The sequence below is a fragment of the Thioalkalivibrio sp. HK1 genome, from assembly GCA_000583135.1.
In the GTDB taxonomy this organism is placed as follows: domain Bacteria; phylum Pseudomonadota; class Gammaproteobacteria; order HK1; family HK1; genus HK1.
On record JFBG01000027.1, the window covers coordinates 57672 to 107029 of the forward strand.

Annotated in this window: 37 protein-coding genes (1 of these 37 only partly in view); 10 read left to right on the forward strand and 27 right to left on the reverse strand. The window is 59.0% G+C overall.

What is annotated here, in order from left to right; genetic code table 11:
- A protein-coding gene (locus BF99_RS0108855) for a hypothetical protein (protein WP_156013236.1) crosses the window boundary here: on the forward strand, positions 1-3703 show its 3' portion. The gene continues 662 nt to the left of window position 1, outside the view; only the last 3703 of its 4365 coding nucleotides appear in the window; its start codon lies off the left edge, out of view; it ends in the stop codon at positions 3701-3703.
- 227 nt (positions 3704-3930) lie between these two features.
- On the opposite strand, the gene BF99_RS0108865 is transcribed toward BF99_RS0108855, so the two are convergent.
- On the reverse strand, positions 3931-4164 hold the full coding sequence (locus BF99_RS0108865) for a hypothetical protein (protein ID WP_156013237.1): 234 nt from the start codon (positions 4162-4164) through the stop codon (positions 3931-3933).
- A gap of 238 nt (positions 4165-4402) precedes the next feature.
- Complete coding sequence (locus BF99_RS0108875; RefSeq protein ID WP_025770581.1) at positions 4403-6298, reverse strand: isocitrate dehydrogenase kinase/phosphatase AceK regulatory subunit; 1896 nt, start codon at positions 6296-6298, stop codon at positions 4403-4405.
- A 194-nt stretch (positions 6299-6492) separates the two neighbouring features.
- Here BF99_RS0108875 and BF99_RS0108885 point away from each other — a divergent pair, with 194 nt between their 5' ends.
- Positions 6493-7650 carry a YeeE/YedE family protein gene (locus BF99_RS0108885; RefSeq protein ID WP_025770582.1) on the forward strand — a complete coding sequence of 386 codons (1158 nt, stop codon included), beginning with the start codon at positions 6493-6495 and terminating at the stop codon, positions 7648-7650.
- 32 nt (positions 7651-7682) lie between these two features.
- On the forward strand, positions 7683-9437 hold the full coding sequence (gene soxB, locus BF99_RS0108890; protein ID WP_025770583.1) for a thiosulfohydrolase SoxB: 1755 nt from the start codon (positions 7683-7685) through the stop codon (positions 9435-9437).
- 40 nt (positions 9438-9477) lie between these two features.
- Here the strand turns inward: soxB and BF99_RS0108895 are convergent, their stop codons facing one another.
- Both BF99_RS0108895 and BF99_RS0108900 read right to left on the reverse strand, forming a co-directional pair.
- On the reverse strand, positions 9478-10209 hold the full coding sequence (locus tag BF99_RS0108895; protein ID WP_038097871.1) for an aspartate/glutamate racemase family protein: 732 nt from the start codon (positions 10207-10209) through the stop codon (positions 9478-9480).
- A gap of 226 nt (positions 10210-10435) precedes the next feature.
- Positions 10436-11185, reverse strand: a complete 750-nt coding sequence (locus tag BF99_RS0108900; RefSeq protein ID WP_025770585.1) for an enoyl-CoA hydratase/isomerase family protein — start codon at positions 11183-11185, stop codon at positions 10436-10438.
- Between the two features lie 272 nt (positions 11186-11457).
- On the opposite strand from BF99_RS0108900, the gene BF99_RS0108910 reads away from it, so the two are divergent.
- Complete coding sequence (locus BF99_RS0108910) at positions 11458-13503, forward strand: NADH:flavin oxidoreductase (RefSeq protein WP_156013238.1); 2046 nt, start codon at positions 11458-11460, stop codon at positions 13501-13503.
- 126 nt (positions 13504-13629) lie between these two features.
- On the opposite strand, the gene dacB is transcribed toward BF99_RS0108910, so the two are convergent.
- The 4 genes from dacB to BF99_RS0108935 all read right to left on the reverse strand — a co-directional run bounded on the left by dacB (position 13630) and on the right by BF99_RS0108935 (position 18537).
- Positions 13630-15093, reverse strand: coding sequence for a D-alanyl-D-alanine carboxypeptidase/D-alanyl-D-alanine endopeptidase (gene dacB, locus BF99_RS0108920; protein WP_197019089.1), 1464 nt, complete (start codon positions 15091-15093; stop codon positions 13630-13632).
- Between the two features lie 5 nt (positions 15094-15098).
- Positions 15099-15749 carry a peptide-methionine (S)-S-oxide reductase MsrA gene (gene msrA / locus BF99_RS20575; protein ID WP_197019092.1) on the reverse strand — a complete coding sequence of 217 codons (651 nt, stop codon included), beginning with the start codon at positions 15747-15749 and terminating at the stop codon, positions 15099-15101.
- 143 nt (positions 15750-15892) lie between these two features.
- Positions 15893-17383, reverse strand: a complete 1491-nt coding sequence (locus tag BF99_RS0108930; protein WP_025770589.1) for a CCA tRNA nucleotidyltransferase — start codon at positions 17381-17383, stop codon at positions 15893-15895.
- On the reverse strand, positions 17380-18537 hold the full coding sequence (locus BF99_RS0108935) for an aminotransferase class V-fold PLP-dependent enzyme (RefSeq protein ID WP_025770590.1): 1158 nt from the start codon (positions 18535-18537) through the stop codon (positions 17380-17382). Before BF99_RS0108935 ends, BF99_RS0108930 begins: the two co-directional genes overlap by 4 nt.
- Before the next feature lie 220 nt (positions 18538-18757).
- Between BF99_RS0108935 and BF99_RS0108940 the strand changes: the two genes are divergently transcribed.
- A complete protein-coding gene (locus BF99_RS0108940) occupies positions 18758-19345 on the forward strand; it encodes a DNA-3-methyladenine glycosylase I (RefSeq protein WP_038097874.1) in 588 nt (195 codons plus the stop codon).
- 163 nt (positions 19346-19508) lie between these two features.
- On the opposite strand, the gene BF99_RS0108945 is transcribed toward BF99_RS0108940, so the two are convergent.
- From BF99_RS0108945 to BF99_RS0108975, 4 genes are all read right to left on the reverse strand, one after another.
- Positions 19509-20714, reverse strand: coding sequence for a pyridoxal phosphate-dependent aminotransferase (locus tag BF99_RS0108945; RefSeq protein ID WP_025770592.1), 1206 nt, complete (start codon positions 20712-20714; stop codon positions 19509-19511).
- A gap of 241 nt (positions 20715-20955) precedes the next feature.
- Positions 20956-21312 (reverse strand): hypothetical protein, encoded by a 357-nt coding sequence (locus BF99_RS0108955; RefSeq protein ID WP_025770593.1) that lies wholly within the window; start codon positions 21310-21312, stop codon positions 20956-20958.
- Positions 21313-21548: 236 nt separating this feature from the next.
- Entirely contained in the window at positions 21549-23369 is a 1821-nt protein-coding gene (locus BF99_RS0108970; RefSeq protein WP_025770594.1) for a sodium:solute symporter family protein, read from the reverse strand.
- A gap of 18 nt (positions 23370-23387) precedes the next feature.
- Positions 23388-23651: a DUF4212 domain-containing protein gene (locus BF99_RS0108975; RefSeq protein ID WP_025770595.1), complete on the reverse strand. Its 264-nt coding sequence runs from the start codon at positions 23649-23651 to the stop codon at positions 23388-23390.
- Between the two features lie 470 nt (positions 23652-24121).
- Between BF99_RS0108975 and BF99_RS0108985 the strand changes: the two genes are divergently transcribed.
- Complete coding sequence (locus BF99_RS0108985; RefSeq protein ID WP_025770597.1) at positions 24122-24790, forward strand: hypothetical protein; 669 nt, start codon at positions 24122-24124, stop codon at positions 24788-24790.
- A gap of 102 nt (positions 24791-24892) precedes the next feature.
- On the opposite strand, the gene crcB is transcribed toward BF99_RS0108985, so the two are convergent.
- The 12 genes from crcB to BF99_RS0109075 form a co-directional block, all read right to left on the reverse strand.
- Complete coding sequence (crcB, locus tag BF99_RS0108990) at positions 24893-25279, reverse strand: fluoride efflux transporter CrcB (protein WP_231471349.1); 387 nt, start codon at positions 25277-25279, stop codon at positions 24893-24895.
- 212 nt (positions 25280-25491) lie between these two features.
- Positions 25492-26928 (reverse strand): hypothetical protein, encoded by a 1437-nt coding sequence (locus BF99_RS0109000; protein ID WP_156013239.1) that lies wholly within the window; start codon positions 26926-26928, stop codon positions 25492-25494.
- Between the two features lie 180 nt (positions 26929-27108).
- Complete coding sequence (locus tag BF99_RS0109010; protein WP_025770600.1) at positions 27109-28503, reverse strand: DUF1015 domain-containing protein; 1395 nt, start codon at positions 28501-28503, stop codon at positions 27109-27111.
- A gap of 84 nt (positions 28504-28587) precedes the next feature.
- On the reverse strand, positions 28588-29667 hold the full coding sequence (gene serC / locus BF99_RS0109015; RefSeq protein WP_025770601.1) for a 3-phosphoserine/phosphohydroxythreonine transaminase: 1080 nt from the start codon (positions 29665-29667) through the stop codon (positions 28588-28590).
- A gap of 187 nt (positions 29668-29854) precedes the next feature.
- A complete protein-coding gene (locus BF99_RS0109025; RefSeq protein ID WP_025770602.1) occupies positions 29855-30736 on the reverse strand; it encodes an alpha/beta fold hydrolase in 882 nt (293 codons plus the stop codon).
- Positions 30737-30888: 152 nt separating this feature from the next.
- Positions 30889-32679, reverse strand: coding sequence for an acyl-CoA dehydrogenase C-terminal domain-containing protein (locus BF99_RS0109030; protein WP_038097875.1), 1791 nt, complete (start codon positions 32677-32679; stop codon positions 30889-30891).
- A gap of 634 nt (positions 32680-33313) precedes the next feature.
- Entirely contained in the window at positions 33314-34960 is a 1647-nt protein-coding gene (locus tag BF99_RS0109045) for an electron transfer flavoprotein-ubiquinone oxidoreductase (RefSeq protein ID WP_025770606.1), read from the reverse strand.
- 314 nt (positions 34961-35274) lie between these two features.
- Positions 35275-36534, reverse strand: coding sequence for an acyl-CoA dehydrogenase (locus BF99_RS0109050; protein WP_025770607.1), 1260 nt, complete (start codon positions 36532-36534; stop codon positions 35275-35277).
- A 52-nt stretch (positions 36535-36586) separates the two neighbouring features.
- Positions 36587-37129 (reverse strand): hypothetical protein, encoded by a 543-nt coding sequence (locus BF99_RS0109055; RefSeq protein WP_025770608.1) that lies wholly within the window; start codon positions 37127-37129, stop codon positions 36587-36589.
- 106 nt (positions 37130-37235) lie between these two features.
- Entirely contained in the window at positions 37236-37994 is a 759-nt protein-coding gene (locus BF99_RS0109060; protein ID WP_025770609.1) for a class II aldolase/adducin family protein, read from the reverse strand.
- 154 nt (positions 37995-38148) lie between these two features.
- Positions 38149-38355 carry a DUF6494 family protein gene (locus BF99_RS0109070; RefSeq protein ID WP_025770610.1) on the reverse strand — a complete coding sequence of 69 codons (207 nt, stop codon included), beginning with the start codon at positions 38353-38355 and terminating at the stop codon, positions 38149-38151.
- 41 nt (positions 38356-38396) lie between these two features.
- Positions 38397-38858, reverse strand: a complete 462-nt coding sequence (locus tag BF99_RS0109075; protein WP_025770611.1) for an ACT domain-containing protein — start codon at positions 38856-38858, stop codon at positions 38397-38399.
- Positions 38859-39194: 336 nt separating this feature from the next.
- Between BF99_RS0109075 and mobA the strand changes: the two genes are divergently transcribed.
- Positions 39195-39863 (forward strand): molybdenum cofactor guanylyltransferase MobA, encoded by a 669-nt coding sequence (gene mobA / locus BF99_RS0109085; RefSeq protein ID WP_025770612.1) that lies wholly within the window; start codon positions 39195-39197, stop codon positions 39861-39863.
- Between the two features lie 34 nt (positions 39864-39897).
- Here the strand turns inward: mobA and BF99_RS0109090 are convergent, their stop codons facing one another.
- A complete protein-coding gene (locus tag BF99_RS0109090) occupies positions 39898-42048 on the reverse strand; it encodes a hydantoinase/oxoprolinase family protein (RefSeq protein ID WP_038097881.1) in 2151 nt (716 codons plus the stop codon).
- A gap of 160 nt (positions 42049-42208) precedes the next feature.
- A complete protein-coding gene (locus BF99_RS0109095; protein WP_025770614.1) occupies positions 42209-43555 on the reverse strand; it encodes an aminotransferase family protein in 1347 nt (448 codons plus the stop codon).
- A 319-nt stretch (positions 43556-43874) separates the two neighbouring features.
- On the opposite strand from BF99_RS0109095, the gene BF99_RS0109105 reads away from it, so the two are divergent.
- Positions 43875-44648: an exodeoxyribonuclease III gene (locus tag BF99_RS0109105; protein ID WP_025770615.1), complete on the forward strand. Its 774-nt coding sequence runs from the start codon at positions 43875-43877 to the stop codon at positions 44646-44648.
- A gap of 120 nt (positions 44649-44768) precedes the next feature.
- Here the strand turns inward: BF99_RS0109105 and BF99_RS0109110 are convergent, their stop codons facing one another.
- Positions 44769-44978: a hypothetical protein gene (locus BF99_RS0109110; protein ID WP_025770616.1), complete on the reverse strand. Its 210-nt coding sequence runs from the start codon at positions 44976-44978 to the stop codon at positions 44769-44771.
- Positions 44979-45108: 130 nt separating this feature from the next.
- Between BF99_RS0109110 and BF99_RS0109120 the strand changes: the two genes are divergently transcribed.
- On the forward strand, positions 45109-48192 hold the full coding sequence (locus BF99_RS0109120; protein ID WP_081759184.1) for a restriction endonuclease: 3084 nt from the start codon (positions 45109-45111) through the stop codon (positions 48190-48192).
- The coding region (locus BF99_RS0109125) for a site-specific DNA-methyltransferase (RefSeq protein ID WP_025770618.1) at positions 48189-49358 on the forward strand (1170 nt) is incomplete at its 3' end. The genes BF99_RS0109120 and BF99_RS0109125, both read left to right, overlap by 4 nt.

Genomic DNA, 49358 nt, shown 5'->3' on the forward strand with positions numbered 1-49358 from the left:
GAGCGCAGCGCAGCGGATCACCATCTCCGCAGCGAACGATAGCGATGGGAACGACGAGAGCGCCACCATCACCGCCAAACCTGCCATTACCAGCGGTGCCTACCTCGCGACCGGGACGTTCACGGTGAACGTGACCGATGATGAATACAACACGAGGCCGGCGGCGCCTCATGAATGCATCAGTGGGCGTATTGGGACACTTAATGGACAACCACCTAGTCAAACCAACCGCGCGCATTTCTTTGCCACGCGCGTCGATCCCGCTCCTACCGGGTGCAGAGTATCGGACGCCTTCGTCGTCAAGGGCAAGTCCCGTATAGGTCTATTCGGTACTCCTCGTTGCGACTTCGGAGGTGATTTCAATCTGGAAATTAGAGGCGGGGTGAATGAAAATAGCGTGGAGGGCACAGGTAGTACTGGTTTTACTACTCCTGCGACAATGTGCGTCGAATACAAAGATCCTGCAAAACAACGGGCTTCGGGTTATGACTTTTGCTTAGAACCATCTTCTTATGACTGCGGATCGGGTCAAATCAACATAGCCGAGCGCCCCCCCCGCGGTGATTTCGATTTCAATCAAGATAGCGTCACTTTCACCGAAGGCGGCACTTTCGATCTCACCATCAAAATCGATTCCATCTTGCAGGTGACCGGAAACGTCACCGTATCGGTCACGAAGACATCCGCCGATATCACGATGAGCGACGAGGATGGAAATGCCATCAGTGGCAATACGCATACGCTTTCATTCACCCCGGCCACCCTCGGCACTGCGCAAACCATCAGCTTCACATCGCCCGACGACGCCGATGAGGTGAATTTAACCGACGATCTCACCATCCAGGTCACCACCTCCAATATCGTCGTCTCCACCCGAGTCCTTCCTATCACCGTCGAAGATGGCGATCGTCCCACCGGCCAGATCGTCGCCTCCGGCGGCCTTGGTATCACCCTCACCGAGGGGGATGTAACGGGTCAAAAAATAGACGTCTACCTCTCCAGCGAAAGAACACCATTAGCCAACAGCATCGTCGATATCAGTGTCGATAACTCCGATATCACCATCACCCCCAGCATGTTGACCTTCACTCCGGCGAACTTCGGTATCGCACAAACCATCACCCTGACGGCGGGCAGAGACAACGATAAAACCGATGACACCGGCGGCACTCTCACCTTTGCCTCCACCCAAGCGGCCATCGCTCTGGCGACCGTGAAGAAGACGGTGAGAATCGACGAGCCCCCGACGGGAACGATAGAAACCTCTCCTTTGGAATCCTTCACCATTCCCGAGGGCTTGTCGGCGATCCTCAAGGTCAGGCTCAGCACCAGACCGACCACGCCGGAAAGCACCGTCAGGATTTCGAATACCAACCCCAAGATCAGGTTCGACACCGATCCCCACCGAGGCGGCCGCCAAGATACCTTGACCTTCAAGAACAGCGGCACGGAGAAACTCTATAACGAATACCAGGATGTCGTTTTCACCGCCGCCCGCGACTCCGATATCAGGAACGATTCCGATACCATCACCTTGGTCTTCACCGACGGCGGCCTCAATGATGTACCGGCATTGACGGTACCGACCATCCACGCCGAGCCCCCCACGGGCACGATTGTCGTGAGCCCCGCTGCGAATCTCAAAATCACCGAAGGGGTTCCGGAAACCATCGGCGTCAGGCTCAGCACCACCCCGAACACGGACGTCAGGGTGAGGGTTTCGAATACCAACAACGAGGTCTCGGTGGACGCCGATCTCAACCAAGCCTACCTTCAATATGACTTGACCTTCACCCCCCAGAACTACGCCGTCATCCAGACGTATACGATCCTTGCGGCAAATGACGGCGACCGACACGGCGGCACCGATGTGCTCACCTTCTCCTCCTCCGGCGGTATCAACTCGAACGATGCGACCCTGGATGTCGAAATACTCGACAAGGACGTCCCTAGAGGTACGATCGAGGTGAACCCCGTGAATTTCTCCGTCCGCGAGGGTTTTTCGGGCGCGCTCAGCGTCAAACTCAGCGCCGAGCCGAATCGGGATGTCGTCGTCGATGTATCGCTGAGCAAGATTTACTCCGGGGTCACGGTCTCCCCCGAGACATTGACCTTCACCATCGCCAACTGGAATACGATACAGACCGTCATCGTCAGCGCCGCCCGGGACAGGAATACGATTGACGATACCAATACCATCACCTTCTCCCCCTCCGCGACCGGCGGACTCGTTGCGCCGGATGTGATCCGGACATTCAATGTCTACGATGCCGAGATTTCCCCGACCGCGGCTCATCACTGCGTCGGGTATTACGAACTGACCGGCGGCGGGATCGGTTTCGGCGGATATGACAACAGCGGCAACTCGAGATTTACATGCACCTCGGGGAATGTTCGGGTCTATGTCAACTACTTGGTCTCCAGCTCCGGCACCGGTTCATGCTCTCCGCAGTCCCATGAGATCAGCTCCGGGCCCAATGGCGGACGGGAATTCAACATCCAATCCTCGGCCATCAACTGGTGCGCCGAATATTCGAACTCCGAGACCCAGCGTCAATCGGGCTTCGAAAGCTGCCGCACCCTCTCCTGCCCGGGTGCGAACGACACCGGACACACCTTGGAAATCGGCTCGGTGATCGAACCCGGCGGTATCGGCCTATCGGCCCGGAGCATCGATCTGGAAGAGCATGAGCGAAGAAGTTTCGATGTCACCCTCGAAAGTGACCCCACCTTGCCGGTGATCGTCTACCTCAAGAGTTCGGATCCCCATGTCTCCTTGGATCCGCAGTCGCTCCTTTTCAACCGGGGCGATTGGTTCGCCGGCCAGACCGTCACCGTGACTTCCGAGGGCGACAAAGACAGCGACGACCACCGAGGCCGGATCTCGCTCGAAGCCGTGGGCGGCAACTACCACGGCGTTCGCGCATCCTTGCCGTTGACGGTGGTCGATAACGAAAGCACCATCGCTCCCGAACCGAACGATGCCCGCTACTGGCCGGTGCAAAGCCACGCCTTCGCCATCCCTCCCGTCACCGCACAGGACCAAGCCACCGTTCGCATCCGGTGTCGGCAGAACACGCCTTGCATCGTCTACCTCGATTGCTCGGATCAGGAGAACGGCTCGCTCTACCGGGGGATACTCAGTTCTCGAGGACAGCCGGTTGCCACCATCCCCGCATGGGGGACGAGAACTCTGGACGCCGAGGATATCGTTTCGATCACCGGCAGATCGTGGGATGGCAACGGTCGCCTCGCCTGCGCTTTCCGCAGCCATGCAAAGATCGCCTCGCAAGTCTGGACCCGCTCCGGCGAAGGGGTGCTCGTCAACAACAGCGAAGCGATAAGAAGCGATCAGATCGACAATACCCATCGGGCCGATATCGAGTCGATCCCGGCTCCCGGGGGGGCGGACGATACCAACCTTCGCATTCGCTGCACCGCCGCCCTCGGCGAGCACTGCACCGGCACGAGGTTCACATGCTACGGGGACGACGGCACGATGCACGATGGCACCGTCGGCACCATCCGCCGCTTGTCCGTCAGGCACATGCAGACTTCGGAGCTATCCGATATCATCAATCATCGCTGGATGGGGATGGGCCTGTCATGCGAAGTCACCTCGGATCATCCCTTCAGCGTGCAGGTTCTAACGCGCACCGGCGGCGGTGGGGCCTTGGTCAATAACAGCGCAACCGGGGGCTGATAATCGTCGGCTTCGTCGATCGCCGGCCGGCGATCGACGAAGCGACATTGAGGAATAAGGAGGAATAGGGATGCCTTTTTTCGAAAAGGCATCTTTTTTTGGCCGTTATATCGGAAGTTATATTGGCAGCCATATTGGAAGTCATATCGGATAGCGCCGAAAATAAAGCCCGGATCCCTTGCGGGACCGGGCTTTTCGCTTCGAGCAACGAGGGCAATGCGAGCGGCTTAGCCTTGCTTCGTATCGTCTCGCTCGATAATCCGTCCATACCGAGCCAGTGCATTGCCATGATCGTGCAAGCGAGATTCGCGAGCATTCAATCGCTCTTTGAGCACGCGCTGCACCGCATGAACCGCCCCGAATCCGGCGGCGGTTTTCATGCCGACCACAAGCAACGTAACCAGCACGCCGACAATGCCAACGACGAGCGTGGCTATCGCTATGATCGTTTCCCAACCCATGATCATCACCCTTGTTCGATGCTTGGCTCTTAGATGAGCAAGCCTTGTTCCCAAGCATGACCGAGAGAGCCACATCGGGCAAGACCGCTCATGCCCTTGGCCAATCGCAGGACGGACGGAAGCGTCTGTCCAAGGCAAAAAATCGGCTTTTGCGACGATCTCGACGAGGCGATGGGCGAGCCCGAAGAACTCGGGTCGTCGTTCATCCTCCTTCGATGCTTTCTTTTACGCCTTCGATTCACTCCCCCATCGGCGAGGATGGCCAGTTCGGATGTTCGATCCGGCAATCCTCGGGGTAAAGCCTGATCCCCGGGACATCGCCTCGTTCGAGATCGCGCTGCATCCCCTCCCAGTAGGAGCGGGTCATGAGATCCCCATGAGTTGCGCGAAACAGGCGCCGCAGCCCTCGATCCAAAAGCCGAAAGCCGGACTCGATTTCCTCGGGGAGAAAAACGGTCCCCTCCTCGTAGAACCAATCGGGGACGACATCCTCTCCTTCCTCTCGATCGCTGTTGGAGCGAATCTTGACCGAGGTCAACGGCTCCAAGGCGTCGTAATCGAAAAGATAGACCTTTTGAAAGCGACTGACCCCGTAGTTGCGCGCATCCAGATCTTTATTGAAAACATTGGCCGCGGCATTGTTCTTGATGCAATGACCCAAGTTGACGATGGCTTGGGCAGCCTCCTCGTAGGAAGCCTCGTCGAGAAAGACCGGCAACGGGCGAACCCGTCTTTGGACGATCAAATGCCGCAAGATGACCGCATCCCCGTTTCGGGAAACGCTCTTCGAGGCATCGCGCAACAACTCTTCCAAAAGCGCGGGATCGAACCATGAGGAATCGAGCTCGAGATTGTGGTAGATGATGTTGTCGAGCATCGAGCCGGTGCGATCGATCTCGTGCACCCGACGGTATTTATCGAGCACCGCATCGACACCGGGGAATTCGCCCCACTTATACTGATCCGTCGGGGTATCGCGAATCACCTTGAGGCTGTAATCCGACGAGGCCGCGGCAAAGCCGATGGCCACCGATCCGCGAAAGCCTATCGCGGTGGCGAATCGCTCGCCCCGCGCGATCACCTCCTCTCTAAGCTCGCTCATCACCGCGACCTTGCCGACATGATTGAAGCCGATGGTCGAATAATGCAATCCCAAACGGCGGGTGGGCATCACCGCATAGAGGAAGGCCGCCATTTCGTGGTAGAGATGGGTGGTGATATGGAAATTCGCGAGCGTCGAGCTGAAAAGATTATGGGCATGCGCTCGCCCGTGGATCACCGCCTCCACATAGATGCCCGCCTCGTGGTTGAGCAAGGCGAGGATCAGCGGCGTCGATGTGGCTTCGTCGAAGACGATGCGGCCGACGAGATAGGCGCCGCGGTTGCGGAAAAAACCGGCGGCTGCCATCTGGATCTTCACCGCCCGACGACGATGACGGCAGGCATCGGGATCATCAGGCACGAGCCCCTCGCCCTCGCTCGAAATGATCTGATCGAGCCTTTCGCTCACCGCTTGCACGTCGCCTGCGAAATCCCTCCAATGCCCCGTAAACCCCGGGATGCCGAGGATGCGCTCCACGACCGGGGCGATATCCGCTTTGCGATCCAAAGGAAAGTCGATTCGCACCGCCGCTCCGCGATCGCTCTCGGGATCCAAGTCATGCAAGAAGGCATAATCGACCGGGGTCCACATCCCCTCGCAGATCATTCGGCGAACGGAATTGATCCAGGCGAACGCCATATCCGATTCGTATCGTCCTTGGATACGCGCCAAGTAGATCGCTTCGGCTCGGGACCAAAATCGCTCGTCCTCGATCTCCCGCGGCAAGGCCTTGCGCAGGTCTCGGGAGACGGCGCGGGCCCCGATGTTGTAGATCGCCAGCCGGCGACGACTCAAGGCGAGGGAGTGTGCGGGATCGCGATCTTCGAAGGCCGCTTTGGCCCGCGCGGGGATGCTGCGCGATTCGATGTAATAGGCATCGAATTCCGCCAAAATCCACGCCGCGACACGATCGAGCCGATCATCGAGCGTCGATGATTCCATCGGCATCTCGAGAGGGGTGCGCTTGTCGGTCGCAGGCGGTGCTTCGCTCGGGCGATCTTTGTTTTCGGCGATATTGTCGAACAAGGGCATGGGATATCGCTTCGAAGGGATTGATGGGGTGATCCGATCTCGAGACCCGGCTTTTGCGGATCGATCTTTTCGCAAGCAGCAGCATCCGCTTTCGAGAAGCGAGCCATCCGATTATCCTTGACCGAACGCAAGGGTATCGGAAAAAGATACAACCAAAAAGGAATCCCGCAAACTGTTGGAGGAAAAAAGCGATCATGGAAGGATTCGAATTCGAAGTCGTACATGTCGTGTCCCTGTGGGCTTTCGTTCTCGCCGCCCTATTCGGCTTCGTCGCCAATAAAACGAATTTTTGCGTGATGGGCGCGATCAGCGACTTGCTGCATATCGGCTCGACCGGGCGTTTGGGGGCTTGGCTATTCGCCGCCGGGATCGCGGTGATCGGAACCCAGATCCTGTCGCTGACGGAGGTGATCGATCTCGATCGGTCGATCTACCTCGGCCCCAGGCTCGGCTGGCTCGGGCATATCGTCGGCGGGCTCGCCTTCGGCGTCGGCATGACCCTCGCCGCCGGCTGCGGGCAGCGCAATCTCGTACGCGTCGGCAGCGGCAGCCTCAAAGCGCTGGTGGTCTTGCTGGTGCTCGGGATTACCGCCTACACCACCTTGCGCGGGCTGTTGGGGCTGTTGCGGATCGGCGTTTTTCAAGCCCCCGATACCGATCTCGCCCGATACGGAATCGAGGATCAAAGCGTGGCGTCGTTGCTGGCGGCGATATCGGGGGCGGAGGCGGGCGCCGTCGATACCCTGCGCCTCGTGCTGGCGCTGATCTTAGGCATCGGGCTGGTGGCTTTTTCTCTTTCCCGCCCCGCCTTTCGCCGCAATGCCGATCATCTGCTGGCGGGATTCGTCGTCGGGGGGGTGATCGTCGGCGGATGGTATTTGACCGGCCGGATCGGCAACGATGATTTCGACCCCGTACCCTTGGAGTCGATGACCTTCGTCGCTCCGACGGGCAATACGATCAACTACCTGATGACCTTCACCGGATCGACCATCAACTTCGGAATCGCCGCGGTGCTGGGGATGATCGGCGGATCCCTCGCTTATTCCCTGCTATCGGGCGGCTTTCGCATCGAGACCTTCAGCAATCGATCGGAGATGGTGCGCCACTTGATCGGGGCGGTGCTGATGGGTTTCGGCGGCGTCCTCGCCTTGGGTTGTACCATCGGTCAAGGCGTGACCGGACTTTCCACCCTCGCCATCGGATCGCTGATCACCGTCCCGGCGATTTTCATCGGCAGCGCGATGACCATGCGCACGGAATATCACATGTTGGACGAGCATTCCTTGTTCGTATCCCTGCGGATGGGGCTCGAAGATGCCTTGATGCCTTGGCGCGCAGCGGATCGATAAGCGGGACTTGCCATAAAAGGAAACGATATCCGATGAACCTGCATCGTCGCGAATTTCTCGAAATCCTCGCCTGCGCCGCCGCCCTAGGGATGCCCCTGACCGGTCGCGCCCGGGATGCGCAAGAAATCTACCGAGACAAGGCTTTCGGCAATCTGCGCCTGCTGCATATCACCGACTGCCACGCCCAACTTCTGCCGGTGCATTTTCGCGAGCCCCACTTCAATATCGGCCTCGGGGGGGCGAGGGGAAAACCGCCCCATCTGGTCGGCGAGGCGCTGCTCGAGTATTTTCGAATCCCCGCCGGGGGTATCGAGGCCCATGCCTTCACCCACCTCGATTTCGTCGAGGCCGCGCATCGCTACGGCAAGGTGGGCGGCTTTGCCCATCTGATGACCCTCGTCTCGAGATTGCGCGGGGAGGTCGGGGCGCATCGCAGCCTGCTTCTGGACGGGGGCGACACGTGGCAGGGGTCGGGTACCGCGCTATGGACGCAAGGAGAGGATATGGTCGAGGCCGCCAACCTCTTGGGGGTGGATGTGATGACCGGTCATTGGGAATTCACCTACCCCGAACAAAGGGTGCGAGCCAACCTCGAGCGCCTGCAGGCGGATTTCATCGCACAGAATGTGCGGGTGCGAGAAGAGGCCCTTTTCGATGGCGCGCCCGCCTTCGACGAAGACAGCGGACACGCCTTCGAGCCTTATACGATCAAGGAGGTCGGCGCCCACCGCATCGCCATCGTGGGGCAGGCTTTCCCCTATACCCCGATCGCCAACCCTGCGCGTTTCATCCCCGATTGGAGTTTCGGCATCCGAAACGACGAGATGCAAGCCTTGGTGGATGCCATCCGCGAGGATGAAAAACCCGACGCGCTGGTCTTGCTATCCCATAACGGCATGGACGTGGATCTCAAGATGGCATCCAAGGTCCGGGGTATCGATGCCATCTTGGGGGGGCATACCCACGATGCGGTGCCCGCTCCGGTCTTGGTCGAAAACCCCGGGGGGAAGACCCTCGTCACCAATGCGGGCTCGAACGGCAAATTCCTTGCGGTGCTCGATCTCGATATCGATGCCAAGAGGGTGCGGGATTATCGCTACCGGTTGCTGCCGGTCTTCTCCGATCTCTTGGATCCCGATCCGCAAATGAACGCCTTGATCGAGCGGGTACGCGCACCCTTCGTCGATACTCTGAACGAGGCGCTGGCGGTTGCGGATCGGCCGCTCTATCGACGGGGAAATTTCAGCGGCACCTTCGATCAGCTGATCTGCGATGCCCTGCGCGCGGTGGAGGATGCGCAAATCGCCCTCTCGCCCGGGTTTCGCTGGGGAACGACGATCCTCCCCGGCCAGACGGTGACGATGGAAGACGTGCTCGCCCAGACCGCGACCACCTACCCGGAAACCTATGTGCGGGAGATGAAGGGCTCGGATCTGAAGCTGATCTTGGAGGATGTCGCCGACAATCTCTTCAATCCCGATCCTTATTATCAGCAAGGTGGGGATATGGTGCGCGTCGGCGGCCTTGATTATGCTTGCGATCCATCGCAGTCGATCGGCCGGCGTATCTTCGATATGGCCTTGGATAACGGGGAGGCGATCCAAGCGGAGAAATCCTACAAGGTGGCGGGCTGGGCCACCGTCAACCCCTCCCCCGGGCCTCCGATCTGGGAGACCGTCGCCGCCTATTTACGGGATCGCAAGAGCACGGGCATCGAGCGGATGAACAACCCTAAACTCGTCAATGTCTCCGGCAATCCCGGGATTGCCGAGGGTTCGGATTCGTAGGATCGGGGTTTCAGGATTCGGCGCGACGATCGAAAACGATTCATCGATACTCAGGCTGGAAACGCCGGGGTTGCAATCCGGCGGCGAACCAGATGACGAGGCTGTGGAAGTCGTAGACCGGCAAGCCGGTCGCGGCCGCGATATCCGCCGCATACGGGGGCATATTGGTACATTCAAGCACGATCGCGCCGAGATCGGGGCAGCGTCCGTGCAAGCATCTAGCGGCATCCACCACCTCCTTGCGGGCGCGCTCGACATCCAAGCGCATCTCGTCTTCGAGCAATACCCGCGCGAGTTCTCCATCGGCGGCGATGCCCTCGATCGGGGTATCGGGGTGCGCCCCGGCGCATTCCAAATGCTTTGGCCCCAAACTCGCAGCATCGACCGTCACCACCCCCGCCCGACGACCGGGCGGCAATATCCGCTCCAACCACGGCAACTGCAACAATGCGGAGCTCGCCACCGGCACCGAGCAAGCCTTCGCGATCCGCCTTTGATGCAAGATCAGAAACCCGCAGTTGGTCACGATCCCGTCGGCGCCGTCGGCGACCAAATCGCAAGCGGCGGCGGCGAATCGGTCCACCAATCCTCGGGCGCTGCCTCGCACCACGCCGCTCGGAGTCGCTCCTTCGATCACCCGAGGGATCACCGGAAAAGGCCAAGTCCCGAGATTGCCGCCATCGCCCAAGATGCGAGGGAAACGGGTTTTCAGCATCAAAATGCCGATGCTCGCCCCTTGCACCGCTTTGCCCTGGCCTAAGACCATCGCCATTTTCCGCCCTCCTTGCAGCGGGCTTTTTTCGATCCTTTTCGCCTCTATCCACCCTCGCCGACCGAGGTCGATGGTCATCGGGGGCAGTATTTTTTCTCCCGCCCCATGCATCCTTCGCATTCGGCCGTCTTCACATTGCGTCTTCGGGATTCGCCCTTATCGGTATCGAAGCGAAGCGATGATTCGAGGCCGAAGCCGAAGGCGATCCCTTTTCGATGCTCCTTGCCTAGGATTTGGCGAGCGTCCTGTCGAGATAGGCTCGGATCGAGGCCCGAGTCCCCTCGCTTTTCCACATCGCATGGATCGTTGCCCCGACCTCTTTTTCCCGATGACGAATGGCATCGATCGCCGGTCGGCGAACTTCATGCTTGACCGTGGCAAAGGCGCTCCCGTCCCCGAATATCATGGACTCGGCGAGGGCGAGGGAGCGCTCCGAGAGCGTATCGGGCGGCACCACCTCGTCCACCAACCCCAAAGCCAGGGCTTGGGCCGGAAGGTGGGTATCGGCGCCCAAGACGATGGTCCGAAAATGCTGCGATGCGGTGATCGATCGCATGATCTCCAACGCCCCCGGGGGGAAGGGAACCCCCAGCCGAAGTTCGGGAGTGCCGATTCGTCCCGGTCCGTCGGCCATCAATCGCCGATCCGCCCCCGCCGCCAACAAACAACCGCCGGCGATCGCATGACCGTTGATCGCCGCCACCACCGGAGCCGGGTGGGTGAAGATGCGCTCGAAGATCCCGTTCATCGCCGGCAGGAAATCGTCGATGAAATCCGGCGCCTCGTTCATGATGCGAAAGAGATCGACCCCGGCGCTGAAAAAAGCGCCGCTACCGGTCAATACCACCGCCCGAGCCTTGTATGCCCGATCCAAAGCCTCGGCGATTTGCCCGCATAATTCGGGATCGATCGTATTCGCCTTGCCGTGATCGAGCCGAAGAAGAGCGATACCATCTTGAAGGTCATAGCGAACCATGAGGCACTCCTTCTTATGCGCTCGGTGCGAAAGAATCATCTTTGCTCGTCGAATCCGCACGCATAATGGTATGCGATACGAAAGGGCCGCCGGGCGGGGGCGACGGCGGGGGACGAGCGTCGATGCAAAAGCCGCCGGCGGCGGACTCGTAGTTGCGCTGCGGGTATCGTTGTCCTCGGCTTTTTATGCGATGAACGATGCAACCTCGATCGAAGATCCGGGGCAAAATCCCGTCAATATCCCGCCCCCTCACCCGATATCAGGATCCGATCATGAGCCAGTACCCTCACCTGCTCACTCCCTTCGAACTGCGCGGGCTCGTTTTCAAGAACCGACTGATGAGCACGAGCCACGCTCCGGGCTATGTCGAGGATCGGCATCCCAAACGCCGCTATCAACTCTATCACGAGGAAAAAGCCAAAGGGGGGCTCGCCCTGACGATGTTCGGGGGCTCGTCCAATATCGCTCCGGATTCCCCTTCGGCATTCGGACAAATCTATATCGGGGAGGATTCGATCATCCCCGTCTTGCAGGAATTCTCGCAACGGATCCATCGACATGGCTGCGCCATCATGTGCCAGATAACGCACATGGGGCACCGCACTTCATGGAGTGTCGAGAACTGGCTGCCGACATTGGCGCCCTCGGTGGTGCGCGAGCATGCGCATCGATCCTTTCCCAAGGAGATGGATCGCCACGATATCAAGCGGGTGATCCGAGCCTTCGGCGATGCCGCGATCCGCTGCAAGGAGGGCGGCCTCGACGGGGTCGAACTGCTGGCGCACGGCCATCTGATCCATCAGTTCTGGACCCCTTTGGTCAACCGTCGCACCGACGGCTACGGCGGCAGCCTCGCCAATCGAGCCCGCTTCGGCTTGGAGGTGCTCGAGGAGGTGCGTCGGCGTATCGGGGATGATTTGCCGGTGGGTTTTCGAATGATCGGGGACGAGCTCAAAGAAGGCGGTTTGACGCAGGACGATTGTCTGGCCATCGCGAAGATCTACGCCGAGAGCGGAATGTGCGACTTCCTGAACGTCATCGCCGGACAGGTCGGCAACGAGCGCGGACTGTCGATCTCCATTCCCGGCATGGCGGGGCCGAGAGCCCCCTTCGTCGATATCGCCGCCCGCATGAAACGCGAGACGGGGCTCGCCGTTTTTCACGCCACCCGCATCGCGGATCTCGCCACCGCCGAGCATTGCATCCGCGAGGGGTTGATCGACATGGTGGCGATGACCCGCGCCCATATCGCGGATCCGCATATCGTGGCCAAGATGAAACGGGGCGAGGAGGATCGCATCCGCCCCTGCGTCGGGGCCGGCTACTGTCTGGATCGCATCTACGTCGGCGGAGACGCCCTTTGTCTGCACAACCCGGCGACGGGGCGCGAAGCCCATCTGCCTCATGTCGTCCCCGAAAGCGCCGGGCCGAAATACAAGGCGGTGGTGGTGGGAGCGGGACCTGCAGGTCTGGAAGCGGCGCGGGTTCTCGCTCTGCGCGGGCACGAAGTGACCCTCTTCGAGGCCGCGAACGAGGCCGGCGGGCAGGTGCTTCTTGCAGCCCGCGCCACTTGGCGAAAAGATCTGATCGGCATCGTCCAGTGGCTGATTTCGGAAATCGAGCATCTCGGGGTGCGGCTACGGCTGAACCACTACGCGGAAAAAGAGGATATCCTCGCCTTGGAGCCGGATATCGTCATCGTCGCCACCGGCGGGCTGCCCAATACCGAGGTGTGCGAGGGCGCCGAGCATGTGGTCAGCGTCTGGGATATCCTCGGCGGGCAAAGCGAGCCCGGAGCCCAAGTGCTGGTCTTCGACGATCACGGCGATCATCAAGCACCGGGCACGGTCGATTTTCTGATCGAGCGGGGATCGAGGGTGGAGCTGGTCACCCCGGATCGAACGAGCGCTCAGGAAATCGGGGCGACGAACTATCCGGTCTATTTGCAGCGCTTCTACAAGGCCGGGGTGCGGCTCACCCCCGACAATCGCCTGCTCTCGGTGCGCAAAGAAGATAACGGCAATCGCCTGCGAGCGACTTTGCGCAACGAATACAGCGACTTGGAGGAAATCCGCTTGGTGGATCAGGTGGTGGTGGAACACGGCACCTTGCCCGCAGACGAGATCTTTCACGATCTCGCACCGATGGCCCGCAACGAGGGATCGCTGGATATCGAGTCCCTGCTGGCCGGTCGAGCGCAGGAGATCGCCGGCAATCCGGACGGGGCGTTCATGCTCTTTCGAGTCGGAGATGCCGTCGCCGGGCGCAATATCCACGCCGCCATCCTCGACTCGCTGAGGCTTTGCAAGGCTATCTGAGCCGAGGATCTTCGCTTTTATCCGACTTTTTATCGAACCACGGTGCGGTGAGAGCACCGAATCCACGCCCATCGACCCTCGAGGGCCTGATTTCGTAAGGATCGGGCGCGCCGGGGATCGTTCTTTTCAAGATCGAGGCCGAGACCGACTCCATAGCCAGCGCAGCAAGGCATCTTGCAAGCGCGTGCCCTGACCGTAGTGCGCCCCGGGCTGATTGTGCAACACCACCACGACGAAATCTCGCCCGTCACTGCCATGCAAATAGCCCGCCAGCGAGCGCACATCGTCGATCAGCCCCGTCTTGGCGTGCACCCGTCCGGCCAAACGGGTGTTTTTCAGCCGCCGCCGCAAGGTGCCATCGACCCCGAGCAGCGGCAAGGAAGAAACGAACTCCGCCATCAGCGGGCTCTCATGGGCGGCGCGAAGGATCTCGCCCAAGGTGCGGGCGGTGATCCGGGTCCGGCGAGAAAGGCCCGATCCGTTATCGAGGAAGAGCCCTGCGGATTCGATCCCCCTTGCCTCCAGCCACTCCCGAATGACCTCTCGCCCCTTATCCACCGTCCCCGGGGTTTCGCCCCCATGAGCCCCGATGGTCAGCAGAAGCTGTCGGCTCATGACATTGTTGCTGAACTTGTTGATCGGGCGCAGGAGATCGACCAAGGGCGGGGATGCCTCGACGATCACCTCCGTCGCCGAATCGGGCACCGATCCGGTGCGAAATCCCCCGGCCAAGGAGGCATCGAGACCGCTCCAAAGGCTACGAAAAGCGCCTTGGAGCAGGGTTTGCGAATCGAAGGTCGAGCGCCAAAAAGAATGGGAGCCGCAAGAAGCCGGGTAATCACCGGAAAATCGCACGCGACGATCGAGTCCCTCGCCCTCGATGCGCATCCGGATACGATAATGACGCCCGCCGCAGGCGCCGGCGGTCAATCGCAAACGATTGTGAACGGCATCGCTCGCCAGCGGAGGGTCGGTGGTGATCACCACCTTTCCTGCGCTCGAATCCGGATGAAAAGAGAAGTGCGTGGAGCTGAAATTGAAGAGCAGCGAGCGAGGCAGGGCGTTATAGCTGCGATAAGGCCGTTCATCGAAACTGCCCGGATCCTCTTGGGCGAGAGAGAAAAAATCCTCGTCGAAAACCACATCGCCTTCGATATGGCGGATCCCCCGCCCCCGAAGGCTCTGCAAAATCCGCCATAGCGACTCCCCGAGCAGGTGCGGATCCCCGCCCCCCTCGATATAAAGATCGCCGTCGAGTCTCCCGCCGCCGACTTCGCCTTGGCGCAGCACCCTCGTCTTCCAGCGAAAATCGGGACCCAAAATATCAAGGGCCGCGAATGTCGTCAGCACCTTGATCACCGATGCCGGCACCCGCGCCGCATCCGGACGATAGGCGACCAAGGGCTTTTCCTTGCCCATCTCCTGTATCCAAAGGCTGATGCCGTCGGGATCGACATTCTCTTGCGCGAAAGCGTCCCGGATCGGCTCGGGCAGGGGAGGCTCGGGATCGGCGGCCAAGGCTTGGGATAAAAGCGATCCGAGAGTGAGCGCAAATGCCGAGATGATCTTGCAAAGGCGAAGAACTCGCACGGGGATCAACCGAGGCGATCGGGAAAGGCGATGCCGGTGCCCCCGTGGCCGCAACTGCGAGAGGGATTTTTCGCCAAGAACTGCTGGTGGTATTCCTCGGCATAGTAAAAAGGTCCGGCGCTTCGAATCTCGGTGGTGATGCGTCCATGGCCCGCCTCGTGCAAGGCCCTTTGGTAGATGGCGCACGAGTCCATGGCCTGTTTCATCTGTCGATCGGATGTGACATAGATGCCGGATCGATATTGCGTGCCGATATCCACTCCCTGACGCATCCCTTGGGTGGGATCGTGGGATTCCCAGAAGAGTTCGAGCAGATCCTCGTAATCGATGCGATCCGGATCGAAAACCGCCAGCACGACCTCGTTATGACCGGTGCGGCCGCTGCACACCTCCTCGTAAGTGGGGTTCGGGGTGTGGCCGCCGCCATAGCCGACGGCGGTGATGTGCATCCCCGGCAGGGTCCAAAGGAGTCGCTCCGGCCCCCAAAAACACCCCATGCCGAATATCGCGCGCTCCAAACCCGGCCAACCGTCGAGCGCCGGGGGATGCAAATCCCGGCCGCTGACGAAATGGGTTTTCGCGGTGGGGATCGGATCCGCCCTCCCGGCCAAGGCCTCGTCCGCCGCCGGGATCTCCTTGCGATTCCAATGAAACATCATCGTTTTCCTCCAAACCGAGCCTTCCCGAGCGTCGGGGGCGGCGAAAATACGAACGAGAACGGAGCCGATCTTGCGCAATTATCCCCCTTGCGGGCATGCGCGGGCGCTTTTTCCTTGGAGGGCTTCGAAGATCGCAAGACTCACGATTTTCCATCGGGGGGATCGAGACCTGCAAGATCCGTCTCCATTTCCGCCCCCATTCGAGCGAGGATCCGATCGGGGTCGGTCCATCCGGTATCGTCCTGGATCTCGCGGCAGCGAGCGAGGATCCGGCCGAAATCGGGGCCGGGGGCCAATCCGCGATCGATCAAGTGCCGACCCGATACCACATCCTCGGGGGGCTTGCGTTCGACGCCGTATTTGCGGGCTTGTTCCAAAAAGATCTCCCCGGCTTCGAATCGCCCGGACAAGGCCTCGGCGGTGGTGCGCCCCAAGTGATCCGCCCTCGCCAAGCGTTCCAACAGTTCGAGGCTCGCTCCTTTGGCATCCAATCGACGGGAAAGGCGTCGATAGCCCCCGGCCTTGGCCCCGTTTCGAACATAAAGAGCCGGCGCCAAATGATGCTCCACCAAGGACTCGATGCACTCGATCAGCCATTTCGGGGCTCGCATGCGCATCAAGAATGCACGCGCCGGAGCCATCCCTTGCTTCGAATGATCCAGCGAACGAATGCGGCCGTCGATGCAAGCGGTGGTGGCGGGCTTGCCGAAATCGTGGCATAGCGTACCGAACATCAGGCTCAGCGCATCATCGTCGGCGATATCGGATTTCGGCGCCTCTTCGTGCAGCGATCCGGCGGCGGCGTCCACCGCCATCAGGGTATGCACCCATACATCCCCTTCCGGATGCCACTTCGGATCTTGGGGAACGCCGCGCAGAGCGTCGAGCTCGGGGAAAAAATCCAGCATCCCGGTCGCCTCCAACAACCGCAATCCCGAAGAGGGGCGGTGCGAGCGCAACAACAACTTCTTGAACTCGTCGAAAACCCGCTCCCCGGAAAGGGATTCCAAATCCAACCCCCGGCAAAGGGCGATCAAGTCCTCATCCGGGCGCATCGCAAGGCGGGCGGCAAAACCGACCATGCGCAGACCGCGCAAGGGATCTTCGGCGAAACGCTTAGGGCAGGTCGCGCGCAAGATTCCCGATCGAAGATCCTCGATACCCCGGTGGGGATCCAACAACTCGCCGGTCAAGGGATCCAAGCCGATGCTATTGACGGTGAAGTCGCGGCGGCGGGAAGCGCGCGCGAAATCGAGCGACGGATCGGCCTCGATCTCGAATCCGCGGTGGCCGCGGCCGCGCTTGCGCTCGCTGCGGGGCAAGGAAAAGTCGGCATCGATCCCCGCCACTCGATAAACGGCGAAGGCGCGACCCACCATATCCACCCGCCCGAATTCGCCCAGCAGGGATTCGAGCCTATCGGGGGCCAAGCCGAAGATTTCGATATCGATATCCTTGGATCGAAGACCCAAGAGACGATCCCGCACCCATCCCCCGACGATCACCGCCCGCCCCCCGGCTTTTCGCACCGCTTGGGCGACCTTTAAGATGCGGGGCTCGATCGCAAGCCCCGCCGAATCAAAGGCACCGATTCGATCCGGCTTCGGGGATTCGATCGGATCCGATTTCATCGACCTCGGGATCCGAAAAGGGCTTTTTCCAAAGCCGCTAGCAGCCGATCCTCGTCCGCTTGGTTGTTATAAAGATGCCCCGTGATGCGCAGGCAATCACCGCGCACCCCGACATGGACATTCTCTCGGGCCAATGCCTTGGAAAGAAAAAGAGGATCCGTACCCGGCGGGCAGCGAAGGCCGAGAAAATGACCCGCCCTTCGATCTTGCGCAAGGGATTGAAATCCCAAGGTATCCGCGCGCTCGACGATCCTTGCGGATCGCTTGGCCAAGGTCTCGGCGATCTCCTCCACCCCCCATTCCAAGATGCGCTCCAAGGCGGCGATGGCCATGGGGACGAGGTGGAAATTCGCGCTCTCGCCCATGTCGAAACGCTTAGCTCCGGGGGCGAATTCGTCTTGATAGTCGACCAAGCGAGCGAAATCTCGAGCCCCCTTTCGAGCCCCCCAGCCATATTCCAAGGGTTCGCCGGATTGACGATCGGCTCGCACATAAAGAAAGGCGAAGCTATAAGGACCCAATAGCCATTTATAACAAGCGCTGACCGCGAAATCCGGGGCGATCCTCGCCATATCCACCGGCAAGGCTCCGGCCGACTGACTGAGATCCAAAGCCAGCGCCGCTTTCGTTTTTCGGATCTTGGCCGCGACCGCTTCCAGATCGATCAGCGCCCCGTCCGTCCAGCGGCAATGAGGCAAGGCGGCGATGGCGGTGCGCTCGTCGATGGCATCGACAACCGCCGCCGAGAGATCGTCGCCGGGCGCAACCTCGACCGCCACCACTTCGGCTCCCGCCCGCCGGGCCGCTTCGTGCCAAGGATAGACATTGGATGGAAATTGATCGGCGAGGAGAACGATATTCCGCCCCGCCTCCAAGGGCAAGTTGCGGGCGGCGATCGACATCCCGTAGCTCGCCGCGGGGACGATCGCGATGTCTTGAGGCTCGGCATTGACCAACCGGGCGAAGCCGGCGCGCGCGCGATCCGGATCGGCGAAAAAATCCGGGGGCTTGATCCGCCAAGGATGGCCCTTGATGCGAACGCCCCGCATCCCCGCTTCCATCACCTCGTGCATCAATGGCCCCATATAGGCGCAGTTGAACCAGGCCAGATCTTCGGGGATATCGAATCGATGGCGCTGACAGGCAATGGTCATGACCTAAAAGGCTCCTTCATCCTTTGCCTTGGCTCGGTCTTGGTCGACCGATGCGCGAGCTTAGGCTTCGGCGGTAGGGATTGGGGCTGCTGCGGCAATGCGACAATGCGACAACGTGCGAAGAGAATCGACGGATGCAAAGGGAAATAGAGCCATACTCCGCTCGGATCGCTTCTTCGAACCCCTGTGCTTTCGAAACGACATGACGGTGGCAACGACCATGGCGACGATACGAAAACCCCGATGTCCTTGGGCGATGAACGATCCCCTCAATATCGCCTACCACGACGAGGAATGGGGGGTGCCGCAGCGAGACGATACTCGTCTTTTCGAGATGCTGACCTTGGAGGGGGCACAAGCCGGGCTTTCCTGGCTCACGATCTTGAAAAAGCGAGAGGGTTATCGCAAGGCTTTTGCGCAGTTCGATATCGAACGCATCGCGCATTTCAAAGCGCGCGAATGCCGAAGTCTGATGGCGAATCCCTCCATCGTGCGCCATCGCCTCAAGATCGCCTCGACGATCACCAATGCCAAGGCGGTCCTCGACCTCGAAAAAAAGGGGATCTCCTTCGGGCAATATCTTTGGTCCTTCGCCCCCGAATCCCCGAGCCCCGCTTACCGGCGCATGGAGGATGTGCCGTCGACGAGCGAGGCTTCTTCGGCCATGAGCCGAGCCATGAAGCGAGATGGCTTTCGCTTTTGCGGACCGACGATCTGCCATTCCCTGATGCAAGCGGCGGGGATGGTCAACGATCATCTGAAAGGCTGCTTTCGTCATCGGGAACTGTCGGCTTCGAAGGGACCTTGAAGCGCTATCGAGACCTGAGCGTCTTTCCCAAAGACCATCGAAGGCGAGAGGCGAGAACGTCGAGGCGACCTCGCCCCTGCGGTTGGGGGCGCAATTTCAGCCCTCGAATCATCGGATCTTAGAAGACCGAATCCCTCGGGTTGGCATCGGATAGCCTGCCCGATCAACCCTCGAGCCGGGTACAGGCGCGCTGGATCCGGATGCAGGCCTCCTCGAGCCGATCCGTGGCCAGGGCGTAGGAAATCCTGAAATAGGGAGACAGGCCGAAAGCCTCGCCGTGGACGGCGGCGACCTCCTCGCTCTTTAGCAGGTATTGCGCGAAATCGCCGTCGCTGCCGATGGTCTCGCCTTCCGGGGTGCGCTTGCCGATCGCCCCCCGGCAATCGACATAGAGATAAAACGCACCCTTCGATGGGCTGCACGAAAGACCTCGAGTCTGGTTGAGGATGGAAACCCCGAGATCGCGGCGCTCGCGAAAGACCACGACATTGCGCGCGATGAAGGACTGATCCCCGTCCAAGGCCTCGACCCCGGCCCACTGACTGATACCGCAGGCCCCGCTGGTGGTCTGGGATTGCACCTTGGCCATCGTGCGAATCAAATCCTTGGGCCCGGCGGCATAGCCAAGACGCCAACCGGTCATGCAATAGGACTTGGAAAGACCGTTCATGGTCAAGGTGCGATCCGCAAGATCGGGGGCGGCGGCGGCCATGGTCGAAAAGGTGACCCCGTCATAGACGATATGCTCGTAGATATCATCGGTGAGGATGAGAATGCGCGGATGGCGCCGCAAGACCTCGGCCAACCCTTGCAGATCTTCCGCCGAATAGACCCCGCCCGAGGGATTGCCCGGACTATTGAGGATCAGCCATCTCGTGCGTTCGTTGATCGCCGCCTCGAGCCTTTCGGGGGTCAACCGGAATTCATCCTCGGCGAGGGTCTCGACCACCACCGGCTCGCCCCCGCCGAGCAGGGCCATATCGGGATAGCTCACCCAATAGGGGGCGGGGATGATCACCTCGTCTTTCGGATCCAACGTGGCGATCAAGGCGTTGCTGATCACCTGCTTGCCGCCGGTGGAGACGATCACCTGATCCGGGTGATAGTCAAGGCCGTTCTCGCGGGAGAACTTCCGGCAGATCGCCTCGCGCAATTCCATCAGCCCCGTCAACGGCGGATATTTCGTATGCCCGTCGACGATGGCCCGCATCGCGGCCATCTTGATATTGTCGGGGGTATCGAAATCGGGCTCTCCGGCGGAAAGGGCGATGACATCGCGGCCGGCGCGCTTCATCTCCATCGCCTTGTTGGAGATCAATATCGAGGGTGAGGATTTGATGCGTTCGAGGAGTTTCGAGGAAAAAGCCATCATGGCCCTCCGAGATCGATACCTGATTCGATGTCCGCAAAGTGAAAGGAAAAAGGGTCTTTACATGGGTCTTTACATGGACGAAAAGGAACCCGTGCCCGCCCAAGCCCCGCCAAGGTGTCATCTTAGAACAAAAACCCGATGCGGCGAGGCTTTGGAAGGCGACATTCGATAGCGAAGTTCGGTGAAAGCATAGTCGATCGCCGGCGATCTTGGCATCGTCCGGTCGATGCGGGATTTTTCAGTTCAAGAAAAAGCCGATCATCTGCGCCACCCCTTGACCGATCTCGCTCTCCAAGGGAAAAGAGAGCATGCCCATCACCGAATAGCCGAGCAGCCAAGGCATCAGGTAGAAACGAAAGAGATAGAAAAACCAAGCGACATAGAGGGGGATCACCGGCGGGATCAAAAAAGACGGGGTCACCGGCGAGAAGAGTCGAAGCAGAGGATCGGTGGCGCGCACGAAAAAACGCATGAAAAAGAAGCGGCTGTCCTGGGGCAGGAAAAGCCCCATCCCGAAACGCCCGATCAGCGTCCACATGATCGCCCCCATCACATAGTCGAGGGCCAGCACCCAAAGAGGAAAAGCACCGTGCATCGTTTGTATATCGACCTGATCGCCCCGATGATCGAAAAAGCGGGCGCTGAAAAAAGGGTTGAAAGACGAAAGGATGCTTATCGGGGATAAGAGAATCCGAAAAAGGATTCGACCTCACCTTGGCATCTGCGCGTTTCGAAATCTTTCGGTGAATCCTTGCCGTCTTGCACCCATCGCAAAAAAGTCGGGGGCGGGAAGGTTCCCGCCCCCGACGACCATCGAGCCGTCATCTTGGCCTAGTGCGACGAAGAAAGAATCGTATCCCCCTTCGGCACCCGGGTGTCGTCGACCATCTTCTGGATCTCGTCACTCGGCGCCGGGGTCATCAAACTGACCACGACCATCGCCACCAAACTGACCGGCATACCGATGATGCCGAAACGCAGGTGGTCGATACCGAGCCAAGGCTCCATGCCGCCGAAACGCACCGCATAGAGGTACAAGGTACCGGAGATCAGTCCCGCCAACATCCCGGCGATGGCTCCTTGACGATTGGCGCGTTTCCACCAAACGCCTAGCACCAGCGGGAAGAACAGACCGGAGCAGGCGAAGTCGAAGGCCCAAGCCACCGCTCCCAGGATGCTCGTGAGCTTGAGACTGGCGACCGCCGCCGCTCCCGCCCCGATCACGATCAACAAGACCCGCGCCACGATCAGGCGGGTTTTGGTCTCCGCCTTGGGGTCGATGATCTTGTAGTAGAGATCGTGCGAAAGAGCGTTGGCGATGGCCAGAAGCAGCCCGTCGGCGGTGGACATCGCCGCCGCCATACCGCCGGCTGCGACCAGACCGGAGATGACATAGGGCAGGCCTGCGATTTCCGGAGTCGCCAGCACGACGATATCGCCGCGCATGAAGAACTCGTTGATCTGCAAGAGTCCGTCGCCGTTGGAATCCACCACCTTGAGGAAGCCGACCTCGCTCCAGTTCTTGATCCACTCCAGAGCGTTGACCTCCGCGATGGACTTGCCGATGATGCCGGTGGCGAGATTCGGATCGAGCACCTGCAGCTTGGTGAAGGTGGCAAGGGCCGGGGCGGTGAAGTAGAGCAAGAAGATGAAGAGCAAGGACCACGCCACCGATTGCCGCGCGGCCTTGACCGAAGGGGTCGTGAAGTAGCGCATCAGGATATGCGGCAAGGAGGCGGTTCCGGCCATCATGCACAGGGTCAAGGTGGCGAACTTCCAAGCGGCGAAGGGATCGCCGGCGGCCTCGGCATGCTTGACGGTCAGAGCTCTAAGCCCGGCGAAGGTCTCGGCCGGTTTGAGTTCGCCGACCTGGTGCAGCGCTTCCAGCTCGCCCAAGCGCATGACCGCATCCCCGTAGGCCAGCTGCGGGAAGAGACCGAAGCCCTGCTTGTTCGACATCCAGATCACCGGCACGAGGTAGGCGATGATCAGCACGATGTACTGGGCGACCTGAGTCCAAGTCACCGCTCGCATCCCGCCGAGCATCGAGCACAACAAGATGCCGAGCAAGCCGAACCACACACCGACTTCGAAGGGAATATGCAAAGCCCTCGAGGCGATGGTACCGGTGGCGTTGATCTGGGCCGTCACGTAGGTAAAGGAGGCCAATACCAAGACCAATACCGCGCAAAAACGCGCCAGATTCCCGCCGTAGCGAGTGCCGATGAAGTCGGGCACGGTATAGCAACCGAACTTGCGCAAGTACGGCGCCATCAGCGAGGCCACCAATACGTAGCCCCCGGTCCATCCGACGACGAAGGCGAGATAGGCATGACCGCCCATATAGATGCCGCCGGCCATCGCCACGAAGGAGGCGCCGGACATCCAATCCGCCGCCGTCGCCATGCCGTTGAATACCGGTGGTACCTGACGCCCGGCAACGTAGTAGGCATCCACCTGCATCGTGCGCGAGAGCCAACCGATGGCGGCGTAGATGAAGACGGTGAAGCCGACGAAGAGGATGCCGATGGTGTCGGCACTGACCCCCATCTGCTCCAATACCGCCATCAACAAGATGAAGACGAGGAACCCGCCGGTGTATATCCCGTAGATTTTCGGCAGGTTATCAATGAAATTTCCTGATTTTTTCATAGTTGGACGCTCCCTCTTTTACTCGTCTTCTTCGGCGAAGCCGCATTCGCGATCGATCCGATCCTGGGCCCTTGCGAACCAGAAGATCAGCACGACGAATATGAACAAGGAGCCCTGAGCGGCCATGTAAAAGCCGAGCGGGAATCCCAAAAACGACGATTCGTTGAGGGCGCTGGCGAACCAATGCACCAAGAACGAGAAGACGAACCAGATGGTCAAGGTAACCCACATCAAAGCGCGGGTCCGCCGCCAATGGGTGGCATGATCACTTCCATTGCTCATGAGAATCTCCCCCCTTGAGGTTTTTATCGTTAACGCCGACGATTCGGCGATGGATAAGGCGACCGTATCGACGGATCGCCTTCGTCCCCCGCCACCTCGTCGCTTTGCGCTCCTTATGGCTTCTTTCGAGACGGCCTTGAGACCAAGCCAAGGTCCGAATCCAGCAGCCTTCGATATCGGACCGACGATGCGAAAGCGGGTGCCGTCGTCGATCCAAGGGCTGTCCTGTTCGGGTATCTTCGTAAGTTCGACCGACAATTCTACCCTATTCGGCATCCTTAATCCCATACCTGCAAGCGATCCCGCCTTCGGGTCGGACCCCTTGAAGTATCATCGCTTTTTTCGATCGTCGACGACTCGGGTTTTGATATCCTTGGCCGATGAGCGAGGAATGCGGCATCGAGATCGAGCCCTTTTCATCGCACGCATCGCAAGCAGCGAATCGGCGAAACCATCGGGAGTGATCGACGATGCGGGCGCAAGAAAGAATTCGTGAACTGCGGCATTGGCTCAAGACCATCACCGACTACATGGGGGCGGGGCGCAATAAAAGCCGAGGAACGATCGACTGCCATTCGGCGCTGGTGGATTTCCTCGATACCCGCTCGAGTCTGGTGGCCCAGACCACCCTCTACGGCTATCTGCGCACCCGCGCCGGGATGCGCTACCCCACCCTTTTCGAGAACGATGCTTGGGTGGGGGCCATCAACCATGCCAAGTGGCAGATGTGGCTCGCCTGCCTTTCGGATCTCTCGGTCTTCGCCGGAGGGACGATCGCGCGGCATACCCGGGGCCGTGCGGATTCGAATGTCGCCGGGGGCATCGCCTGCAAGGCCGCTTTCCACGCTTTGGAACGCAAGAATATCCCGGCGGATTCAGGTCCCCTTTTCACCGATACCGCGCAGGAGTTGCGCCGGCGGCTGCTCGCCTGTCGCTGGGAGTCGGTGGATGACGGCGAGGGGGCCTTCGTCGAAAGCCCGCAAGCGTTGGTGCTCCACGCCCCGATCATCGAAGAACTGATGCAGCTCGACGAGGAGATCGTGCGCAACTCGGTGCGATTTCGCTGGGAAGAGATTCGCTGCGAGCTGCGAAAAAAGATGGATGCCGAGGCCTTGATCGAATCCGCCGAAGGCGATTGATGCGATCGATCGACACCTTTGGCTCAAGCGCAACGCAAATCGTCGATCGCAGCGGCGATCCTCGCCTCGAAGGCCGATCCGAGGACGAGGGCGGGCATCCCCTCAAAGGCTGCGGGCGATCCCCAGTCCGAGCCATGCCGCGGCGAGGCACAAGAAGGCGTTCGACAATAGATTGATCGATGCCTTGGCGTATCCGCCTTGCTGGATCAACAAAACGCTCTCGATGGAAAAGGCGGAGAAGGTGGTGAAGGCCCCGAGCAATCCCACCATGATCCCCGCTCGCAAGGAGGCGGGGATGGCATAGCGCTCGAAGAAAAGACCCCACAGGATCCCCGCCGCCAAGCAGCCGCCGACATTGACGATCAAGGTGCCGAAGGGAAAATCCCGGCCCAGCATGATCGCCGCCCCCTGCCCGACCCAAAAACGCAACAGCGCCCCCAACGCCCCGCCGACGGCGATGGCAAGCGAGGTCGTCATCGATGCGCTCACCTGATTTTGCTCCCTATCGATCGAGATGGTGGGGATATTCGAAGGGGTCGCTTTTCAACCGGCGCGCTTTTCAACCGGCAAGAGATCAAGACGACGAGGCAAGGGCGGGGCCAAGCGAAAACGAAGCGCAAAGAAAGGGAACTATATCGAATAGTGCCGAAAGATAACCGAGAAAAAGGGGCTCGCATGGAGCCCCTTTTTTATTTGCCTACTTAGGGTTCATCGACCGCGAGTTGATTGATTACCCAGATAAGAATCGGGATAGCAACCTGCATATTCTCCCGCACCACGGTAGCGTCGTTGTCCGCTAGATGGAAGCAGGAGTACGGGTCGGTACCGCAAAGCGGGTCGGTGTCGAGCCTGATGTCGTATTCCGGCTCGGGCGACGAAGCGATCATCGTCGTGGGCTGCCCCGCATCGATGGACGCCTGCGGGTAAAACTTGTCGCAACGATCGTAGCAAGACTGCGACCCGTCCTCATACTCGTCACAATCGAACTTGCAGTCACTTAGCCCCGCAAGCATCGTGTCCGCTTTGGTAGCCGCAGACCCGAGCGCAGATCCATCTTCGCCGATGCCCTCATCCATTTCCTCAACTTCGAGATGAGCCTTGTTCGGCCAGCACCCGGTGTCTGAACAGCAGTAAACTGCATCGCAAGTATAGCCAGCGATCATTGCCGGCATCGTGGACTGCTCGGCGCTCGACTGCTGACCGACGTCCTCCATGCAATCGATGTAGCACTCCTGTTTTTCGTCCGCAGGCTTGCCAGAGCACTCGCTGCAAAAGTTAAGGTGAATGCCCGCAGTCATCGGCTCATCGGTCGGCTTAGACTCGATCAGCGCATCCGGCGCGGTGTCGTCGCCCGGCTTCAAGTCATCGCAGTTATTCGGATTCTTCCTACACACAAAGCCATCGTAGGCGAGCATATCGGCGGAACGCATCGGCTGATATTCGATGCCGTCGATGCCATCGATGCCCCCATCTTCGGGGCGAGCCTTGTTCGACCAGCACCAGTCCTTCCCGAAGGGATTGGTCACGCAGCATTTGCTGCCCGCAGGGGTGCATTGCACCAATGCGGTCTGGGTGGGCGCGTCGATGCTCGCCTTCCCGCCTGACAAGCAATAGGTGGGTGTGAATATGAGATTGACGCAAATCTGCCAAGCGTGCTGCGTACCAAACAACTCATGGGCTTGCTCGGGCGTAGGAGCGACGTGATTCAGCCAATCGACGAACTCTTGATCGACCGAAGCCTTATTTTTGTTCTGGCAATCGCTCATGCACTTGCCGTAATCGTCTTCGCGCACGTCACGGCATTCAATCTCGCACGATCCCAAGGCTTGGGGCGGAGGAATGAACCCGCCATTGCCGGTCGGCTGGGCGGTGATGATCGGATCGTCGGTCGGCTTGGTCTCGATCCATCCGCCCTCTTCCTCGACGTCGGGCTTCATGTAGCCGCAGCCGAGCGGGTGATGGCACGAGCCATCGGCAGTCATCATTTTCTCGACGCGATCCAAGGCTTCGAGAGCCTCGTTCGCATCGTAATTCGCTTGGGGATCCGGGTTCGGACAGCCCTCGGCGGTACAGGACACGCCAGCGTGAACCGCCCCGACGAAGCCGAAGAGCATCGCAATCATCGCTATCTTTTTCATGGCTACTTCCTCCGTGGTTATCACTTGTGTACCCGTTCCTATACCCTTACTTTATTTCGATCGAAATGTCAAGATATATCTCTCGGCACTATCCGATATAATTTCCCAAAGAAAGCCCTCCGTCGAGATCGCAAGGCCCGGCATCCCGCTTTCTTCCCCGTTCGAACCCCTAAGCACCGTTCAAACCCCGGAATCCTTCAACTTTCGCAACGGGCGGTGGAGGAAGAATCCCGAGCGCGGTTTGGGATCGAACCATGTCGATTTCGGAGGCATCACCGCCCCGGCATCGGCCACCCGGATCAGATCGTCGATGGTCACCGCATGCAAGGCGATCGCCGCCCGCCAGCCCGAGCGACAGGCATCGGCCAAGTGGGCCATCCCCTCGCCCGCTTTTTCCGATGGTTTGGCCGCGACATAGCCCAAACGCGGATCCGAGCGCGGATCCGCGATCTCGAAGATCGGATCGAGGATATCTCGTTGCAGGATCGATACGTCGAGCGCCCCGGCGGGGTCTTCGCTACCGTCGATGCCATCGCCCGAAATCGGCGGGCGATCCGGCGAGGGTGGAAAACGAAAGCGATACCAGCGTTCGTCGAGGAACAAGGCGTACTCCTTGGGCTTTTTCGGGCGCGCCTGCTTCGCCGGCAGCGCTCGGGGATCCGCCGCATTCGAAGAGGCGGTATCAACGCCCTTGCCCTGCCCGCTCGAACCCTCGCCGATCTGCGCCAAATGCCGCAGGAGTTCGTCGGGGCGGGTATCGAAACGAGGACCCAAATCCCGCAACAGCCGATGGTAGGGAAGGATCCGCAGCGCGTCGGCGGGAAAAAGCGCCGCCAACAGCCGCGCCTCGTTCGATCCCTTCAAGCCGCCGGCGGCGCGCTCCAAGGCCGCGCAGCGATGGTGTCCGTCGGTGATGTAGACCTCGGGCACCCGCTCGAAGGCGCGGATCAAACCCTGCGCCGCCGACCCCTCGATGCGCCAGATGGTGTGCGAGACCCCGTCGGGATCGGTAAAGGAGATCAGCGGATCTCGATGAGTTCGAGCCTCCATCATCGCCCGGATCGCAGATCCATGGTCGGTCTCGGAGCGAAAGGCGAGGCAGACGGGGCTGGAGGCGAAACGCACCTTGTCGAGATAGTCGGCGAGCGCCGCTTCTCGGGAAAGGCGGGTGTGTTCGTGGCGCTTGATGCGCCCTCGCCTCAAGGACTCGAGGGCGATCTCCCCCACCACTCCGTACTGCGAATGACTCCCTAGTCGAAGGCGGTAGATGAAAAGACAAGGAGGCTGAGGGATGAAATCCCCGCGATCGATATAGCCTTGCACGAAGCATCGATTGCCCTCGAGGATCGCCGCCCTTCGACGGGGATCCGGATCGATTTGGACATCGGCGTCGGCATCGATATCGTCGTCATCCCCGTCGAAGGCGTCGCGCATCGCATTGAGGTAGCTGCGCGGATTCGCATCGGCGCAGCGGCGGCGCTCGAGCGGGGTCATGGTGTCGCTCGGCGGCGCCACGATCTCGGCCACGCTCGCCGGCGCCACCAAGTAGCCCTCGAAGGGTCGAAGAAAGGACACGCGTCGGTTGCCGAAAAGGGGCGAGATTCGAAGGCGGGAGATGCCATATCCCCCGGCGCGAACGATCTTATGCCCTCGAGCCTTTCAGTGATCGCGGCGGAAATCGCGCATCAACTCCGCCAACTCGACCACCCCCTCGCGCGGCATCGCGTTATAGAGGCTGGCGCGGCATCCCCCGACGCTGCGATGTCCCTTGAGGTTGAGCAATCCCCGCTCATCGGCCGCCGCGAGAAAGCGCCCCTCGAGTGCTTGATCCGGCAATCGGAAAACGACATTCATCAACGAGCGACAACGCGCATCGACGGGGCAGGAATAAAAGCCCTCGCTCTCGTCGATTTCCTTGTAGAGAAGATCGGCCTTGACTTGCGCATTGCGCTCCATGGCCTCTATCCCGCCTTGCGATCGCATCCACCGCAGCACCTTGCCGACCATCGCGATCGCGAACATCGGCGGGGTATTGAAAAGGGATTCCTTGCTCGAATGCACGTCATAACGCAAATAGCGAGCGAGCGGGCGCGCCGGTTCGCAAGCCACCTCCTTGCGGATGAAAACCATCGCCATCCCCGCCGGGCCGAGATTCTTCTGCACCCCGCCGTAAACGATATCGAATCTCTCCCACGGGATTCGACGGGCCATCAACTCCGATGACATATCCGCCACCAAGGGAACCCCCACCGCCGGGAATTCGGGGAAGCGGATGCCGTCGATGGTCTCGTTGGAAGTGATATGAAGATAGCGAGTCCCGTCGCGCACCGCGATCTCGGCATCATCCGGGACGCGGCGCTCGCCTTGCGCCGAACCATCCCAAGCGCTGTAGATATCGCCGCAGGTGCGGGCGTCGGCCATCGCTCCTTTGGCCCATGATCCGGTATCGACATAACCTGCGCATTGCCCGGCGCCCAATAAATTCAGCGGAACCATCGCGAACTGCAGGCTCGCCCCGCCTTGGATGAAGAGCACGTCGAATTCCGGCGGGACTTCCCAGACCTCGAGGGCCAGCCTCTTGGCTTGGCGGTGCACCGCATCGTACTGCAAGGCGCGATGGCTCATCTCGATCAGCGAAAGGCCCGCCCCTTGATAATCGACGAGCTCGCTTTGCATCTCTTCCAGGACTTCGAGCGGCAAGGTGGAGGGTCCGGCACAGAAATTGTGCTTGCGGTTCATGGCATTCCTTCTTCGATGTTTTTTTGCAATGGAATCTCGAAATGGAACTTTGAAACCGACATTTCGAAAAACCAAGGCCCTTCGAATTCCGTCGACGCTCGGCATCGATCTCTTTTTCGAAGGGCGACGAGGGTTTCGATCCCTCCTCCTCTTTTATAAAAACGCGGATCTAAAAATCCAACGCCCGCTATCGCTGCGCCCCTGAATCGGCGGATATGAAATCGACGAGAAGCCGGGCGATCGCTTGCGGCCGATCCTCCATCGCGAAATGACCGCAATCTTCGATGATATGCAGTGTCGAGCCGGGGATGGCGGCGTGAATTTTATGCGCCCAGTCGACCCTTTGCCAAGCATCGTCCCGACCCCATATCACCTGCACCGCAAGATCGCCCAATTCGTGGAGACGATCCGATATCTCCAAGGTATGTTCGGGATCGTAATGGGCGACTTGATGCTGGAACAGGCTGCCTTGGCCGACCGGCCCCGAGATGAAATCGAGGTAGGTCTGAAACGCCCCTTTCGTCAACCCTTGCCGGTCGACAACGGTCGAAAGCAGCCATTGCCCGAAATGGGCGCGGTGATCGGCGTCCGGCTTCTTCGCCAAGCGATCCAATCCCTGGTGCATCTGCTCCAATGTGCGCTTCGACGGCCAGCTATCGAAACTACAGACATCGATCAGCGTCAGCGAGGAAAGGCGTTCGGGGGTGAAGACCGCCAAGCGCTGGGCGATGGCGCCGCCGATATCGTGGGCGACGATATGCGCTTTTTCCAAGCCCCAATGCGCCAGCATTCCCTCGAGGATCGGGACCTGCCCCGTAACCGAGGTATCGACATCGAGACTCCACGGGCGCTCGGAAAGACCATAGCCGAGCAGATCGTAGACATGGACCAAGTGGCCGGCATCGACGAGAGGGGGGACGATATTGCGCCAGATATAGGAAGAGGAAGGGGTGCCGTGGATGAGCACCACCGGCACCGAGCGCCGTTCGTCCTTCGATCCGTGAACGCCGTAAGCGATGCGAACGCCGTCGATCAGGACGTGCCTTGGTACGAGTCGATGCGGTGACATGGGCCATGGGTGGATAGGCAAAGCAAGCGATCCGAGCATTATCGAAAAAAGCGATCGAAAAACGAAGGCTTAGAGCCTTGCGAGCGTTCCCTAAGGCTGCGAGCCGATCCCCGACATCGAAACTCCGTCCTCGCTCCGGCAAGGGATCGGGATCAAAAAGCCTCCGCCTCCAAAGCCATCAACGCATCGGCTCCGGAGCGGATGCTCGTCAACAACGAGGCGGTCGTCGGAAGCAAGCGCCGCATGAAGAAGCGAGCGGTGGCGATTTTGGTGCGATAAAAGCCGCTATTGTCCCCTTGGATCCGCGCCAAGGCGATCTCCGCGCTTTCCGCCCATATCTTGGCGAAGGCGACCAACCCCAACAGACGCAGGTAATCGTAGGAAGCGGATCCGATCTCGTCGGGATCCTCCCTCGCCGCCTCCTGCAACCAAGTGGTGGCTTCCTCCAATCGAGAAAGCGCAGCGGCCAAGGGATCCAAGAACTCCTCCAGCTCGGGCCGTCCGCCGCGTTCGCCGATGAAGTCCGATACCGATTCGATATAGGAGCGGATCGGCCGCCCCCCGTGCATGGGGAGTTTGCGTCCCACCAGATCCAGAGCCTGGATGCCGTTGGCTCCTTCGTAGATCTGCGCGATGCGGGCATCGCGGACCAACTGCTCCATCCCCCATTCCGAGATATAACCGTGTCCGCCGAGGACCTGCAGACAAAGATTGCAGCTCTCGAAACCGCAATCGGTGATGAAGGCCTTGAGCACCGGCGTCAAGAGATCGACATGATCCTGCGCCGCCTCGCGCACCTGCGGATCCGGATGACGCGCTGCGCGATCCGATTGCAGCGTGATCCAGCCGATCAGCGCTCTCGAACCCTCGTTCCAAGCCCGAGCGGTCAGCAGCATGCGCCGAATATCGGGGTGGACGATGATGGGATCGGCGGGGGATTCGGGGGCGACCGCCCCCTTGAGGCTGCGCCCTTGCAGGCGATCTCGAGCGTAGGCGACGGCCTTTTGGTAGGCGACCTCGCCTTGGGCCAAGCCCTGCTGCCCGATCAACAACCGCTCGTAATTCATCATCGAGAACATCGCCCGCAAACCGCGGTGGGGCTCGCCGATGAGATAGCCGGTGGCCCCCTCGTATTGCATCACGCAGGTGCTGGCACCGTGGATCCCCATCTTGTGCTCGATCGACGAGCAGTGCACGGCATTGCGCTCGCCCCGGTCGCCTTCGGCGGTGGCGATATATTTCGGCACCAAGAACATGCTGATGCCCTTGACCCCGGGCGGGGCATCGGGCAACCGGGCGAGGACGAAATGGACGATGTTTTCGCTCAAGTCGTGCTCGCCGCCGGTGATGAAGATCTTGGTGCCGTGCACCCGATAACGACCGTCCGGGGTCGGCTCGGCGCGGGTGCGCAGCAAACCCAGATCGGTGCCGCAATGCGACTCCGTCAAACACATCACCCCCGTCCAACGACCCTCGATCAGCTTCGGGAGATAGCGCCGACGCAAATCCTCGTCGGCGTGGCGCTCCAATGCCACCAATGCCCCGTGGGTCAATCCGACATAGATGGCGAAGGCCATATTCGAGGATTGCAGCATTTCCTCGACGAAAACGCCAACGGTTTGCGGCAATCCCTGCCCCCCGAATTCCGGGTTGGCGGCAAGGCCGTTCCAGCCGGAGTCGACGAAAGAACGATAGGCGTCGACGAATCCGCGCGGCGTGCGCACCTCGCCGTTTATGAAGCTGCAGCCTTCTCGATCCCCGCTGTGATTGAGCGGAGCCAAAACGTTCTCGCAGAACTTCGCCGCCTGGTCCAATACCGGATCGATCACGTCGCGATCGGTCTCTTCGAAACCGGGCAGCGCCGCAAGCGAGGCCTCGGCATCCAAGAGCTCGTGGAGCACGAAACGAATATCCCGTAGAGGGGCTTGGTAGCTGGTCGTCATTTTCGCCATCCTCATTAAAAAGCAAGGCTTGGTTTTCACCTTGGCCTGTTTTTCAAATCATGGGGTTTTTTCGATCCGATCAGTATAACGGAAAACCACCCTCGGACTGCTTTTTCACCCTCTTTTTTTCGGACACTCGATCGGCTTTGTATGGCTTATGCCGGGCCGATGCGAATATCGCCTACGATGCGTTTCGAGTTCGATATTTCGACATCCGAGAACGCCGAGAGATTTGTCGAATGGATTTTTCGATAAAAGAGAAATAAAAACGAATCTGTCTTTTTTGTGTAATGGCTCTCGATTTTTTTGGGATCGTCATCGGCAATGTCGCTGATGGATATATCGAAAATTTCATTTGAAGGATGATAGAAATCATCTTTCTATCGTTAGATTGAATTCCCTTTGCAATTTCTTTGCGATTTTTTATCGGCTCGCACTGTATAACGCAACGCTCATTGCAAAAAATTATTCCTTCGAAGATCGATACTCATCCAAAGAGCCTTTCGATTGCATCGTTTTTTCAACATAAAAAATCCTGATCGGATAAATCGAAAAATATCAATATCCCCTCTTGCGATACGAAAGCGAAAGCGCCGAAAACGATAGCAATCGAGCCCTCGATGCACGCGCCGGTTCACATCCCGGGATAGTTGGGACCGCCGCCGCCCTCGGGGACCACCCAATGGATATTTCCGGTCGGATCCTTGATATCGCAGGTCTTGCAATGAACGCAGTTCTGGGCGTTGATCCGAAGTTGCGCGCCCCCTTGAGGACCATGCTCGATCTCGTAGACCCCGGCCGGACAATAGCGTTGCTCGGGGGCGTCGTAATCGGCGAGATTGACGGTGATCGGCACCGCATCGTCTTGGAGAACGAGGTGGACCGGTTGATCGTCTTCATGGTTCGTATTCGAAAGGAAGACCGATGAGTTGCGATCGAAGCTGACCACCCCGTCCGGCTTCGGATATTCGATACGTCGATGATCCGCTGCCTTGCCCAAGGCCTGTCGATCGGAGTGGGGGTGACGCAAGGTCCATGGGGCCTTGCCCCGCAGCAGCCATATATCCACCGCGGAATAGAGCATCCCTCCCCATAGCCCCCAGCGAAAGGAAGGGCGCAGGTTGCGCACGCGCCGAAGTTCGTCCCATAGCCAGCTGTTTTCAAGTCGCGCTCGATAACCCACCGAGGTCGCAGGCTTCTCATCGGCACCCGCATCTCGGGTCAACCGCTCGAAGATCGACTCCGCAGCGGCGATACCCGATTTCATCGCGGTATGGGTGCCCTTGATTTTCGGAACGTTGAGGAATCCCGCGCAATCCCCGACCAACAAACCACCGGGGAATTCGAGCTTGGGGAGGGATTGGATACCGCCTTCGCTGATCGCCCTGGCCCCGTAAGCGATACGCCTTCCGCCTTCGAAGACGGGACGAATCTTCGGATGGGTCTTGAAGCGCTGGAACTCGTCGAAGGGGCTCAAATAGGGGTTGCGATAATCGAGGCCGACCACGAAACCCACCGAGACTTGATGATTTTCAAAGTGATAGAGGAAAGAGCCGCCATAAGTTCCACGATCCAAGGGCCAACCGACGCTGTGGACGATCCGTCCCGGACGATGCACACCGGGATCGACCTCCCACAGTTCCTTGATGCCGATGCCATAAGTTTGGGGATCGACCCCTTGGCGCAGGTCGAAGCGCTGGAAAAGACCCTTGGTGAGATGCCCCCGGCACCCTTCGGCGAAGACGGTCATCTTCGCATGCAGTTCCACCCCGGCCTCGAAATTCGCCTTCGGTTGGCCGTTGCGCCCGATGCCCTTATCCCCGGTGGCGACCCCCTTGACCGAGCCGTCCTCGTGATAAAGCACTTCGGCGGCGGAAAATCCGGGGAAGATCGCCGCCTCCAAGGCCTCCGCCTGCTCGCCGAGCCAGCGACAAAGATTCCCCAAACTGATGATGTAGTTGCCCGCATTATGCATCTGCGGGGGAGTCGGCAAACGCAGAGCGTGTTTTCGGGTGAGAAAGAGAAAACGATCGTCGCTTGCGGGGGTTTCGAGGGGAGCGCCGCGCTCTTTGAAATCCGGGAAGAGCTCTTCCAAGGATCGCGGCTCGATCACCGCTCCGGAAAGGATATGGGCCCCGACCTCGGATCCCTTCTCGACCACGCAGACCGAGAGATCCTTCCCATGCTCCTCGCCGAGCTTGCGCAACTTGATCGCGGTGGCAAGCCCCGAAGGCCCGGCGCCCACGATCACGACATCGAATTCCATCGACTCGCGCTCCACCTGCCTTTCTCCTTATTCGGACCCGCGCGCAAGGGTGGTCGGGTCGGGTCGGCTTGTTATCACAATTTTTCGGCCAGGCGTTTCGCTTCTCGATCCGCCTTCATGAATGCTTTTTTTCGGATTTCATTGTCCGTCGCTCGGCCTGATGGTCAAGCTGCCAGACGGTCGAGCAGGATGGGTCAAGCATATCGTTATCTCGAATCGCAAAGCCCCCATCATCATCGGGCAATGGCTTCGGCTTTGTCGATGGCAAGTCGCATCGATGATCGCTCTTGGCAAGACAAGCCCCGCTTGCGCCGGCGCCCCCCAAAGACTCAAAAGGCGGATATCCCGGTTTGGGCGCGGCCCAAGACCAAGGCATGGATATCGTGGGTGCCCTCGTAGGTATTGACCGTCTCCAGATTCATCAGATGACGGATGACATGGTATTCATCGGCGATCCCGTTGCCGCCGTGCATATCGCGAGCGAGGCGGGCGACCTCCAAGGCCTTGCCCGCGCTGTTGCGTTTGAGCATCGAAACCGCCTCGTGCGGGGCGCGCCCCTCGTCGAAAAGGCGTCCCAAGCGCAAGCAGGCGGAAAGACCGATCGCGATTTCGGTTTGCATATCGGCGAGTTTTTTCTGTATCAGCTGATTGGCGGCCAAGGGCCGATCGAACTGCCTGCGTTCCAAGGTATAGCTGCGCGCCGCATGCCAGCAAAATTCCGCGGCCCCCAGCGCGCCCCATGCGATTCCGTAGCGGGCGCGGGTCAAACAGCTGAACGGACCTTTCAGGCCTCGAACCCCTTGCAACTCGGCATCGGCGGGAACGAAGACATCGTCCATCACTATCTGACCGGTGATCGACGATCGCAAGGAGAACTTGCCCTCGATGGTCGGGGTTCGAAGACCCTCCATCCCTCGTTCGAGAATGTAGCCGCGAATCTCATCCTCGTCGTTCTTCGCCCACACCACCATGATATCGGCGATGGGGGCAAGGCTGATCCAGGTTTTGGTGCCCGAAAGCCTGAACCCTCCTTCGACACGACGAGCCCGCGTGCGCATCGAACCCGGATCCGAACCCGCATCGGGCTCGGTGAGCCCGAAGCAACCGATGAGTTCGCCTTTCGCCAAGCGGGGCAGATATTTCTCGCGCTGCGACTCGCTGCCGAAGGCATGGATGGGGTGCATGACGAGGCTCGATTGCACGCTCATCGCCGATCGATAGCCGGAGTCGACGCGCTCGATCTCCCTTGCGACCAAGCCATAGCCGACATAGCCGATCCCGGCGCAGCCATAGCCGTCGATGGTGGAACCGAGCAATCCGAGCTCCCCCATCTCGCGCAGGATCGCCGGATCGAAATATTCCTTCCGATGGGCTTCGACGATCCGAGGGGCGAGGGCTCTTTGCGCATATTCATGAGCGCTTTCCCGCACCATGCGCTCCTCGTCGGCAAGGGCGTCGGCAAGATGCAAGGGATCGGCCCAATCGAAGCCGGTCTTCGGATTCAAGGGTCCGGATTCGTGCTTGGCCGCGCCCGATATTCCCGCCGGAGAGGTTCCCGCCGCAGGAGAGATCATGCCGTCGGATTCCATCGCTCGTCCTCGTCGATCGCCGCCGGCCCGGTGAGGGCTTGCAGCGGCATTGTCAAGATTCTTGGTCTTCGGGATCGACCGCCTCGAATTCGTTGCGCGGTCGGCCGAAGAGATTTCGCCCTTCGATGCGCAGAAACTTCGACGGACCGTCGAAGCTCGGGGAATGAATATCCCCCTCGTTATAGAGAAAGGCATCCCCCGGCTGCAACCGGGATTGCGATGCGACCTCGACCTTCTTTCGAGCGCCCGAGGGCTCATCGTTCTTCGCCGATTCGACCACGCGCCAATGCGTCATATCGGTATGGCCTTCGACTTGGGCGTAGATGGCCCAGCTCGATCCGTGATCGTGAGGAGGAGAGCGCCCGGGGTCCTTGCGGCAGTGGGACACGATGCAAAAACCGAAGTCCGGATCTTCGTAAATCAGCCGGCGAGGGGAGTCGTTTTCGGGTCCGGGGCCGAACCATCGGGCGACGAAATCGCCATCGATACAGGCCCGGATACAATAACGGCGCATCCTCTCCCGGGCGGCCAAGGCCTTTTCCTTGCGAAACGAGCGCCTGCAATCGAGGATCAGATTGTCCAATTCATATCCCACTTGATCCCGCTCCTTGCTGAAAAACCCTTATCGATCATAGCCTTGCGATCATCGAAGGCCGGATCCGACACATGTAAGCGCGCTCGATGAGTGAAATCTCGACCATCTAATGACGATACGAGGGATCCTCGCGATCGAGCATCCTGAGCACCGCCTCCCACTCCAATTGACAAGGCTCGCTTCCGGACGGGGAGCCGTACTGGGCGAGCCTTTCGACCGCCTCGGGACGAGGATGAATGATCTCCGCCCTCGAAGAAAGCACGTCCACCTGCACCTTGCAGGCATTTTCGAGGTTGTAGAGCATGGTGAAGGCCCGTGCCACCCCGGCAGCGCAACTGAGCAGGCCGTGGTTATGAAGGATCATCATGTTATGAGTGCCCAAGTCCGCCACCAAGCGCTCGCACTCTTCGGGTCCCGATGTTTGCAGGTCGTATTCGTGATAGGCAAGATGACCGTCGAAGAGCATCGCCTGCTGGGTGATCGGCAACAGCCCCTCTCGCATGCACGAAACGGCCATACCGGCCCGGGTATGGGTATGCAATATCCAGTTGAGATCGGGGCGATGTTGCAAGATGGTGCTGTGGATCGCATGCCCGGCATCGTTGAGGGGGTAGTCGCCTTGGACCACATTGCCCTCGAAATCCACCTCGATCAGATTCGATGCGGTGATCTCGTCGAAGAGCAGGCCATAAGGATTGATGTAGTAGCGATCGTCGATGCTCGGGTGACGGGCGGAGATATGGGTATAGATCAGATCCGTCCATCCGAACTTGACGAAGGCGCGGTAGCAGGCGGCGAGATCGCAGCGAACCTGCCACTCCTGCCGGGAAAAGCGACTGTCGGAAACCGCCCTTATCGCATCCATGTTCGCCCTCCTTCGAAAGGGGAGTAATGTCGGATCGTCGATTCGGATCGCCCGAAGGCACCCGCCCGTCGATGGCGCCTCGTCGTCTTTGTGGATGACGGCATCATCGATGATCGGGAGCGATCGTCGATGAGGATCGCTTGGTAGCGAGCGCTCACTCCAAGGCGATATCATCCTCGATTTCGAGTTCGACTCCCAACTCCGGCAACTTCAAAACCACCTTGGCCCGGATCTTGGCGTCCCCCGCAAGGCTTCCATCGGCGATGGCTTTGCGCACCGCCTGTTCGATTTCGCGCTGCGAGCCGACCCCGACTTTCTTGAGAAATTTACGAGTTTGTAAGTTGAAGGTCTCTTCGTTCATCGCCCCTTCTCTTTTTATGATCGCCCGGATATCCGAATCGTTCAGATATCCGCAAGGAGATCTCCTTCCCAAAGCGATCGATTGGCATCTTTGGATGCATGCGCGGCCTGCTTTCGCAGACCGTCGAGGATGGCAACGGCCCGCTCCTCGCACTGCGCCGGGATCAGAAGATGGTCGTGGTAGAAAGCGGCGAGCACATTGCAAGGGATATTTTCCTCGGCGAGGGCGGTGGAGATGGCCGCCGTGAGTCCGACCGAATCGAGCGCCGAATGCACATCGATGGTCAGCCACGAGGCGATGAAATCACCGATCCAGCCCTCGCGCTCGGCTCGCTGCGTCGTGGCCACGACCGTATCCCCCTGCCGCTCGTGCACCACCGCCTCGACCCCGTCGCCGATCGAGGGGGCGGTGCCGGCATCGAGAGAAACGACCGTGTACTTTCCCGTGCGCACCGAGACGCTCAAGTGCGCGATCATCGAATCCAAATCACGTACGGGCAACATCGTTCGGTTCACTCCGATGGCAATCGCTTAGGTACCCGAAAAAAGGGCGCGGCGATGCCGGATTCGTTCCGAGCGCCGCCGTGCCTCGTCACCGCCGAGATCACAAGCCCGAATGCTACCACTTACTCGGCGCTTGGCAAGCATGGATCATCCATGGATCATCATTGATTTGCACTTCGGAGGATCCGCATCAGAGCCATCTTCGATCCGATCCTCACCGATCGCTTTTCGAAAGATCCCTTTATCATCGTCGATCCGATACAAAGCCTCGTCACCGCTTCGAATCGTAAGCAGGCTTCGATAACCGGCGAGGATCATGAGGATCTTTTGACAATCATGAGCGTTTCAACCTATCCGAAGGATCGCATCACCGCGCTCGTGCTCGCCGGCGGGCGCGCTCGGCGCATGGGAGGCAAGGACAAGGGGCTGATCCCCTTGGTCGGGAAGCCGATGATCGCCCATACCTTGCGGGCGCTCGAAAACCAAGCGGCGAGGGTCATCATCAACGCCAACCGCCATCTCGATCGATATCGGGCGATCGGCAACTGTCCGGTGATCATGGATCCAGTGATCGAAGGCGAGAAAGACGAAGGATCGGCCGAAGCGATCGCCTTCGCCGGACCGCTGGCGGGGATGGCAAGCGGGCTCGAGGCCTCGACCACCCCCTTGGTGCTGACCGTTCCTTGCGATGCGCCCTTGCTGGACGAGACCTTGGGACCTAGGCTTCATGCGGCCTTGGAGCGTGAAAAAGCGGAGATCGCCGTGGCCCATGACGGCAAGCGCCTGCAACCGACCTTCGCCTTGCTGACCCGCCCTCTCTTGCCCGATCTGCTCGCCTTCCTAACCCAAGGCGGGCGCAAGATCGATCGTTGGTATGCAACCCGCCACACCTTATCGGTGGATTTTTCGGATCGACCAAGGGGCTTTGCCAATATCAACAACCCCGAGGATCTCGAACGGCTCGAAGCGATGCTCGAACACCGAGCGCCGAGCGGGGTATCGTAAGTGAGGCCCGCCGTGGAGGCTCGGCTGGGCTCGGCTATCGAATCCTTCGAATCAACAAATGGCGACGGGGCGTTACTTGCAGGCGAAAATGCGCAGCGACGAAGGTGGAGGTCTCGTCCTCGCAGACGATCGCCGGGCCATCGAGACCGGTGCCCGGGGCAAGGTCCTCTCGCCGCCAAAGCGGCACCCTAAGACTCGAGCCGCTTTCGAGATCCGGCACTTCGAGATGGTCGAGCGGAGGCGGGGGCGGCTTGCAAGCGGGCTGTGCCTGCTCGTTCGCATCGAATCCGGCATCGGCATCGGCTTCTTGCGATAACGAGGTCGATGAGTCGCAATGGTTCGAGACCGTCGAGACGCTCAAGGTAAAAGTCAATACCTCGATCTCGGCCTCGGGCAGGGTGCGGCGATACAAGCGCTTGTATGCTTGATCGAAGGCTGCGCGCAAGGACGAGCGATCCCCGACATCGAGCCCTCGCACCGGCAGGGGGACGAAGATTTCATGCCCTTGACCGACATAGCGCATGAACGCTCCGCGGCTTTGTCGGATCTCGGCTTCGGGGGCCGCCCGGCGCACCACCGCCAAGGCCTCCTCGGCCATCTCGGCGAGCAATGCGTCGATGAGGCAGGCATCGAAATCGCGCAAGCGCATATTGCGGCTTCGCACCACCTCGTAGGCGATCGGTGCGCGCAGGAAACCCACCGCCGAACCCACCCCCGCCTGCGCCGGAATCACCAAGGTCTCGATCCCGAGTTTGTCGACAAGGCGGCCGGCATGCAAAGGAGCGGCGCCGCCGAAGGCGATGATCGCATGCTCGGCGGCGTTTTTCCCCTGCTCCACCGCATGCACCCGGGCGGCGTTGGCCATCGTCTCGTCGACCATTTCGGCGATTCCGAAGGCCGCCATCCTCTCGTCGATCCCCAACGGTGCGGCAACGGCATCGGCAATCGCCCGGCTCGCCGCCGCCCTATCCAAAGGGATCGAGCCTGCGGCAAAGCGCGAGGGGTCGATCCTCCCGAGCAGGATATCGGCATCGGTGACGGTCGGCTTCGTCCCGCCTCGTCCATAAGCCGCCGGACCGGGTTCGGAGCCTGCGCTTTCGGGTCCGACCGATATCCGACCCATGCGATCGACCCCGGCGATCGAACCTCCGCCGGCGCCGATCTCGACCATCTCGATCACCGGAATCCGCAAGGGCAACCCGCTGCCCTTCATGAAGCGAGCGCGGCGGTCCACCTCGAATTCTCGAGCGGTGCCGGGAACGAAATCGTCGATCAGGCAGATTTTGGCGGTGGTGCCCCCCATATCGAAGGAAAGGGCCTTTTCGAATCCCAGCTCCCGCGCGATACCGGCGGCGAGGATGGCCCCGCCGGCGGGGCCGGATTCGACGAGGCGGATGGGAAAACGCATCGCGGTATCGAGTCCGGTCAGCCCCCCGCCGGAGGTCATCAGCAACAGCGGACATGTGAACCCGCGTTCGACGAGCCTTCGCCCCAATCGCTCGAGATAACCCGCCATCAAGGGTTGGATATAGGCATTGGCGACGGTGGTGCAAAAACGCTCGTACTCGCGCACCTCGGGACACACTTCGCACGATAGGGTGATGGATACCCCGGGCAGGCAGTGGGCGATGATCGCCTTGGCTTTTCGTTCGTGGTCGGGATTGGCGTAGCTATGCAAAAAGCCGATCCCGACGCTCTCGACTTCGAGCGCCGCCAACCCTCGGGCGAGAGCGGCTACCTCGGATTCGTCGAGAGGCTCGATCACCTGCCCTCGGACATCGACCCGCTCCGGGACCGTAAAGCGCAGCTCGCGCGGCACCAACGCCGGCGGCTTTTCGATCATGATGTCATATTGATCGTGGCGGCTTTCGTAGCCGATATCGAGCACGTCCCGGAACCCCGAGGTGGTGATGAGGGCGGTCTTCGCCCCCTTGCGCTCGATGATGGCGTTGGTGGCCAGCGTGGTGCCGTGGATCGACAAGGAGACATCGCTCGCATCGCATCTTGCCCGTTCCAAAACCTCATCCACCCCGACCATCACCCCGTCATCCGGAGCGAAGTGCGTGGTCAACACCTTGGCCGTGGCCGAACCCGAGGGATGTTCGAGCACCACATCGGTGAAAGTGCCGCCGATATCGACCGCCAAACGGCAACCGCTACCGCCTTCTCGGGGGCTTTCGCTCATCGTTTGCAACTTTCCTTATTTCCTATCCGACCCGCTCGGCGGCGGCGATGCGGCGGATGCGGTGGGCAGGGCGCCCTTTGGCACCCCGCGCACCGCCCGACAGGATGAAGCCCTCGCTCGCACCGGATCAATCCCGAATAAAGACCCTCTTGCCTCATCGTCAGCCGAAAACATCTTTCACACCCGAGCGCACGATATCGACGATATCGTCGATGATCGCATCGGGAACGATGATCGGCGGGGCGAGGCAAATCGTATCCTCGCCTTTGAGTCGGGTGAACAATCGGCGCTTGATCAGTGCCTTGAGGAGGCGAGGACCGACCCCGTCCTCGGCGGTGAAGGGCTCCTTGGTCGCGCGGTCTTTGACCACCTCCACCGCGCACATCAATCCGAGCCCGCGGATATCCCCGACATTGGGATGACTTTCGAGCGCATCGCGCAAACCGGTGAGCAAGCGCTCGCCCTTGCGCGCCGCTTGGGTCGGGAAATCCTCGTTCTCCATGATATCGAGGGTCGCCAACGCCACCGCACACCCCACCGGATGCGCGCTGTAGGTGTAGGCATGCATCCACGGCTTGCCGCCGCCCTCGATGACCTCGGCGATCTCGTCGCTGATCCCGATACCGCCGAGCGGGAAATAACCGGAGGTGATGGCCTTGGCGTACTGTATCAAGTCCGGCTGCACCCCCCAATGCTCCAACCCGAACCAGCGTCCGGTGCGACCGAAACCGGTGATCACCTCGTCCGCGCATAGCAATACTTCGTGGCGGTCGCAGATTTCGCGGATACGCGGAAAATAATCGTCCGGCGGGGGGATCACCCCGCCTGCGCCTTGTACCGGTTCGGCGATGAACATCGCGACATTCTCGGCGCCCTCCTCCAAGATCCTCTTTTCCAGCTCGTCGGCGGCGGCCACCCCCGGGCTCGTCCCCGGCGGCGCCTGATAACGATAGGGATAAGGCGAGGGGATATGGGAAAAGCCCGGAACCCGAGGCTCGAACATCGGCCAGTAGGTCGATATCCCCGTTGCGCTCATCGCCGCCAAGGTCACGCCGTGATAGCCGAGCACCCGAGAGATGATGCGGGTCTTGTCCGGCCGCCCCCGCGCTTTCCAATAGTGGCGAGCCATTTTGATATTGCTATCGGTGGACTCCCCACCCCCGGAGGTGAAGAAAAAACGATTGATCTTGGGATAGGTGATCCGAGCCAGGCGCTCCGCAAGTTCGATGGCATTGGGATTGGAACTGCCGGCATAGCCCGAGGCATAACCCAGCGAGTGCATTTGACGGCTTGCGGCATCGGCCAGCTCCTTGCGCCCGTTGCCGCAGGTGTTGTTCCACAACCCCGCCAGACCGTCGATAAAGACATCCCCGTTGGCGTCATGAAGCATCGCCCCTTCGCCCTTCACCCACACCCGAGCGTCGACATGCTGCTTCGGGTTGTGCAAGGGATGGATCAGATGACCCTGATCGCGCTCGATCCAAGCGGCATTCTCGTCGTTGTTCAAAATCTTGGCCCCCTCTCCTTGCAAGTTTTAGGAAGAGAAACGAAAAACGCTCTTAGGCACCCGAGATCGAATGTCGGCGTCGCCTCACCGCATCCCCCTCATATCCGCGCCCACGGATGCGCGCCGGATTCGATATTCGGCATCGAAGATCGAGGGTGCTTTGGAAGCCGCCCACTTCGAGGATCATCGAGCGACGAGGATATCGCACAATGGCTTATTATCACCCCCGCCCCCCGCTTTCGATCCTTGCCGCATCGAAGAAACGAGATCGAAGCGATGAGATCGAAAAGACAGGGGCATCAACGGGAGCGGCCTTGATATGCGCATCGTCAGCTGGAATGTCAACGGAATCAGAGCCTGCGCCGGCAAGGGTTTTCTCGATGCCTTGGGCGCATCGAAAGCCGATGTCTTCGGCATCCAGGAGGTGCGGGCGTTCGAAGCGCAGATCCCCGAAGCGGTGCGATCCCCGGCCCATTGGCATACGCATTTCGTGGCGGGCAAGCGCGGCGGGTACAGCGGGGTCGGCCTTTATTCGAGGGAAAAAGCGGATCGTGTGGAAAGCGCCTTGGGCGAGGAGCGATTCGATATCGAGGGTCGCTACCAACTCGCCCTTTTCGGGCGCATTGCGGTGATCAACGCCTATTTTCCCAACGGCAGCGGCAAGGATCGGGATAACGGACGCGTTCCCTATAAACTCGACTTCTACCGTGCGGTCTTCGATCGCGCCCAACGACTACGCAAGCGCCATCTCGTCTTCGTGATCGGGGATTTCAACACCGCCCATCGCGAAATCGACCTCGCCCGCCCCGATGCCAACCGCAAGACCAGCGGCTTCTTGCCCGAAGAGCGAGCGGAGATCGACCGGTGGCTCGAAGCCGGTTGGGTCGATACCTTCCGCGCCCGTCACCCGGACGCCCCCGGCCACTATAGCTGGTGGGCGCAACGCTCCGGTGCCCGAGCGCGCAATGTCGGCTGGCGGATCGACTACGTTCTCGCCTCGCCGAAGGCGATGTCGGCGGTGCGAGAGGCCTTCATCTGGCCCGATGTCATGGGCTCGGACCATTGCCCGATCGGGGTCGATATCGATCCTTAGAACTCGATCTTCGAGCCGAAAGCGACGAGCCGCTTGATCCGCTTCGAGGCTTTCGAAGGCTAAAATAGCGCGAAAAATCTGCCCGTCGATGGAAAAAAAACGAGGAAAAAACGAGCGTCGTCAAAGAAAAACGATGGTCGCCATGCTCGCCAACACCAGCCCTGCGGACCACGTGAACAGCCACCACTGCCTTCGCTTGCCATGCCACGCCGCCCAAGCCATGACGATGCCGACCAAGATGCCGAACATCGCACTGAAAAAGATGAAATCGTAAGTGATGGAGGCCTCCGCAATCAGCGAAGTCTCCTCATCGATCCGATAGCGCATCATCCGCCCCCTGTCCTATCATCTTGTCATGTCATCGAAATGTTGCCGAATGAAAAGCATTCTACCCTCATATCTTCGCTCGGCCTTTGAAACCGCCGCCAGATAAAACCTCATCCAAAACCTTTTTACCGATATGCCGACTCCTCGCTTTCGTTATAAACAACAGTCTTTTCAGCAAGAGGCGGTTCGGGCCGTCGTCGATATCTTGAAAGGCATCGATATCGGTCGATTCCAACGCACCCCGGTCAATCGATTGCATCCCTTGCAACCGATGGATGCAAACTCATCGCCTAGCCCTTCGCCTTACTCCTTCGATTTCCTCTTGGCCCACCGTCATCGGTTGCAAGATAATTTGACAACCGTGCAAAAGCGCAACCGTATCCGTCAAAAAGAGCTTCGCCTCGACCATGGTCGCCTCGTACTCGATACACAGATGGAAACCGGCACGGGAAAGACCTTCACCTTCATCAATACGATCTTCGAGCTCCACCGAGAGTATGGTTTGACCGCCTTCGTCATCATCGTCCCCTCGATCGCCATCAAAGAGGGCATCAAAAAATCATTCGAGACCACCGCCGAATATTTTCGGCAGATCTACCGACAGCAGGTCAAAGTGCTCGAAATAAAGCCCAAGAAAAGCGCCAAAGGACGATCCGGGGCACCGACGGAAGTGATGGATTTCATCCTCAGCCAGGCCCCGACGGTGTTGATCATGACCAACCATGCCTTCAATTCCTATAACAAAAACCTCAATCGCAATATCGAGGGTTTCTATGCCGACCACGCCGAAACCCCGATGGAAGCCATCGCCTCTAAACATCCGGTGGTCATCATCGACGAACCGCAGCGAGTGGAAGGAAAAAAGACCTTGGAACGGTTATCCGATTTCAAGGCGACCCTCATGCTTCGTTATTCCGCAACATTCAAAGCCGGTCAAATCGAAAACCTCGTTTATACCCTCGATTCTTGGGATGCCTTCGATCAAAATCTGGTCAAGGGGATCTCGGTGGCCGATTATCGAACCGATCGAACCCAGAACGCTTTTTTGGGGCTGACCTGCCTATCGGGGACGAAGGCGATATTGGATGCGATCGATATCGATGGAAAACCGAAAACGATCGCCATCGACAATGCAGAGGACGAGGGCAAACCCGGAAAACTATACCGTTCCACCCGCAACCCGGAATATCGCGATTTGAGAGTCGTCAAGATAGATGGCGCGAAGGGATCGATCGAACTTTCGAATGGAAGCCGTCTTGGCTTGGGGGAATATAGCGGAACGATAGAGACGAACGATCGGCTGGTCGATGAGATCATGCTTAGAGATACGATCGATCGACATTTGGAGAAAGAACGCGAACTGTTTCGGCGAAGGATTAAATGTCTTTCCTTGTTTTTCATCGATCGCGTCAAAGATTATCGAGATGGCGACAGCGCCGATAGCCGGGGTTGGCTTCAAGAATCCTTCGAAAGAATCTACGATGATCGCCGAAATCGGCATATCGAAAGACTCGATCCGGCGGATCCTTGGCGCATCTATCTCGAACGATGGACGGCGGCCGAGGTTCATGGCGGTTATTTTTCTCAATCGAAAACTTCGAATAAAAAACTCGATGACGGAAAAGGGGATGGTCAAAGCGACGACGAAAGAAAACTGCAGCAAGAAATCAACGAGTTGATCTTGCGCGATAAAGAAAGAGTATTGGATCCGAATAACAAACTGCGTTTCATCTTCGCCCATTCCGCCTTGCGAGAGGGTTGGGACAATCCGAATGTATTTCAGATCTGCAAACTCAGAACCGGATACTCTCAAACGAGTCTGGTGCAGGAAGTCGGACGAGGTTTGCGTATCTGCGTCGATGAGAATCTGGAGCGTCAGGATAGAGATAGCATCGGATCGGAATTCTCCTCGATCAATCGATTGCATATTTTCACCTTGGGCAACGGCGACTTCATCGACAGATTGCAAAAGGAATTCGGCGAGCGCCGTTGTTCCCAAAAGATGACCTTCGAAATTCGCATCGAAGATCTATGCGCTATCTACGGGATCAACCGCAACCAAGGTCGCAAAGTGGCCGATGCCCTTTATGAGGCCGGATGCATCGACGAAAACGATATTTTGGTCAGTTACCAAGGCATGGAAGGAGTTCTCGAGAGATTCGATCTTGCCCTCGATAAATTGATCCGCGAAAAAAATCTTCCCGTTCACCTTTGCGAACCGCCTCGGGCCGAGGATTCGAGAAAAGAAGATTCGAAATCCAGAAAATACAAAGCAAGTGCGATGCATTATGAAAAGTTCAAAGAACTTTGGAGGATGCTGCACCGCAAAGTCATCTACGAAATCAAATATTCCGACGATTTCATCGAAAACGCCAGAACGAGTGTCGATCGGATCAAGGATCGAATCGAACCCCCGAGCGTTCACATCAAAATGGATTCCATTCGGCTCGGCGATGATGCCATCGAAAAAAGCGAAGCGGAAGAAATATCGACGCAACCGAAAAGCCCGCTCATGGCCTCCATGAGTACGAGGGAATTTCTGAATCGAGTGTCGGAAAAAACCGAACTGCCCCGCAATCGGGTGATCGAAATCCTCGAAGGAATCGATCCCGATTGCTGGCAAAGGATATGCAGCAATCCTTGGCTTGCGATCGAAGAGGTGAAAGAAGCGATCAAGGAAGTGATCTTCGCCAGCATCGTCGATAATATCCGCTACCACTCGTTGGATGATTTGCGCGATGCTTGGAGTTCGATCACGCTGAGCGATCGACAATTCGATGCCAAGGACTATATCGACCTGAAAAGACTCACCTTCGAACATCAAGATAATAATCTATGGGAGGGGATCGCTCCTTATGACAGCATCGATCCCGAAAAAAGAATATCGACCGAGGCGTTGAAAAATCAAGATATCGTCGTCTTCGCCAAAATCCCTCGAACGATCAACATCCCCGCCCCCTTGCACCCCAAAGGCATCAATCCCGATTTCGCTTTCGTGGTGAGAAATAGCCGGAGCGATGACTCGAATTTCTACTTCGTCGCCGAGGCGAAGCCGACTGTCATCGAGGATGATTTGATCTATCCTACGGAAAAATATCGAATTCGCTTCATGGAACGATATTTCGAAGGCATTCATGCCGATCGAATTCGGTTCAAGGTCGTCGACGGATATCGCGGACTGATGCGATGGTTCGAAGAATCAGGAGTTATCCGATGAATTTACGAAAATCCTCATGGCAAGCAATTCTTCTTCGCCTCCGGGAGTGTTTCCCCGATGCCCTGACCGAGAATGAGCGGATCGGGGAGGATGGGAAGCCCTATATCGTTTATGGTTTGAAAGGAGAATTCCTTGACGATTTGAAAGAACATATCGATGTCTTCGATGACGAAAACCGCTATGAATTGCAATTTCCCGGAAAGCGTCGAGCCCGGCTCCAAACGCAAATCCCTTCCGACAAGACGCTGATCCCGGAAAACGGCATCGATAGCGATTTCAACGAAACCGGAAATATCTTCATCGAGGGGGATAATCTCGATGTATTGAGGATGCTGCAAAAATCCTATCGCGAACGAATCAAGATGATCTATATCGACCCTCCCTATAACACCGGAAACGACGATTTCACCTATCAGGATGATTTCAGTCGGAATCAGCAGGAATATCTCAAAGATATCGGGGTTTTGGACGAAGACGGGGTGCGGCAGATCAGCGAACTCAAAGACGGCCTTCGAGGTCGCTTTCACGCCGGCTGGCTGGCGATGATGTATCCGCGCCTCAAACTGGCCCGCGAATTGTTGACCGATGACGGGGTGATCTTCATCTCCATCGACGATAATGAGCAGGCGAATCTCAAAATTCTTTGTGACGAGATATTTGGTGAAGATAATTTTGTATCGAATATCATCTGGCAAAGAGCAAGCGGCGGTGGAAATGCAGGCGACGTGGTCACAGGGCATGATTTTGTTCTCTTGTACAAAAAAGACAAGAAAATGAAATTTTATGGAGATGAATCATCTCGGGGAAAGATAATGGAAATCGACGGGAAGCAACTACGAGTAGATAACGATGTCATCAGAAAGGCTTTCGGTAGATATAAAAAAGGCATCGAGAGACGTTGCTATTATGAGGAACTTTCAGAGTATAAAACCAAAGATCAGATTGACGATATTCAAAACAAGATTGACAAAGGAGAGTATGTTCTACTCAAGCAACCCAACAACAAACATTTCATCGGTCAGATTATTGAACAAGGACAGAGAAAAATTCTTTATTCAATAGTCCAAAATATACTCAACAGCCAAGGCACCGAAGAGTTGAATGATCTCGGCGTTGTCTTTTCCAATCCTAAACCTGTCAATCTGATTAAATATTTAATTAACTCA

Coding starts and splice junctions, on each gene's coding strand:
- soxB (WP_025770583.1), top strand. CDS start 7,683: ATGAACCTGCATCGTCGCGAATTTCTCGAAATCCTCGCCTGCGCCGCC.
- BF99_RS0109050 (WP_025770607.1), bottom strand. CDS start 36,534: ATGGAATCCGACGGCATGATCTCTCCTGCGGCGGGAACCTCTCCGGCG.
- BF99_RS0108910 (WP_156013238.1), top strand. CDS start 11,458: ATGAGCCAGTACCCTCACCTGCTCACTCCCTTCGAACTGCGCGGGCTC.
- BF99_RS0108865 (WP_156013237.1), bottom strand. CDS start 4,164: ATGGGTTGGGAAACGATCATAGCGATAGCCACGCTCGTCGTTGGCATT.
- BF99_RS0109075 (WP_025770611.1), bottom strand. CDS start 38,858: ATGTTGCCCGTACGTGATTTGGATTCGATGATCGCGCACTTGAGCGTC.
- BF99_RS0109110 (WP_025770616.1), bottom strand. CDS start 44,978: ATGATGCGCTATCGGATCGATGAGGAGACTTCGCTGATTGCGGAGGCC.
- serC (WP_025770601.1), bottom strand. CDS start 29,667: ATGAACCGCAAGCACAATTTCTGTGCCGGACCCTCCACCTTGCCGCTC.
- mobA (WP_025770612.1), top strand. CDS start 39,195: ATGAGCGTTTCAACCTATCCGAAGGATCGCATCACCGCGCTCGTGCTC.
- BF99_RS0108940 (WP_038097874.1), top strand. CDS start 18,758: ATGGCGACGATACGAAAACCCCGATGTCCTTGGGCGATGAACGATCCC.
- BF99_RS0108945 (WP_025770592.1), bottom strand. CDS start 20,714: ATGGCTTTTTCCTCGAAACTCCTCGAACGCATCAAATCCTCACCCTCG.
- BF99_RS0108975 (WP_025770595.1), bottom strand. CDS start 23,651: ATGAGCAATGGAAGTGATCATGCCACCCATTGGCGGCGGACCCGCGCT.
- BF99_RS0108885 (WP_025770582.1), top strand. CDS start 6,493: ATGGAAGGATTCGAATTCGAAGTCGTACATGTCGTGTCCCTGTGGGCT.
- BF99_RS0109025 (WP_025770602.1), bottom strand. CDS start 30,736: ATGTCACCGCATCGACTCGTACCAAGGCACGTCCTGATCGACGGCGTT.
- BF99_RS0109030 (WP_038097875.1), bottom strand. CDS start 32,679: ATGACGACCAGCTACCAAGCCCCTCTACGGGATATTCGTTTCGTGCTC.
- BF99_RS0109120 (WP_081759184.1), top strand. CDS start 45,109: ATGCCGACTCCTCGCTTTCGTTATAAACAACAGTCTTTTCAGCAAGAG.
- BF99_RS0108930 (WP_025770589.1), bottom strand. CDS start 17,383: ATGAAATCGGATCCGATCGAATCCCCGAAGCCGGATCGAATCGGTGCC.
- BF99_RS0108875 (WP_025770581.1), bottom strand. CDS start 6,298: ATGCCCTTGTTCGACAATATCGCCGAAAACAAAGATCGCCCGAGCGAA.
- BF99_RS0108970 (WP_025770594.1), bottom strand. CDS start 23,369: ATGAAAAAATCAGGAAATTTCATTGATAACCTGCCGAAAATCTACGGG.
- msrA (WP_197019092.1), bottom strand. CDS start 15,749: ATGTTTCATTGGAATCGCAAGGAGATCCCGGCGGCGGACGAGGCCTTG.
- BF99_RS0108955 (WP_025770593.1), bottom strand. CDS start 21,312: ATGCACGGTGCTTTTCCTCTTTGGGTGCTGGCCCTCGACTATGTGATG.
- BF99_RS0109105 (WP_025770615.1), top strand. CDS start 43,875: ATGCGCATCGTCAGCTGGAATGTCAACGGAATCAGAGCCTGCGCCGGC.
- BF99_RS0108935 (WP_025770590.1), bottom strand. CDS start 18,537: ATGACCATTGCCTGTCAGCGCCATCGATTCGATATCCCCGAAGATCTG.
- BF99_RS0109060 (WP_025770609.1), bottom strand. CDS start 37,994: ATGGATGCGATAAGGGCGGTTTCCGACAGTCGCTTTTCCCGGCAGGAG.
- BF99_RS0109090 (WP_038097881.1), bottom strand. CDS start 42,048: ATGAGCGAAAGCCCCCGAGAAGGCGGTAGCGGTTGCCGTTTGGCGGTC.
- BF99_RS0109000 (WP_156013239.1), bottom strand. CDS start 26,928: ATGAAAAAGATAGCGATGATTGCGATGCTCTTCGGCTTCGTCGGGGCG.
- BF99_RS0108900 (WP_025770585.1), bottom strand. CDS start 11,185: ATGGTTCGCTATGACCTTCAAGATGGTATCGCTCTTCTTCGGCTCGAT.
- BF99_RS0108985 (WP_025770597.1), top strand. CDS start 24,122: ATGCGGGCGCAAGAAAGAATTCGTGAACTGCGGCATTGGCTCAAGACC.
- BF99_RS0109070 (WP_025770610.1), bottom strand. CDS start 38,355: ATGAACGAAGAGACCTTCAACTTACAAACTCGTAAATTTCTCAAGAAA.
- BF99_RS0108895 (WP_038097871.1), bottom strand. CDS start 10,209: ATGGCGATGGTCTTAGGCCAGGGCAAAGCGGTGCAAGGGGCGAGCATC.